Source organism: Pseudomonas sp. FP2335 (assembly GCF_030687535.1).
Lineage (GTDB): Bacteria > Pseudomonadota > Gammaproteobacteria > Pseudomonadales > Pseudomonadaceae > Aquipseudomonas.
The window spans coordinates 4,826,448-4,882,877 of the sequence record NZ_CP117437.1 but is presented as its reverse complement, the minus strand read 5'-3'; the positions used below and the strand labels follow the sequence as shown (position 1 = coordinate 4,882,877).

Sequence of the window (56,430 nt, the reverse complement as noted above, 5' to 3'; positions counted from 1 at the left end):
CACCCCCCACACGCTGGAAACTGACGGACGTTTCCCCGAGGCTGCGGTGCTGGTGCCGATTACCCGTAGTGACGAACCTGAGCTGATCCTGACCCTGCGCGCCAGCGGCCTGTCGACCCACGGTGGCGAAGTGGCCTTCCCCGGCGGGCGCCGTGACCCCGAAGACCCGGACCTGATCTTTACCGCCTTGCGCGAGGCCGAAGAAGAAATCGGCCTGCCGCCCGGCCTGGTGGAGGTGATCGGCCCGTTGAGCCCGTTGATTTCCCTGCATGGCATTCGGGTCACGCCTTATGTCGGCGTTATCCCCGATTACGTCGAATACCTGGCCAACGATGCCGAGATTGCCGCCGTTTTCAGCGTGCCTTTGGAGTTCTTCCGACAGGACCCGCGTGAACATACCCACAGGATCGATTACCAGGGCCGCAGTTGGTACGTGCCCAGTTATCGGTTTGGCGAATACAAGATCTGGGGCCTGACGGCGATCATGATCGTCGAGCTGATCAACCTGCTCTATGACGACGCCAAGATCAGCCTGCATCAGCCCCCCAAGAGCTTCATCAATAGCTAAAAGCCATCGTTTGAATGGCATGCCGTGAGGACACACCATGAAATACCGCCTGGGCGACGCCCGCGTCGAGACGCATCCCCACAGCTGGGTGGCCCCCAATGCCACGCTGGTGGGCAAGGTCAAGCTGGAGGAGGGCGCCAACGTCTGGTTCAACGCGGTGTTGCGTGGCGACAACGAGCTGATCCTGATTGGCAAGAACAGCAATGTGCAAGACGGCAGCGTGATGCACACCGACATGGGCTACCCGCTGACCCTGGGCACCGGCGTGACCATCGGCCACAACGCCATGTTGCACGGCTGTACCGTCGACGACTACAGCCTGATTGGCATCAACGCGGTGATCCTCAATGGCGCCAGGATTGGCAAGCATTGCATCATCGGCGCCAATTCGCTGATCGGCGAAGGCAAGGAAATTCCTGACGGCTCGCTGGTGATGGGTTCGCCGGGCAAGGTGGTGCGTGAGTTGACCGAGGCGCAGAAGAAGATGCTGGAAGCCAGCGCCGCACACTATGTGCACAACTCGCAGCGTTATGCGCGTGACTTGGCTGAGCAGGAAGAATGAACCCGATTGAACGCCCCGTTGCCTCGCCGTGCGTGAGTATTTGTGCGCTGGATGACGACGATATTTGCACCGGCTGCCAGCGCACCGTGGATGAGATCACGCGCTGGGGGCGCATGGACAATGCCGAGCGCCGTGTGGTGTTGGGGTTGTGCCATGAGCGTGCGGTGGCGGCGGGGATGGTGTTTATGGTTTCGGGGAAACCAGGCGCCTGATAGATCGCTTTCGCGAGCAAGCCCGCTCCCACAGTTGAACGCATTCCTACAGAATAAACGCGGTCCAAATGTGGGAGCGGGCTTGCTCGCGAAGGGGCCCGCCCCGACGACATATTTCCAATTGTGAAGTACCCTGTGCGGCATAACCCACAGGTCCACTTTCCCATGCTCTTCCTGATCGCCTACATCAGCAGCGTCGTGCTGATCAACTTCGCCTTCTCCACCGCCCCGCACCTGGATGTCATCTGGTCCGCCTGGGGTGGCCTGGTCTTTATCCTGCGCGACATGGTGCAAACCCGCTTCGGCCACGGTGCAATCGTCGCCATGCTGGCGGCGCTGGTGCTGTCCTATGTCACGTCCGATCCGGCGATCGCGCTGGCCAGCGCCACGGCGTTTGCGGTGTCCGAGTGCATCGACTGGCTGGTGTTCAGCATCACCAAGCGTGCGCTTCACGACCGCCTGTGGATAAGCTCGGCGCTGAGCATTCCCCTCGATACCTTTATCTTTTTCGGCTTGATCGGTGCGCTTACCCCGGCCGTGGCGGGCACGGCGCTGGTGTCGAAATTCGCCGGGGTCACGGTGGTGTGGCTGATCATGGCCTGGCGCGTGCACAAGCGAGCTGTCGCCAACTGAGGCCAATTCTTGCAGTTCATGTAAAATGCCGGCCTTTCTCCCCATGATCCGCTCCCCTGAGGACCTGAGATGACCCGAATCGGAACTCCATTGTCGCCAACCGCGACCCGCGTTTTGCTGTGTGGCTGCGGTGAGCTGGGCAAGGAAGTGGTAATCGAACTGCAACGCCTGGGCGTTGAAGTGATTGCCGTGGATCGCTACGCCAATGCGCCGGCCATGCAGGTCGCGCACCGCAGCCACGTGATCAACATGCTCGACGGCGCTGCGTTGCGTGCGGTGATCGAGGCCGAGAAGCCGCACTTCATCGTGCCGGAAATCGAAGCCATCGCCACCGCCACCCTGGTAGAGCTGGAAGCCGAAGGCTTCACCGTGATCCCGACTGCGCGCGCGACCTCGCTGACCATGAACCGCGAAGGCATCCGTCGCCTGGCCGCCGAAGAGCTGGACCTGCCGACCTCGCCGTATCACTTCGCCGATACCTTCGAAGACTACAGCAAGGCCGTCCAGGACCTGGGCTTCCCGTGCGTGGTCAAGCCGGTGATGAGTTCGTCGGGCAAGGGCCAGAGCCTGCTGCGCAGCACCGACGACGTGCAGAAAGCCTGGGAGTACGCCCAGGAAGGCGGGCGCGCCGGCAAGGGGCGGGTGATCATCGAAGGCTTTATCGACTTCGACTACGAAATCACCTTGCTGACCGTGCGCCACATTGGCGGCACTACCTTCTGTGCGCCGGTTGGTCATCGTCAGGAGAAGGGCGATTACCAGGAGTCCTGGCAGCCGCAGGCCATGAGCCCGATTGCCCTGGCCGAATCCGAGCGCGTTGCCAAGGCGGTCACCGAAGCATTGGGTGGCCGTGGTCTGTTTGGCGTGGAGTTGTTCATCAAGGGCGATCAGGTGTGGTTCAGCGAAGTTTCGCCGCGCCCGCATGACACCGGCCTGGTGACGCTGATTTCCCAGGATCTGTCGCAGTTTGCCCTGCACGCGCGGGCGATTCTGGGCTTGCCGATCCCCTTGATCCGTCAGTTCGGGCCTTCGGCGTCGGCGGTGATTCTGGTGGAAGGGCAGTCGACCCAGACGGCATTCGCCAACCTCGGTGCGGCCTTGAGCGAGCCGGATACGGCGTTGCGCCTGTTTGGCAAGCCGCAAGTGAATGGTCAGCGCCGCATGGGCGTGGCGTTGGCGCGGGATGAGTCGATTGAAGCGGCTCGGGCTAAAGCGACCCGTGCTTCGAAGGCTGTTGTGGTAGAGCTGTAACCGCGTCGCGCCCTTCGCGAGCAAGCCCGCTCCCACACTCGACCGCATTTACCTGTAGGAATGCGATTGAATGTGGGAGCGGGCTTGCTCGCGAAAGCGATCTATCAGGCAACGAGATTCAAATCATTATCCCGCGTCTCTTTCAGGCACAGCACCGCAATCAAGCTAAGCAACGCTGCCGCCGACACATACCCACCGACATAACTCAACCCGCCCATCGCCACCAGCTTGGTCGCGAAGAACGGCGCCGCCGAGGCTCCCACAATCCCACCCAGGTTATAGGCCGCCGAAGCGCCGGTATAACGCACGCGGGTCGGGAACAGTTCCGGCAGCATCGCGCCCATCGGCGCAAAGGTCACGCCCATCAGGAACAGCTCCAGCGCCAGGAACAGCGCCACGGCCCAAGTCGAACCGTGGGTCAGCAGTGGTTCCATGGTGAAACCCGACAGGATCGCCAGGATTGCGCCGACGATCAGCACCGGCTTGCGCCCGTAGTGATCACTGGCCAAGGCCGCCAGTGGCGTCGCCAGCCCCATGAACAGCACCGCGAAGCACAGCAAGCCGAGGAACGTCTCGCGGCTGTAGCCTAGGGTGGACACGCCGTAGCTCAGGGAAAACGCCGTGGTGATGTAGAACAGCGCATAACACACCACCATCGATGCGGCGCCCAACAGTACTGGCAGCCAATGCTGGCTGAACAGCTCCACCAACGGCACTTTGACTGGCGCTTCTTTGGCCACGGCATTGGCGAACACCGGGGTCTCGTGCAGTTTGAGGCGCGCATACAGGCCAACCATCACCAGCGCAGCGCTGAGGATGAACGGGATACGCCAGCCCCAACTGCGGAACTGCTCGTCGCTCAGGCTCATGGCCAGGATCAGGAACAAGCCGTTGGCCGCCAGGAAGCCGATCGACGGGCCCAATTGCGGGAACATGCCGAACCAGGCACGTTTGCCTTTCGGTGCGTTCTCGGTCGCCAGCAAGGCTGCGCCGCCCCATTCCCCGCCCAGGCCAAGGCCCTGGCCGAAACGCAGCACGCACAGCAGGATGGGGGCCCAGGCGCCGATGCTGTCATACCCCGGCAGCAAGCCGATCAACGTGGTGCACACGCCCATCAGCAGCAGCGAGGCCACCAGTGTGGATTTGCGCCCGATACGGTCTCCGAAGTGGCCGAACAACGCCGAACCCAGCGGGCGGGCGATGAAGGCGATACCGAAGGTCAGGAACGACGCCAGCATCTGCGCGGTGCCGGAGGTCTGCGGGAAGAACACCGGGCCAATCACCAGTGCAGCGGCAGTGGCGTAGATATAGAAGTCGTAGAACTCGATGGCGGTGCCAACGATGCTCGCCGTGGCAACCCGCGCGGTCGAGTTGGTCGGTGCAGCGGTCGCCGCTTCGTTATAGGTGGTGCTCATGAAGGTATCCCTGGCAGTCAGTGCGCGTTTGGACGCGGATTATTATTGGTCGAACACCCATGGATCAGGGTTGTGTGCGGGGCCGCTCGGGATGGGGGCGGACACCGGTCAGACACGGTAATGCGGCGCCTGTCCGCTTGGAGTGCGGGTAGCACGCGGACGGGTGGGGCTCTGGTAGGCCGCAGGGATTATAGGAAGGGCTTTGGAGATACAACAAGAGGGACTGATGCACCACAAACCAAATGTGTCAGATAGTCAGGCGGCGACCGGCACGCGATTGGTGTGCCAGATCAGCACCTTGCTCACCCGGTTGTCCTCGGTCTCGAGGATCTCCAGGCGATAGCGGCCGATCTTCAGGCACACCGCGCAATCGGGGATGGTTTCCAGCGCTTCAGTGACCAAGCCATTGAGGGTTTTGGGCCCGTCGCTGGGCAGGTGCCAGTTCAGGCTCTTGTTCAGCTCGCGGATCGAGGCGGCGCCATCGATGATATAGCGACCGTCCGGTTGCGCCTCGATATGCGGGTTGTCCGCGCTCTGCTCGCTTTCGAATTCGCCGACGATCTCTTCGAGGATGTCTTCCAGGGTCACGATGCCCAGCACTTCGCCGTATTCGTCCACCACCATGCCCAGGCGCCGTTGCTGCTTGTGGAAATTCAGCAGTTGCAGTTGCAGCGGTGTGCTCTCCGGGACGAAGTAGGGCTCGTGGCAGGCGGCGAGCAACGCTTCTTTGGTCAGGCTGGCGTCGGGCAGCAGGTGCTGGATCTGGCGGGTGTTGAGCACCGCTTCCACTTGGTTGATGTCGCTGTGGAATACCGGCAGGCGTGTGTGTTGGGAGCTGCGCAGTTGCTCGATGATCGCTTCGATCGGGTCATCGAGGTTGATGCCGTCCACTTCGCTGCGCGGTACCAGGATGTCATTGACCGTGATGTTGTCGAGGGCGTGGATGCCGGGCATGCCAGGGGGACGGTCTGTGTCGGCCTGGGGCTCGGGTTCGTCGTCGTGATCAGGCAGTGGCTCGTCGCTCTTTTTCACCACGCCGGTCTTGCGGGCGAACGGGCGCAGCAACAAGAGGCTGATGCCGTTGAGCAGCCAGGCCAGGGGATAGAGGATTTTCAGCGGTACGCCCAGCAGCGTGTTGCCAAAGCCGAGCACCGCCTGCGGGTAGCGGGTGGCGAGGGCGCGGGGTAGGTAGTCGGCGAGGACCAGCAGGAGTGCACAGGAGATCAGCCAGCCCAGCCATGGACCGTTCTGCGCCCAGGCATAGATCGCCAGCAGCGTGCAGAGGATCACCACTGCGGCACGACACAGGCTGTTGCACAGGATCAGGCTATTGCGCGGAAAGTTCAGGCGGGCGGCCGCCTTGTCGCCCTGGCGAGTGCCCGGGCGCAGTGCCAGCAGGTGCTGTTGCGCGGCCTCTATAGCGGTAAACAGTGCCGCCCATAACACCAGCAAGGCGACTACCGCGAGCATCGGCCCCAGGGGCAAGTTGTCCATGATCGCGGTCCGTCAGATATGCAGGATGTATTCACGAACCAGCTTGCTGCCGAAATAGGCCAGCATCAGCAGGCAGAAACCGGCCAGGGTCCAGCGGATCGCCTTGTGCCCACGCCAGCCGAGACGGTTGCGGCCCCACAGCAGCACGCTGAACACCACCCAGGCCAGGCACGCCAACAGGGTTTTGTGCACCAGGTGCTGGGCGAACAGGTTTTCGAAGAACAGCCAGCCAGAGATCAGCGACATCGACAGCAGCGTCCAGCCGGCCCACAGGAAACCGAACAGCAGGCTTTCCATGGTTTGCAGCGGCGGGAAGTTCTTGATCAGCCCGGACGGATGCTTGTGCTTGAGCTGGTGGTCCTGCAGCAGCAGGAGCAGGGCCTGGAACACCGCGATGGTGAACATGCCGTAGGCCAGGATCGACAGCAGGATATGCGCGAGGATGCCCGGCTCCTCATCGATCACCGGTACGGTGCCGGTCGGGGCGAATTGCGCCAGCAGCACCGTCAGCAAGCCGAGGGGGAATAGCAGGACCAGCAGGTTTTCCACCGGGATGCGCGAGCAGGCGATCAGCGTCAAGGCGATCACGGCGGCAGCGATCAGGCTGGCGGCACTGAAAAAATCCAGGCCCAGGCCGACTGGCGTCATCAGGTGGGTAAACAGGCTGGCAGCGTGAGCCAGCAGGGCAAGGACGCCAAGGCCGACCAGCAGGCGTTTGTCCGCCTTGGTGCCTTGGGCCAGACGAGTGCCCTGATAGAGAGTCGCAGCGGCATACAACACGGCGGCGGCGAGGCTGGATAGCAAACTGGGTGACAAAGGGAGCATAAATCCTGTTAGGCAAGCCCGAAAGCCGCTGAGTTTGGCATACCCCCGCGTAACACGAAAGACTCTCAGGCCAGACAGCGGGTGTGCACGGCGACAGTCTTCGCTATAATCCGCGACCTGCCCACGCCGCAGGCTCGCCAAGCGCTGTTTTTAATAGCGATTTATCACAGCCTGGGCCGCCATGACCTCGGTCTACCAATGCACTTCGCTGAATAGGGCCTGAAAGGATCGCGCATGTTTGAAAACTTGACTGACCGTCTCTCGCAGACGCTGCGCCACGTAACCGGCAAGGCCAAGCTGACCGAGGACAATATTAAAGACACCCTGCGCGAAGTGCGCATGGCGTTGCTGGAAGCCGACGTGGCGTTGCCTGTGGTCAAGGACTTCGTCAACTCGGTCAAGGAGCGCGCGGTCGGCACTGAAGTGTCCCGCAGCCTGACTCCGGGCCAGGCGTTTGTAAAAATCGTCCAGGCTGAACTCGAAAGCCTGATGGGCGCGGCCAACGAAGACCTGAACCTCAGCGCCGTGCCACCGGCTGTCGTGCTGATGGCGGGCCTGCAAGGTGCGGGTAAGACCACCACTGCCGGCAAGCTGGCGCGTTTCCTTAAAGAGCGCAAGAAGAAGTCCGTGATGGTCGTGTCGGCCGACGTATACCGTCCGGCGGCGATCAAGCAGCTGGAAATGCTTGCGGGCGAAGTGGGCGTGACCTTCTTCCCGTCCGACCTGAGCCAGAAGCCGGTCGACATCGCCAACGCGGCCATTAAAGAAGCCAGGCTGAAATTCATCGACGTGGTCATCGTCGATACCGCCGGTCGCTTGCACATCGACGAAGAGATGATGGGCGAGATCAAGGCGTTGCACGCTGCGATCAACCCGGTCGAGACGCTGTTCGTGGTCGACGCCATGACCGGCCAGGATGCGGCCAACACCGCCAAGGCCTTCGGTGACGCACTGCCGCTGACCGGCGTGATCCTGACCAAGGTCGACGGCGACGCCCGTGGCGGTGCCGCGCTGTCGGTGCGTGCCATTACTGGCAAGCCGATCAAGTTTATCGGTATGGGCGAGAAGAGCGAGGCGCTCGAACCGTTCCATCCGGAGCGTATCGCTTCGCGTATCCTCGGCATGGGCGACGTGCTCAGCCTGATCGAACAGGCCGAGGCCACGCTCGACAAGGACAAGGCCGACAAACTGGCCAAGAAGCTGAAGAAGGGCAAGGGCTTCGACCTCGAAGACTTCCGCGACCAGCTGCAACAAATGAAGAACATGGGCGGCCTCGGCGGCCTGATGGACAAGCTGCCAAACATCGGCGGTGTGAACCTGGCGCAAATGGGTAATGCCCAGGGCGCGGCAGAGAAGCAGTTCAAGCAGATGGAAGCCATCATCAACTCCATGACCCCGGCCGAGCGCCGCGACCCTGAGCTGATCAGCGGTTCGCGCAAGCGTCGGATCGCCATGGGTTCCGGCACCCAGGTGCAGGACATCGGTCGCTTGATCAAGCAGCACAAGCAGATGCAGAAGATGATGAAGAAATTCTCCGCCAAGGGCGGTATGGCCAAGATGATGCGCGGCATGGGCGGTATGTTGCCCGGTGGCGGCATGCCGAAAATGTAAAGAATTCGAGCGGGAGCCTGGCTCCTGCTCCGACCCACAGGGATGTGGGATCTCCAGCAAACCCGCCGTTGGCGGGGGCTGACTCGCCGTTTTAATCGACGGCTCTATAGCAGATCTGAATGGCACGCCTATAGGCGCCAGAAAAAGACATTTGCAAAAGTCCGGATATTCCTTAGAATATGCGGCCTTTCGGGCACCTATGCCCGCTGTGCATTTAGATTTGCAGCACCGACTACAGGAACGATGTTCACATGCTAACAATCCGTCTTGCCCTTGGCGGCTCCAAAAAGCGCCCGTTTTACCACTTGACCGTAACTGACAGCCGCAACCCACGTGACGGCTCTCACAAGGAACAAGTTGGCTTCTTCAACCCGGTTGCTCGTGGTCAAGAAGTCCGTCTGTCCGTGAACCAAGAGCGCGTAGCCTACTGGCTGAGCGTTGGTGCACAACCATCTGAGCGTGTTGCTCAGCTGCTGAAGGACTCGGCTAAGGCCGCAGCCTGAGCAATATGAACGCGACGCCAGCTGTTGCTGATGATTTGATCGTTATCGGCAAGATTTACTCTGTTCATGGCGTTCGCGGCGAAGTGAAGGTGTATTCCTTTACTGATCCGACTGAAAACCTGTTGCAGTACAAAACCTGGACGCTCAAGCGCGAAGGTAGTGTGAAACAGGTCGAGCTGGTCAGTGGACGCGGGAGCGACAAGTTCCTGGTCGCAAAGCTCAAGGGTCTTGATGATCGTGAAGAAGCTCGTCTTCTGGCCGGTTATGAGATCTGCGTGCCGCGTAACCTGTTCCCTGAATTGACCGACGGCGAGTACTACTGGTACCAGCTGGAAGGTCTGAAGGTTGTTGATCAACTCGGGCAATTGCTCGGGAAAATCGATCATCTTCTGGAAACCGGCGCCAATGATGTAATGGTGGTCAAGCCTTGCGCTGGCAGCCTGGATGATCGCGAACGCCTGTTGCCGTATACCGAGCAATGCGTGCTGGCCGTCGACCTGGCAGCGGGCGAGATGAAGGTGGAATGGGATGCGGACTTCTAAGCGTGGCTAATCTGCGCATTGAAGTGATCAGTTTGTTTCCCGAGATGTTTTCCGCCATCAGCGAGTACGGCATCACCAGTCGGGCGGTGAAACAGGGGCTGTTGCAGCTCACCTGTTGGAACCCGCGAGACTACACGACGGATCGACATCACACTGTGGACGATCGCCCATTTGGCGGTGGCCCGGGCATGGTGATGAAGATCAAGCCCCTGGAAGACGCATTGGCCCAGGCCAAGGCTGCAGCGGGGGAGAAGGCGAAGGTGATTTACCTGTCCCCTCAAGGCCGTCAGCTGAAACAGGCTGCGGTACGCGACATGGCGAATGAGGAAGCACTGATCCTGATTGCCGGTCGCTATGAAGGCATTGACGAGCGCTTTATAGAGGCTCATGTCGATGAAGAGTGGTCGATTGGGGACTATGTCCTGTCTGGCGGCGAGCTGCCGGCGATGGTCCTGATAGATGCGGTTACACGACTGCTGCCTGGAGCTTTAGGGCATGCGGACTCCGCGGAGGAAGATTCCTTCACGGATGGTTTGCTGGATTGCCCGCACTACACCCGACCGGAGGTGTATGCGGATCAGCGTGTTCCCGACGTATTGCTAAGTGGCAATCACGCACACATCCGGCGTTGGCGTTTACAGCAGTCCCTTGGTCGGACCTATGAACGACGCGCCGATCTTCTGGAAAGCCGCTCGCTTTCTGGAGAAGAGAAGAAGCTGCTCGAGGAATACATCCTCGCGCGGGACGATAGTTAACAACGTATCGATGGTAGGTCCATTGACTTACCTTAGGAGCACAGCATGACTAACAAAATCATCCTTGCACTCGAAGCAGAGCAGATGACCAAAGAGATCCCTACCTTTGCCCCGGGCGACACCATTGTCGTTCAGGTGAAAGTGAAGGAAGGCGACCGTTCGCGTCTGCAAGCGTTCGAAGGCGTGGTAATCGCCAAGCGTAACCGTGGTGTGAACAGTGCTTTCACTGTTCGTAAAATCTCCAACGGTGTTGGCGTAGAGCGTACTTTCCAGACCTACAGCCCGCAAATCGACAGCATGGCCGTCAAGCGTCGCGGTGACGTACGTAAAGCCAAGCTGTACTACCTGCGTGACCTGTCCGGTAAAGCAGCTCGCATCAAGGAAAAACTGGCTTAAGTCCAGCTTCCCGATGCAGAAAAAAGCAGCCTACGGGCTGCTTTTTTGTGCCTGAAATTTGTCTATTTGCCGGTATTTGTCCATGACCTCCCGCCTTGAAGAAATCCAGCGCCGCACCGACCTGTCCGTCACCCATGTGACCAAGGCCGTGTTCCCGCCGACCACCAATCACCACAATACGTTGTTCGGTGGCACCGCCTTGGCGTGGATGGATGAAGTGTCGTTCATCACGGCCACCCGTTTCTGCCGTCTCCCACTGGTCACGGTCTCCACCGACCGTATCGACTTCAACCACGCGATCCCGGCGGGTTCCATCGTTGAGTTGATCGGTCGCGTGATCAAAGTCGGTAACACCAGCCTCAAGGTCGAGGTGGAAGTGTTCGTCGAGAGCATGAGTGCTGATGGTCGCGAAAAGGCGATCCAGGGTGTGTTCAGTTTTGTGGCCATTGATGCCGATAAGCGACCAGTGCCAGTGCTGCCTGGGTTTGTAGACTGATCTGGAACCGCGTCGCGGCCTGCGCAGGCAAGCCTGCTCCCACATTTGATCGGTGTTGGATGCAAATCAGTGGCCCAACACAAAACCCTGTGGGAGCTGGCTTGCCTGCGATAGGATCTGACAGACACTCCAGTAATCCACCTGAGCCCCCATGCCCGCCATTGACCACCCCTTGATCGACCGCTTCCTCGATGCCCTTTGGTTGGAAAAAGGCCTGTCGGACAACACCCGCCAGGCTTACCGCAGCGACCTGGCCCTGTTCAATGGCTGGCTACAGGAAAAAAATCTCGAACTGCTCAACGCCGGCCGCGAGCTGATCCTCGACCACCTGGCCTGGCGCCTGGAACAGAACTACAAGCCACGTTCCACTGCGCGATTCCTCTCTGGTGTGCGTGGTTTTTATCGCTATCTGCTGCGGGAAAAGCTGATCGCCCTCGACCCCACCCTGCAAGTCGATATGCCCCAACTTGGCAGGCCATTGCCCAAATCCCTGTCGGAAGCTGACGTGGAGGCCTTGCTCGCCGCCCCGGACCTGAGTGAAGCCATCGGCCAGCGCGACCGCGCCATGCTCGAAGTGCTGTACGCCTGCGGCCTGCGGGTGACTGAGCTGATCAGCCTGACCCTGGAGCAAGTGAACCTGCGCCAGGGCGTGTTGCGGGTGATGGGCAAGGGCAGCAAGGAGCGGCTGGTGCCGATGGGCGAGGAGGCGATTGTGTGGGTCGAGCGCTATATGCGCGATGCCCGCGGCGAGCTGCTCGGCGGGCGCCCCAGCGATGTGCTGTTCCCCAGCCTGCGTGGCGAGCAGATGACCCGCCAGACCTTCTGGCACCGCATCAAGCACCAGGCCAGGGTTGCCGGGATCGGCAAGACGCTGTCGCCCCACACGTTGCGCCATGCATTCGCCACGCATTTGCTCAACCACGGGGCGGATTTGCGTGTGGTCCAGATGCTGCTCGGCCACAGCGACTTATCCACCACCCAGATCTACACCCATGTGGCACGCGCACGTTTGCAGGATATGCACGCCAAGCACCACCCGCGAGGCTGAAAACGTCCAATTTATCCGGCCACGGGCTGCCCTGCGGCCCAACTGTGGTAGGCTTTGCCGGTTAGCAAAGGGGACGACCCAGACCTGTGTTGCCAAGCAGTGTTACTTCCCGTCCCTGCATCTGCCTTCAGGAGTTCCCATGCGCTTGACCCAGATTATTGCCGCCGCAGCCATTGCGTTGGTTTCCACCTTTGCCTTCGCCGATGACGCTGCCGAGCAGACCATCCGCAAGAGCCTGGCCAACCTGCAGCTCGATACCCCGATCGAAAGCATCAGCGCCAGCCCGATGGCCGGCCTGTATGAAGTCAAGCTCAAGGGCAGCCGCGTGCTGTACGCCAGCGCCGACGGCCAGTACATCGTCCAGGGCTACCTGTTCCAGTTGAAGGATGGCAAGCCGGTCAACCTGACTGAAAAAGCCGAACGCCTGGGTGTTTCCAAGCTGATCAATGGCATTCCGGTGGCCGAGACTGTGGTGTACCCGGCTATCGGCGAGACCAAGACCCATATCACCGTGTTCACCGACACTACCTGCCCGTATTGCCACAAGCTGCACGCCGAACTGCCTGCGCTGAACAAGCTCGGCGTGGAAGTACGCTACGTAGCGTTCCCGCGCCAGGGCCTGGGTTCGCCGGGTGACGAGCAGTTGCAAGCGGTGTGGTGCTCGGCCGACAAGAAAGCGGCCATGGACAAGATGGTCGACGGCAAGGAAATCAAGGCGGCCAAATGCGCCAATCCGGTTTCCAAGCAATTCGCCTTGGGCCAGTCCATCGGTGTGAACGGTACGCCGGCCATCGTTTTGGCCGACGGCCAAGTGATTCCGGGCTACCAGCCAGCACCACAAGTTGCCAAACTGGCGCTCGGTGCCAAATAAATCAGTATCGTCGAAACGTCGACGATCAAGGCGCGCTGACACGTCGGCGAGTCGTTAATTGCAAGCCGCAGTCGTGCGGCTGTTTTCCACGGCCGACCTAGCGTCGGCCGTTTCATGGGGAGTTCTTCAGTGAAACCGGTCAAAGTAGGCATCTGTGGGTTAGGGACCGTCGGTGGCGGCACCTTCAACGTACTTCAGCGTAATGCTGAAGAAATTTCCCGCCGTGCAGGTCGCGGGATTGAAGTGGCGCAAATTGCCACGCGTTCGCCAAAGCCTCAGTTCGAAACGACCGGTATTGCGATTACCAACGATGTCTTCGCCGTTGCCACCAACCCTGAGATCGATATCGTCATTGAGCTGGTCGGCGGCTACACCGTGGCCCGCGAGCTGGTGCTCAAGGCCATCGAGAACGGCAAGCACGTGGTCACCGCCAACAAGGCGCTGATCGCCGTGCACGGCAACGAGATCTTCGCCAAGGCGCGCGAGAAGGGCGTGATCGTGGCGTTCGAAGCCGCGGTGGCCGGTGGTATCCCGGTGATCAAGGCGATCCGGGAAGGCCTGTCCGCCAACCGTATCAACTGGGTGGCCGGCATCATCAACGGCACCGGTAACTTCATCCTCACCGAAATGCGCGAGAAGGGCCGCACCTTCGAAGACGTGCTGGCCGAAGCCCAGGCCCTGGGTTACGCCGAAGCCGACCCGACCTTCGACGTGGAAGGCATCGACGCCGCGCACAAGCTGACCATCCTGGCGTCCATCGCCTTTGGTATCCCGCTGCAGTTCGACAAGGCCTACACCGAAGGCATCACCAAACTGACCACCGCGGATGTGAACTACGCCGAAGCCCTGGGCTACCGCATCAAGCACCTGGGCGTTGCGCGCAGCACCCCGGCCGGTATCGAGCTGCGTGTGCACCCGACGCTGATCCCGGCGGACCGCCTGATCGCCAACGTCAATGGCGTGATGAACGCCGTGATGGTCAACGGTGACGCCGCCGGCTCCACGCTGTTCTACGGCGCCGGTGCCGGTATGGAGCCAACCGCTTCGTCGGTGATCGCCGACCTGGTGGACGTGGTGCGTGCCATGACCAGCGACCCGGAAAACCGCGTACCGCACCTGGCCTTCCAGCCGGATTCGCTGTCGGCTCACCCGATCCTGCCGATCGAAGCCTGCGAAAGCGCCTACTACCTGCGTATCCAGGCCCAGGATCACCCGGGCGTACTGGCTCAGGTCGCGAGCATCCTGTCGGAGCGCGGTATCAATATAGAGTCGATCATGCAGAAGGAAGTCGAGGAGCAAAACGGCCAGGTGCCGATGATCCTGCTGACCCACCGCGTGCTCGAGCAGCACATCAACGATGCCATCACCGCCCTGGAAGCCCTGCAAGGCGTGGTCGGCCCGGTGGTGCGCATCCGCGTCGAACACTTGAACTAACCGATTTGTTCCAGGGGCCCCGTACGTGCGGCGGCCTCTGTTCGAGAATGTTTTAGAGGAGCCAGTCATGCGTTACATCAGCACCCGCGGCCAGGCACCGGCCCTGAATTTCGAAGATGTCCTGCTGGCAGGCCTTGCCACCGACGGCGGCCTGTACGTGCCGGAAAACCTGCCACGCTTCACCCAGGAAGAAATCGCCTCGTGGGCCGGCCTGCCGTACCACGAGCTGGCGTTCCGGGTGATGCGCCCGTTCGTCACCGGCAGCATTCCGGACGCGGATTTCAAGAAGATTCTGGAAGAGACGTACGGCGTGTTTTCCCACAACGCTATCGCCCCTCTGCGTCAACTGAACGGCAACGAATGGGTCCTGGAGCTGTTCCACGGCCCCACCCTGGCGTTCAAGGACTTCGCACTGCAACTGCTGGGTCGCCTGCTGGACTACGTGCTGCAAAAGCGCGGCGAGCGTGTGGTGATCATCGGCGCCACCTCCGGTGATACCGGTTCGGCGGCCATCGAAGGCTGCAAGCACTGCGAAAACGTCGACATCTTTATCCTGCACCCGCACAAGCGTGTGTCGGAAGTGCAGCGTCGGCAGATGACCACCATCTTCGGCGAGAACATCCATAACATCGCCATCGAAGGCAACTTCGATGACTGCCAGGAAATGGTCAAGAACAGCTTCGCCGACCAGAGCTTCCTGAAGGGCACACGCCTGGTGGCGGTGAACTCGATCAACTGGGCGCGGATCATGGCCCAGATCGTCTATTACTTCCACGCCTCGCTACAGCTGGGTGGCCCGGCCCGCTCCGTGTCGTTCTCGGTGCCGACCGGCAACTTCGGCGACATCTTCGCCGGCTACCTGGCGCGCAACATGGGCCTGCCGATCAACCAGTTGATCGTCGCCACCAACCGAAACGACATCCTGCATCGCTTCATGAGCGGCAATCAGTACGTCAAGGAAACCCTGCACGCCACGCTGTCGCCGTCCATGGACATCATGGTCTCGTCGAACTTCGAACGCCTGCTGTTCGACATGCACGGTCGCAACGGTGCGGCCATTGCCGGCTTGATGGACACCTTCAAGCGCGGCGGCGGTTTCAGTGTGGATGAAGAGCGCTGGACCGAAACCCGCAAGCTGTTCGACTCCCTGGCCGTGGACGACGCGCAGACCTGCGAAACCATCGCAGAAGTCTATGCCCAGACCGGCGAGCTGCTGGACCCGCACACCGCCATTGGTGTGAAGGCCGCCCGCGAATGCCGTCGCAGCCTGGACATCCCGATGGTGATCCTGGGCACCGCGCATCCGGTCAAATTCCCGGAAGCGGTGGAGAAGGCCGGTGTCGGCAAGGCCCTGGAATTGCCGGTGCACTTGGCTGACCTGTTCGAACGTGAAGAGCGTTGCACAGTCTTGGCCAATGACCTGAAGGCTGTGCAGACGTTTGTGAGCCAGCACGGAAATCGTGGCAAGCCGCTCTGATTCAATGGCTTTGCGAGGTTGCTCAAGCCCGTCTTCGTGACGGGCTTTTTTATTGGGGCAAGCCATACCCATGGGTTAGCGACGTTTTTTGTTTTTGGCAGGCCCGGCCGAGCGCTATGAGAATAGCTTCTGCGCGACCACTTTTACGGTGCCGACAGCGGCATAAAAGCCTGTTGCGTAAGCATTTATGTGCGCCGTTTTTTGCCTGTCATGTTTCAAGCGCATGCTGGAATCCGTCACCCCTGACGCCCCCATAAAGACGATAAAGCGAACTTTCCTACGTCACAAACAGTCACTTAGGATAGATGCAGCTCCCGTTGAAACGATTGTTCCCGAACTATTGAGTGGTGATCGAGATGGAAAGTATCAGCCTATTGCTCGAAGAAGCACTGAGCCCTTATCAGGTTACGCTGACCACCTCTGGTGTGCAGGCCGAGTGCCTGGTAACCGTGAAGAACCCTGCTGGCGCCATCGTGGTCGAGCGTGAAGTCGACCGCGCCCAATTGATGGACAAGCGTGTGCTGGTGGATGTGGTGGATTGCCTGCTGCGCGACATCAAGATTGCCGAAGGGCGCCTGGAGCCCTCGGTCATTGCAGCCTTGCGCAACGCAGCCCAGACCCGCAGCGCCGCCGTTGCATGAAGAATTGTTTAATCATGGAAACTTCCTACGGCATGGCCGGTCAGATTTCGTAACAGCAAGAGCAAACATTGTGCTCCGGTGTTTGTGCCTTGCTGTACTGGTCTTTGTAGGCCACGTTTAACCCCGAAGTGTCTCCCCACTCTTCGGGGTTTCTTTTTGCCCGGGATTTGTCACTGCTCCGGGAAGTCCTGGAAAAAGCTCGGGTTGTCACGCAGGTAACGTTCGCGCAAGACCGGGTCCAGCCACGACGCATACGATTGCTGCACCTGCTCCAATGGAATCTCACGCAGCACTTGATTGATTCGCGCTATGGCCTGGCGACCCAGGGGTGTATCCGAGCAAGCAATGTGCGTGTGTTGGTAAGGTGCCGTGCCCTTGATGGGATAGAAGCTCAGGTCGTTGGTGGCAATGCCCTGTTGCTGGGCGTGGTAGCGGATCTCCGGCCAGTAACCCAGTACCGCCTCCAGGCGTCCCAGGCGCTGCATTTGCAACAGGCTGCCCAAGGCATCGTTGCCGTAGTGAAGGGCGAGCGTGTGGGGATCGGCGTGCTTGAGCTGCTCATCGATGACCGGCCCGTAGCTGCGCTCCGCGATCGCGCCCACCCGTGTCTTGTGGGCATCGAGGAAGGCCTGCAGGTCAAACTGGCCCTCGATGATGTAGGGTTTCATCGCGTCCAACTGGCTGTGCCGGATCGCGATGCCATTGCTGGCAACCACAAATGCCTGGCTGGAAAACACGATGTACTTGGCGCGTTCTGGCGTCCACAGCAATGACGGGTCGCAGGTGAACGTAGGTTCGCGCAGCATCTGCATGCCACGCGCGCGATTGACGTGCTGCACCTGATGCCGGTACTCCGGCAAGTGTTCGATGAGTATCGGCAACAATTGGTCCAGCGCGCCCTGGCCTTTGCCCGGCCCCTCGAAAATGGTCAGTGGCGGCAAGTCGCGCAGCAGCCAGATCAAGGTGTCTTCGGCATGCGCCGTTGCAGGCAGCCCACCCAGTATTGCGCAAGCGAGGCACCACTGGATGAACCAGCATCTGCACCGGTGAGCCATCAGATCGCGCCTTCCTCACGCAAACGCACAATGGCGGCAGCGTCGTAGCCCAGTTCAGCGAGTACCACGCTGTTGTGTTCACCCAGTTGCGGCCCGACCCATTCGCAACTGCCTGGGGTGTCCGACAGTTTTGGCACGATGCCTGGCATCTTGAAGTCCTTGCCGCCGGGCAGTTTGGCCTGGAGGAACATTTCCCTGGCGAGATATTGCGGGTCGCCCAGCATGTCTTCGGCGCTGTAGATGCGGCTGGCGGGCACCTCGGCGTTGTTCAATGCTTCGACCACCTGATCCAGCGCAAGCGAATTGACCCAGCGATCAATCACGCCATACAGCTCGTCTCGGCGGCTGTCGCGCCCGTCATTGCTGGCCAGTTGCGGATCATTGGCCAGGTCTTCGCGACCAATGGCCAGCATGAACCGCTTGAAGATCGCATCACCGTTGGCGCCGATCTGTACGTGCTTGCCATCGGCGCTGGTATGGATCGACGACGGTGTAATGCCCGGCATGATGTTGCCGGTGCGCTCGCGGATAAATCCGAAGACATCGAACTCGGGGATCATGCTTTCCATCATGGCGAAGATGGCCTCATACAGCGCCACGTCTACCACCTGGCCCAGCCCGCCATTCACCTCGCGATGACGCAGCGCCATCAACGCGCCGATCACCGCCCACAGCGCGGCAATCGAGTCGCCGATGGAAATCCCCGTACGCACCGGCGGGCGGTCCTCGAAGCCGGTGATGTAGCGCAGGCCGCCCATGGATTCGCCCACCGCGCCAAAACCCGGCTGGTCTTTCATGGGGCCGGTCTGGCCAAACCCCGACAGGCGCACCATCACCAGCTTGGGGTTCAGTGCATGCAAGGTTTCCCAGCTCAGGCCGAGCTTCTCCAGCACGCCGGGGCGGAAGTTTTCGATAAGGATGTCGGCGTCGGCCAGCAACTGTTTAAGGATCGCCAAACCCTGTGGGTGCTTGAGGTTCAGCGTCAACGACTGCTTGTTGCGCGCCTGCACGAACCACCACAGCGAAGTGCCTTCATACAACTTGCGCCATTTGCGCAACGGGTCGCCGCCGTCCGGGGATTCGACCTTGATCACCTCGGCACCGAACTCGGCACAGATCCGTGACGCAAACGGGCCAGCGATCAGGGTGCCCAGTTCGATGACTTTCAGCCCGGCAAGTGGTTTGGCGGTAAACGACATGAGGATCCTTGCAAACATGAGACGGTGGTGTGATGCCTTTTAACATAGGCGAGCGGCCCAGGGATAAGGATGATGCAGCGCAGTATTCGTTGAATGGCCTCGCCATCGGTTAGACTGGCCGCCTTTCCCTGTCTCTAGAAGTCCGTTCATGGCCCAGCCGTCCACGACCTACAAATTCGAACTCAATCTCACCGACCTCGATCGTTCGGTGTACGAGAGCGTCAAACAGACCATCGCCCGGCATCCTTCGGAAACCGAAGAGCGCATGACCGTGCGCCTGCTGGCCTACGCCCTCTGGTACAACGAACAGTTGTCGTTCGGTCGTGGTCTGTCAGATGTAGACGAACCAGCCCTGTGGGAAAAAAGCCTGGATGACCGGGTTTTGCATTGGATCGAAGTTGGCCAGCCCGATGCCGACCGCCTGACCTGGTGCTCGCGCCGCACCGAGCGCACCAGCCTGCTGGCCTATGGCAGCCTGCGTGTGTGGGAAGGCAAGGTGGTGCCGGTGGCGAACAACCTGAAGAACGTGCACATCGCAGCTGTGCCGCAGGACGTCCTGGAGATCCTGGCCAAGGACATGCCGCGCGTTATCAAGTGGGACGTGATGATCAGCGAAGGCACCATGTTCGTGACTGACGACCGTGGCCAGCACGAAGTGCAGCTGCAATGGCTGGTCGGCGAACGCGGCTGAACCTGCAGCAGCAGGCAGCTCCCACAAAGGGCCTGTGCCGTTTTCACTATTCCTGTTTAACCGTTGTATCGAAGAGAAGCCTTCCTCACCCCATGCGTATCGATCCCCGCCCGTTTCCCGCCGTCCTGCCGTTTCTCGGTGATCTGCCACCGCTGTTGACCCGCCTCTACGCCGCACGCGGGGTACAGTCCGAAGCCGAGCTGGATAAAAGCCTGGCGCGGTTGATTCCCTATCAGCAGCTCAAGGGCATCGACGCGGCGGTGGATTTGCTGGTGACGGCCCTGGAACAGCGCCAGCGCATCCTGATCGTCGGCGACTTCGACGCCGATGGCGCCACTGCCAGCACCGTGGGCACCCTAGGCCTGCGTTTGCTGGGTGCGGCCCATGTCGATTACCTGGTGCCCAACCGCTTCGAATACGGCTACGGCCTGACCCCGGAAATCGTCGCCGTGGCCTTGCAGCGCGAGCCGCAGTTGCTGATCACTGTGGACAACGGCATTTCCAGTGTCGAAGGCGTGGCGGCGGCGAAAGCGGCGGGGCTGCAAGTGTTGGTCACCGACCACCACTTGCCGGGCGATGAGCTGCCGGCGGCGGATGCCATCGTCAACCCGAACCAGCCAGGTTGCGAGTTCCCCAGCAAGGCCCTGGCCGGCGTGGGGGTGATCTTTTACGTGCTGATGGCCCTGCGTGCGCGTTTGCGCAGCCTGGGCTGGTACGAGAACAAACCCCAACCGAACATCGGCGAGTTGCTCGACCTGGTGGCCCTGGGCAGCGTGGCCGACGTGGTGCCGTTGGACGCCAACAACCGTATCCTGGTGCACCAGGGCCTGGAGCGTATCCGCGCCGGGCGTGCGCGGCCAGGGATCAAGGCGATCCTCGAAGTGGCCAAGCGCGACGCGGCGCGCATCACCTCCACCGACCTGGGCTTTATCCTCGGGCCACGCCTCAACGCAGCCGGACGCCTGGATGACATGAGCCTGGGCATCGAGTGCCTGCTTACCACCGACTTCGCCGCCGCGCGGGAAATGGCGGCGCAACTGGATGGCATGAACCAGGACCGCAAATCCATCGAACAAGGCATGCAGCGCGAGGCCCTGGCCCAGCTCAAGGACTTGCCGGTGGAGTCGATGCCGTACGGTTTGTGCCTGTTCGACCCGGAATGGCACCAGGGCGTGATTGGCATCCTGGCGTCGCGCATGAAGGAGCGCTACTTCCGCCCGACCATCGCCTTCGCCGATGCCGGTGATGGCTTGCTCAAGGGCTCAGGGCGCTCTGTACCAGGCTTTCACATCCGCGACGCGCTGGCGGTGGTCGCGAGCCAGCATCCCAACCTGATCGCTAAATACGGCGGCCACGCCATGGCGGCGGGGCTGACATTGCCCGAAGAAAATTTCCCACTGTTTGCCGAAGCCTTTGATGCTGAAGTGCGTCGGCAACTGCGCGAAGAAGACCTCACCGGGCGCCTGCTGTCCGATGGCACCCTGGCGGTCGAAGAGTTTCACCTGGAACTGGCCCGCGCCTTGCGCCACGCCGGCCCGTGGGGGCAGCACTTTCCCGAGCCGTTGTTTCACGGGGTGTTTCAGTTGGTGGAACAGCGCGTGGTAGGGGAGCGGCACCTGAAGGTGGTGCTCAAGAGCGAATGCGGGTCGGTGAAGCTCGATGGCATTGCGTTTGGGGTGGACCGTGAGGTGTGGCCGAACCCGACGGTGAAGTGGGTGGAGCTGGCCTACAAGCTGGATGTGAATGAGTTTCGGGGCAATGAAACGGTGCAACTGATGATTGCGCACATCGAGCCACGCTAGACCTTAATCACACCACGAAACAAATGTGGGAGCGGGCTTGCTCGCGAATACGGAGTGTCAGTCAAAGTTGCTGTGACTGATCTACCGCTTTCGCGAGCAAGCCCGCTCCCACATTGGGTTTTGCGTATGGCGCAGGATTACTCGGCCTTGGCCTGGTGCTTGACGATGATGTCCACCAAGCGCTTGGCCAGCGCCGGGTAGTTCTCATCAAAGTGATGCCCACCGGGTAGCTTCAAGGCTTCGCCTACAGCGGTTTTGTCGGTGCAGCCACTCTCGTCGACTTCTTCCGCACCGTAGATGCACACCACCTTCTCTGGCGGCAGCTTGGCCATTTCCGGGCCGGTCGCGGCTTCCTTGCCGGCGTTGCCCAGCCAGCCTTCCACTTCGATTTCAAAGCTGCCGGTACGGGCGAATGCCAGCAGGATGATCGCATCTACCCGTTGCTGTTCGTTTTCCGGCATGCGGTTGTAGATCGCTGGCAGCACGTCGGCACCGAACGAGTAACCGGTCAGCACGAAGCGCTTGGTGCCCCATTTCTGCCGGTAGTGCTGCATCAGCTCGGTGAGGTCCTTGGCGCTTTGTTCCGGAGTCTTGTGCTGCCAGTAGTAGCGCAGCGTGTCGATGCCGACCACCGGGTAGCCGATCTTGGCCATTTCACCGGCCACGTCACGGTCCAGGTCACGCCAGCCGCCGTCACCGGAGAGGAACAGGGTCACGGTGTCCTTGGCCTGGCCAGCGGGCACTTCGACCACCGGGATCGCCAGGCCGCCGTTGTCCGAGCCCACCAGTTGCTTACGCAGCTCGTTGTTCAGCACTTGCGGGTAATGAATGTCGTAGTCGCTGATGCTGGTGGTGGCGCGCGGTGTGTCGCGTACGAAACTGGCGCTTTCATCGTCAGGGTTATCGTTCCAGGCCACCAGCCAGTTGCCGTGGGCCGAGGTTTTCGGCAGTGGGTCCTTGCAGCCTTCCTGCACCAGGGCGAAACCGACGGAGATGGCATTGGCCTTGTCGTCGTTCTGTGTCGCCAGCCAGCGCCAGGCGAGGGCTGCGCCAGGGCCGATGCCGCTGACCAGGGTGGCCGGGCCTTTGAGCTGGGCCAGAGCGCCTTGCAGCGCTTGTTCCTGCAACTTGCAGTCATCCTTTGGCAGGATCACTTGGACGATTTGTGCTTTACCACCCTGGCTCAGGGCAATCAGTTGGCTGTCGGTCAGGGTTTCTTCGGCCATCACGGCCACCGCTACGCGAGCTTTTGGCGTGCCGTTCGGGGTTACGCGGGTGATCACCGAACCGTCGGCCTGGGGCAATTGCTCCAGGGTCGGCTGCGGGGCAGGGCGGCTCCAGTACCAAAAGCCAGCGCCCGCGACCAGGGCGAGCAGCACTACCAGGGCCAATACATACCGCCAGGAACGTCGAATCATCAGCGTTTCACCAATCCAGTCAAGCCGCCCGCGATCAGGGCGGCGGTATCGGCCAGTGCCACCAACGGATCAAGTCCTGCGGGCACGGCCATGTAACGGGGTTCCCAGTCGGGCTGGAACTTGTCTTTGAAGCGGCGCAAACCTTGGAAGTTATACAGTTGCTCGCCACGGCGGAACACCATCGAACCCAGGCGCTGGGTCAGCGGTGCGCCGCGACGTGGCTGCAGGCCCGACAACGGCACCATGCCGAGGCTGAAGCGGGCGTAGCCATGACTCTTATAGTGTTGAATCAGGCCGACCATCATGAACTCCATGGTCAGCTTGGGTGCGTCCGGGTGGGCGCGCATCAGGTCGAGGCTGGCCAGGTCATGGTTGTACGTCTCGAGCAGGTTGGCGAAGGCCACCGGGCGCCCTTCGAAGCGAATGATCGCAATGCGAAAGTGCTTGAGGTAGTCGTCGCTGAAACGGCCCAGGGAAAAACCCTTTTCGCGCACGTTCTTGCCGGTCAGCCAGGCGTCGGAAATGACTTTGAGCTCATCCATCGGCGCGGTGCCCGGTTCATGGATCTCCAGGGACAGGCCGTCCCGGGTACCACGGTTCCAGGTGTAGCGCAGGTCCTTCATCTCTTTGCCCTTGGCTTCCAGGTCAAAGCGTTTCAGGTCGACGCGGGCTTCTTCGCCCAGTTTGATCGCGGTCAGGCCGATGTCCATGTAGTACGGCAGGTTTTCCGCACGCACCTGATAGAACACCGGGCGGGCGTGGTGGATGTCGCATAGGTCACGGAATTGCCAGATCATTTCGGCGCGAGGTTGGGTCGGGCCGATCGGATCGTACAAGGCTACCAGGCTGCGGCCACGACGGGCGTACATGAGGAAAGCTTCATCATTGGGATGAAACAGCAGCGCCTTGTCGCCGGTCAGCGCCAGGCCGCCGTCGGGCTGGGACGAGGCCATCAGGATCTTGCTGGCGCGCTCCAGTTCGTCAGGTGTCGGCAGGTGGATCACCGGGCGCGCAGTACGCAGCAGCCAGGTCAGGGACACGATCACCAGCAACACGGCGGCGCCCAGCAGCGAGCGCAGGCCGCGGGGGGCGTTGGCGTCCAGGGTGAACTGCCACCACAGCTGATGGCTGTACGGTACGTCCTGGTAAGCGAACAGCAGCAGCCAGATCGACGCCCCGAGCACACAGACGCTGGCCACCAGGTACAGCGGCGAGAACGGCAGTTCGGTGAGGCGGCTGGCGCGATAGAACGAGCGTCGGAAGATCGCCAGCAGGATCGCGGTCATGGTCATCAAGCTGGCTTCTTCCCAATCGAAGCCTTTGAGCAGCGAGAGCAGGGCGCCCGCCAGCAACAGCACCATGGTCAGCATCCAGGCGGCCGACAGGCGTCGACGCAGGCCCTGGGCCAACAGCAGGCATAACACGCCGATCAGGCTGGCGCCAAAGTGCGAGGCGTCAATCAGGCGGTGGGGAATCAGGAAACCGATGTTTTCCAGGCGTGAGTCGATTTCTGGCGTGGCGCCGGAAAACAGCAGGACCACGCCGGACAAAAAAACCAGCACGGCCAACACCGGTGCCGCGAGGCCTGAGGCAACCCGCAGGCTTTGCTGGGTCTGGAACAGGCGCTGGGCTTCGTTGACCAGTAGGAATACGCAGGCGATCAGCAGCGGCAGCACCACGTAGATCATGCGGTAAAGCAGCAGAGCGGCGGCCAGCGGCGCGGCGCCGAGCTTATCGGCAAAGGCCGCGAGCAGGATGGCTTCGAAAACCCCGACACCCCCCGGCACATGGCTGAGCACACCGGCGGCGAGGGCCAGCAGGTACACCAGCAGGAACGGACCAAACGGTGGCGCTTCCGGCAGCAGCATATAAAGGACGGTGGCGGCAGCGGCGACGTCGAGTGCGGTGATGACCAGTTGCAGGAAGGTCAGACGCGCGCCGGGCAGGCGCAGGGTGCGGCGGCCGATCTTGACCAGCAGGTTGTCGGCAAACGGTTGCTCCGGCAGGCGGCGGCGATAGAGGCCGACGCACAGTGCGATCGACAGCAACAGCACCGCACCGGCGACGCCGCCGAGCAAACCTTGCGACAAATTCAGTGCCGTGGCCGCGGCGGGCAGGTTGCTCAAGGTGGCCAGGGCGGCGAGAGGGGGCAGGGCACAACCGAGCGCCAGGCTGGCGAACACGGTCATGCGGGCGACTTCCGAAGCGCCAATACCGTGGCGAGCATACAGGCGGTAACGCACCGAGCCGCCGGAGAGCATCGACAGGCCAATCGCGTTGCCAATGGCAAAGGCGGTGAAACCGCCATGGGCCAGGGTCTTGGCCGGTAACTTCACCCCGGCATAGCGTGCGCCGGAGAATTCGTAGCCCAGCAGAATGACGAACCCGGCCACCGCTGCGGCAAACGCACCCAGCAGGGCAGGCTTGGGCACTTCCAGGATCGAGTCGTGGAGAGCGTAGAGATCCAGTTCCAGCAGCAAGTGTCGGCAAGCGATCAGGGCGATAGCAAACAGCAACAGGGTGACGGCCAATCCGATGGGCTGGCGGTATTTGCTCAACAGATCCAGCCAGCGCAAACGGGTGGGAGTGATCGGTTGTTCTGCTGTGACGGTGTCTTGTGGTTCAGACGAGTTGGCGCGCATCAATCACCTCGTGGATTGTGCGCGACAGGATGGAGGTATCCAGCCAAGTTACCAATCCCTATGGACAAAATAATTACAAATATTAACGCGTATCGCCGGGGGCGGCGACTGCGGCCATTGGTCGTAGAGGATTAAGCATAGCGTGCGATGAAATGGACTCTACAAACCGTGTACGGTTTCATGAAAGATGCCATGTCATTGTTTCAGAAGAACTTTTTCACCGGATACAAAAAAGGCCACTCTTTCGAGTAGCCTTTTTTGATGTTTGGTTGCGGGAGCCGGATTTGAACCGACGACCTTCGGGTTATGAGCCCGACGAGCTACCAGACTGCTCCATCCCGCGTCTGTGGGCGGCATTCTACAGCCAAGCGGCGGGGTGTCAACCGTTAATCAACTAATGGGTCAAATAAGTGTGAATTGACTGTCATCGGTTGGCCGTGCGCGGTAAGTGCGCGATGGGGAAAGACTTTTTTGTCTTACAATTTTCATACATCCCCAAAACAGGCGCGCACAAAAAAGGCCACTCTTTCGAGTAGCCTTTTTTGATGTTTGGTTGCGGGAGCCGGATTTGAACCGACGACCTTCGGGTTATGAGCCCGACGAGCTACCAGACTGCTCCATCCCGCGTCTGTGTGTCGGCATTCTACAGAGGATCGCTGGGGTGTCAACCGCTGAGTTGAAGAAAAGCGCTTGTGGTTCAATCGCTTAGCTCTCCACGAAGGTCTCTGGAAGCGCTCCAGGCCAGTGTGGCCGAGGGTTTCAGCTCTATTGGGATGCCGAATTCGATTGAGAAAATAAATTCATCTGGGATATTTCCTACCGCTTAAGCGGAAGATTCAAACTACTGGTGCTATATACAGGGGTGAGTGCGATACTGGCGATCCGTTGAATCAACCCTCTGTTTATATGACGCAACGCAAAATCATCCACGTCGACTGTGATTGCTTCTACGCCGCCATCGAGATGCGCGATGACCCGAGCCTGGCGCAGAAGCCGCTGGCGGTCGGTGGCTCGGCAGACAGGCGAGGGGTGATCGCCACCTGCAACTACGAAGCCCGGGCCTATGGCGTGCGTTCGGCCATGTCTTCACGCCACGCCCTGAAGCTCTGCCCGGACCTGACCATCGTCAAGCCGCGCATGGACGCCTATAAGGAAGCGTCGAAGGAAATCCAGACGATCTTTCGCGACTACACCGACCTGATCGAACCGCTGTCGCTGGATGAGGCCTACCTGGATGTCTCTGATAGCCCACACTTTGGCGGCAGTGCCACGCGTATCGCCCAGGACATTCGCCGCCGGGTTTCCAACCAGCTGCACATCACCGTATCCGCAGGCGTAGCGCCGAACAAATTCCTGGCCAAGATCGCCAGTGACTGGAAGAAGCCCAACGGCCTGTTTGTGATTACCCCCGACCAGGTCGAAGACTTTGTCTCGCAGCTACGGGTGAGCAAGTTGCACGGCGTGGGCAAGGTCACCGCCGACAAGCTGGCGCGCCTGGGTATCGAGGATTGTCTGCAACTGCGGGAATGGAACAAGCTGGCACTGGTGCGCGAATTCGGCAGTTTTGGCGAGCGGCTCTGGAGCCTGGCCCGTGGGATTGATGACCGGGCAGTGCAGAACGACAGTCGCCGGCAATCGATCAGTGTGGAAAACACCTACGATGTGGACCTGCCGGATCTCTCAAGCTGCCTGGCAAAACTGCCTGAACTGATGGAAACCCTGGCTGGGCGCATGGCGCGTATCGACAGCAGTTATCGTGCGGGCAAGCCGTTCGTCAAGGTGAAGTTTCATGACTTTACCCAGACCACTTTGGAGCAGGCGGGGGCAGGGCGGGATCTGGAGAGTTATCAACAGCTGCTGATGCAGGCGTTTAATCGGGGTGGGAAGCCGGTGCGGTTGCTGGGGATTGGGGTGCGCTTGCTGGATCTGAGCAGCGGCAATGAACAACTCGAATTTTCCTGGTAAAAACCGGATAGAACGGTGGGAGCTGGCTTGCCTGCGATAGCGGTGGGTCAGCCAGTTATATGCAAGCTGGCTCACCGCAATCGCGGGCAAGCCCGCTCCCACATTTTGGATATTTAACTGTCTTAACGTTTTAGCGAGCCCCAGGGTCCGCCACCAACCGCCCCGCATCCTTGGTCAACGCCTGCAAAAACTCCTGCTGCAACTCGGGGTCATTGCGGGTCAGTTCGATCAGGCTTTGTTCCAGCTCGCTGGCTTCTTCCTCCAGGCCCAACTCCGACAGGCGTTTGACTCGGTGCACCCACTGGTTCACCTCGTCATCTTCCAGGTCGTCATAGATCAGGCCGTGGGCTTCGAGCAACTTGCCGCGCAGGTTGCTGCTGATCGCCAGGGTCGAGTCCGAATGCACGTCGTCCTGGCCATCTTCCACGCTGATTTTCAGGGTGGTGACGCGGTTCAGGTCTTGCTCGGCAAATGGGCTGTCCAGCAGGTTCAGGCGCAGGACGCCGTTACGGTCGGTGGTCAACTCATGGGTTTGCTTGCCGGCGGTAACCTGTACCGGACGTTCGCTCCAGGGCAGGCTCGAATACTCCACGCGCTTGTCGCGCTGGACTTCATCGATACCCGCCAGGTTCTGTTGCGCACGGCCGTGGGATTGCACGTTCATGAACGGGTTGAGGCCGTCCACGCCGTAGGTAAGCCAGTCGCGGGTCACGCTGGCCGGCAGGTTGCCAAGGGCGAAGATATTCACCACGTTGGCGCCCGCGCCGGCCACCAGGGCGACGGCACCCAAAGGCATCTCATAGAGTTTGCGCCAGGGCTGGTAGGGGGTGTAGCGGTCATAACGACGGGTGACTTCGAACTCGGTGACCTCAAAGGTCTTCTGCTCGTGAATCCGGACCCGGCGTTGCGGCAGCTCCAGCACTTTGGGTTCGCCTACATCAATCTGCAGGCTGTGGTCGAGCAACTTACGCTCGACCCGCTCCTCGTGCTCACTGCGTTGCGACATCTGGTTGGCGCAGCCGCTGACCAGCAGGGCGCCGCACAAGGCGGCGCCCCCCAGGGCTCTGGTGTTTCGCTTGAACATGACTTCTCTTGATCTGGTTTTCAGCGACGAATACGCGCCTGAAGGAAAGACAGCACGTCAGCCACCGGCAACGGTTGGGCTTCGGCTTCGGTCCGGCTCTTGTATTCCAGATTGCCATCGGCCAGGCCACGGTCACTGACCACGATCCGGTGCGGGATGCCAATCAGTTCCATGTCGGCGAACTTGATGCCCGGGCTGGTTTTCTTGTCCCGGTCATCCAGCAATACTTCAAAACCGGCGGCCGTCAGTTCGGCATACAGTTTGTCGGTGGCTTCACGTACCAGCTCGGTCTCATAACGCAGGGGGACCAGGGCGATCTGGAACGGCGCCAGGGTGTCGCTCCAGATGATGCCGTTTTCGTCGTGGTTCTGCTCGATGGCAGCGGCAACCACACGGGAAACGCCGATGCCATAGCAGCCCATTTCCAGGATCACCGGCTTGCCGTTCTCGCCCAGCACTTTGCAGTTCATCGCCTGGCTGTATTTGTTGCCCAGCTGGAAGATGTGCCCGACTTCGATGCCGCGCTTGATTTCCAGGGTGCCCTTGCCATCCGGGCTCGGGTCGCCGGCGACGACATTACGCAGGTCGGCCACGGTCGGAACCGGCAGGTCACGTTCCCAGTTCACGCCGAAGTAGTGCTTGTCGTCGATGTTCGCGCCGATACCGAAGTCGCTCATCAGCTCGACCGAACGGTCGATGATGATCGGCAGCGGCAGGTTCAGCGGGCCCAGGGAGCCGGCACCGGCGCCGATGGCGTCGCGCAGTTCGGCATCGGTGGCCATGACCAGCGGGCTGGCCACGCCAGGTTGCTGGGCAGCCTTGATTTCGTTGAGTTCGTGGTCGCCACGGATCACCAGGGCGATCAGCTTGCCTTCTTCTTCGGCGCGCACGATCAGGGTCTTGATGGTCTTTTCAATCGGCAGATTGAATTTCTCCACCAGGGCCGCGATGGTCTTGGTATCCGGGGTGTCCACCAGGCGCAGTTCTTCGGCCGGTGCCGGGCGGGACGTTTCCCGTGGCACGGCTTCGGCTTTCTCGATGTTCGCCGCGTAGTCGGAACCGTTGCTGAACACGATGTCGTCTTCGCCGGATTCGGCCAGCACGTGGAACTCGTGGGAACCAGCGCCGCCGATGGAACCGTTGTCCGCTTCAACCGGGCGGAATTTCAGGCCCAGGCGCGTGAACACGTTGCAGTAGGCCTGGTGCATGCGGTCGTAGGTGACCTGCAAGGACGCCTGGTCAGCGTGGAACGAATAGGCGTCCTTCATGATGAATTCGCGGCCGCGCATCAAACCGAAGCGTGGGCGGATCTCATCACGGAACTTGGTCTGGATCTGATACAGGTTCAGCGGCAGCTGCTTGTAGCTGCTCAGCTCATTGCGCATCAGGTCGGTGATCACTTCTTCGTGGGTCGGGCCGGCGCAGAAATCGCGGCCGTGACGATCCTTGAAGCGCAGCAACTCAGGGCCGTACTCTTCCCAGCGCCCGGATTCCTGCCACAACTCAGCCGGTTGGGTGCTCGGCATCAACACTTCCAGAGAGCCGGCGGCGTTCATTTCTTCGCGAACGATGGCTTCGACCTTGCGCATCACCTTCAAGCCCATGGGCAGCCAGGTGTACAGGCCGGAGGCCAGTTTGCGGATCATACCGGCACGCAGCATCAGTTGATGGCTGATCACGACCGCGTCGGAAGGCGTTTCTTTCTGTGTGGCGAGCAAATATTGACTGGTACGCATGGTAGGCCGTTGTCGGTTGCTTGGACTTGAAATGACTTGGGATTGTACGGGCGCAAGCTGTCGGAGTACAGGCATCCGAACGCAGAGGGGGATGTGGGGCTTGTGTGGGAGCGGGCTTGCCCGCGAATGCGCAGTGTCAGGCGCTAAATCCGTTACTGACCCACCACATTCGCGAGCAAGCCCGCTCCCACAGGCTCAGTCTTCTACCGGTGGGTTCAACCGAATCCGTCGACTCTCCTGGAACCAGTGCAACGCGATCAGAAACAGCGTTGGCACGCCCAGCATGCAGGTAATCAGGAAGAAGTTGTGATAGCCGAACTTCTCCACCATCACCCCCGAGTACCCGCCGATCAGGCGTGGCAGCAGCAGCATGATCGAGCTGAGCAGCGCATATTGTGTGGCGGAGAACTTGAGGTTGGTCAGGCTCGACAGATAGGCCACGAACGCCGAAGTGGCGAGGCCGGAACTGAAGTTATCCAGGGAGATGGTGAAGATCAGCATCTGCAGGTCCGGGCCCATGTCGGCAAGCATCACGAACAGCAGGTTGGTGCCAGCCGAGGCGATCCCGCCGATGAACAGGATCGGCAGGATACCGAACCGCACAATCAGCAAGCCGCCCATACCGGCGCCGAGCAGGGTCATGATCAGGCCGAAGATCTTGCTGACTCCGGCGATCTGGTCCTTGGTGAAGCCCTGGTCGATGTAGAACACGTTGGCCATCACGCCCATCACCGTGTCGGACATGCGATAGGTGGCAATCAGCCCGAGCAGCAGCAGCGCCTGCCAGCGGTAACGCAGGATAAAGTCGTTGACCGGCGTCAGCACCGGCGCCAGGCCGCGACGGCCCATGGCTGACAGGCACAAGGCGGTGAGAGTGATATAGAGGATGGCGCGCAGGAACGCGCGGTCGTCCATCAGCAGGTCCCACACGCTCATGCCGTGGAACAGCACGCTGTCGAAATCGGTGTTGTACAGCTGGGTGAACATTGCCGGCACCGACACCAACAGCACGATCAGTACGAATACCGAGACCAGCTGGTGCACAAAACTGTAGCGTCCGGCTTGCAACTGGGTGCGCAGTGGCACGTTCGGTTCACGCATGAACAGGGTGGTCAGCAGCGCAGGCACCATCAGCACGCCAAACAGCACATAGGTGCCGAGCCACGCCGAGTGTTGATAGTTGAACCCGGTAGAGCCGAAACCTTCGGCAAAGAACAGTGCGCCGGCCGTGGCCAGCAGGGCGGCGATGCGGTAGCCGGACATGTAGCTGGCGGCCAGGGCGGCCTGGCGGGTGTCGTCGGCGATTTCCAGGCGGTAGGCGTCGACGGCAATGTCTTGGGTGGCGGACGCGAAGGCCACCACGACCGCGATGGCGATCAGCCAGGACAAGTGTTTCTGCGGGTCGCAGAAACCCATGCCGATCAATCCGAGGATCACCAGCGACTGGGCCAACACCAGCCAGGAACGACGACGTCCGAGTTTGCCCAACAGCGGCAGGCGCCATTGGTCGAGCAGCGGCGACCAGACCCATTTAAAGGCGTAGGCCAAACCGATCAGGCTCGCATAGCCGATGGTTTCGCGAGCCACTCCGGCCTCACGCAACCACACAGAAAGCGTCGAGAACACCAACATGTAAGGCAGGCCGGCGGCAAAGCCGAGCAACAACAGGACCAACGTCGAGGGGCTGGCATAGGCAGCGAGCGCGGCGCGCCAGGTTTTACGGGGCATGGGCTGGAGTCTGCCTCAGGTTTGCGGAAACAAAGCGCGCACTCTAACCGCTGTGCTCTACCGGGCGCCAGCCATGACGCTGAATATCCACGCGATTGTTCAGGATACTGACACCTTCGCTGCGTAAACGCGCACGTTGTTCGTCGCCCGAGGCGCTGCCCACCGGCAGACTTATCCGACCGCCGGCACCCAACACCCGATGCCAGGGCAGGCGCGTGTCTTCGGGCAACTGGCTGAGGGTGCGTCCGACCCAGCGTGCAGCGCGGCCCAAACCCGCCAGATGGGCCAACTCACCGTAGCTCACCACGCAACCTTCAGGCACTTGGGCCAGCGTCAGGTACAGCGCGGTACGGCGCATTTCGGCAGGGCTTTGCGGCGTATCGGCGGGTTGATTCACTGTGCGCATCCGTTGAAAACATCGGTCTTATTGTAAGAAACGTCTGTAAACGTGCCGATGAGAATTGAACTCAATATAAATCCTTGAGTCAGTCCTAGCTATCTAACACGATAACGCGCCCTTTTCGCCAATCCTGAGCTCCGAATCCGCTTATGTTGTCCAGAACCCTGCTGTGCCTTGCTGTTTTCAGTGCTTCCACGCCCTTGCTGGCTGACACCGTCTGGTTGAAGAACGGTGACCGCCTAAGCGGCAAGATCAAAGTCTTCGACGGTGGCAAGCTGCTGATTCAGACCGACTACGCAGGCGCCATCCCGGTGGACTGGAAGCAGGTGAAGACCCTGGAGAGCGACCAGGAGTTGCTGGTCAAGCAGGATGCCTACACGGGCGAGAAGGCCAAGTCCCTGAGGGCGGCAGAGGACGGCAAGGTGGTGCTGGCCAACGGCGAGGCGCCGAAGACGGTCGATTTGGCCAGCATCCAGCAGATCATCAAGCCCAAGCCGGTCATCGAAGACCTGGTGTGGAAGGGCAATGTCGACCTGGCGCTGGACTACAAGCGCGCCGAGAAAGACACCAATGACTACGACATCGACTTCAAGACCAGCGCGCGGCATGGCCAATGGCGCCACACCGGGCAGGGCGAGTACAACCGCGAGTTCCAGGACGACGTGACCACCACCGACAACTGGGCGCTGGAATATGACCTGGACCGCTTCCTCACCGAACACTGGTTCTGGCAGGGTCGTTTAACCTACAAGCGCGACAAGGTTGAAGACCTGTCCCGCCAGCGTACCGTCGGTACAGGCCCGGGCTACCAGTTCTGGGATGATGAACTGGGCGCGTTCTCCCTCGGCTCGCTGATCAACCGCACCGATTATGAATATGCCGAGGGCGGCAAGGACCATTTCTACTCGGCAGCGATGAAGTGGAACTACAACCGCTACCTGGTGGGCAAGACCGTCGAGTTCTTCACCATGGGCGAATTGGGCAAGCCGATCGACGGGCCGATCGATTATTCCCTGGATGCGGAAATGGGCCTGCGCTACAAAGTCACCGAATGGGCGTCCCTCAACCTCAAGGCCGAGCGCGACATCATCAGCGGCGACTCCGACAGCAGCCTGAGCAAGACCCGCTATACCGCCGGCTTCGGCGTGGCCTGGTAATAAGGCTGCACAAAACCCGCTTGGCAACCTTCGCCGATATTGATTACCTTGTGTTGAGATCCATTCCCATATGCCATGGGCGGCTGAATACCCGAGGAGTCATACGTTGAGCGCACAGGTTGCCAAGAACGCCCGAGAGCTGTTGCTCAAGGAATACCGTGGGGCTCTCGCCACACAATCGAAGGCCATGCCCGGTTTTCCCTTCGGCTCCGTGGTGCCGTACTGCCTGGACGAACAGGGCCGCCCGCTGATCCTGATCAGCCGCATTGCCCAGCACACTCATAACCTGCAAAAAGACCCCAAGTGCTCGCTGCTGGTTGGCGAGCGCGAGGCGGACGACGTGCAAGCAGTGGGGCGCCTGACCTACCTGGCCGAGGCCGAAAAGATCGACGACCCGGCGGCGATCGAAGCGGCGGCAGAGCGTTATTACCGTTACTTTCCCGACTCGGCCAACTACCATAAGGCTCACGACTTCGACTTCTGGGTGCTCAAGCCCGTGCGTCATCGCTACATCGGCGGATTTGGCGCGATTCATTGGGTTGATCAACTCACCCTGGCCAACCCGTTCGCCGGCAAGGCCGAGCGCAGCATGATCGAGCACATGAACAGCGACCACACCAAGGCCATCGCCCACTACGTCGCCTTGGCCGGCTTGCCTACCTCCGAACCTGCGCAACTGGCTGGCATCGACAGCGAAGGCATGCACCTGCGTATCGGCCAGTCGTTGCATTGGCTGCCCTTCGCGGAGTCTTGCAATACGCCGACACAAGTGCGCGAAGCCTTGGTTTCATTGGCTCACGCCGAGGTCTGGCCGAAAAAAACAGTGGCCAGCGCTTGAATTCACGAAACGGCGACGTCATCTAAGGTGGACTAGCAAGGCATTCTTGCGTTGAGGAACCATTTGATGCGCCCTTTTTTATTGCTCTTTCTGCTATTTCCAGTGTTGGAGCTGTTCGTCTTCGTTCAGGTCAGCGGAGCCATCGGGTTTTTCCCGGCGCTGCTGCTGATCATTCTCGGCTCGATGCTTGGCGTGCTGGTGCTGCGCGTCGCCGGCCTGGCCACTGCGCTGCGTGCCCGTGAGAGCTTGAACCGTGGCGAGCTGCCAGCCCAGACCATGCTTGAAGGCCTGATGATGGCCCTGGCCGGCGGCTTGTTGATCCTGCCGGGTTTCATCAGCGACGTCGTTGGCCTGGTGTTGCTGTTGCCGTTCTCGCGCAAGTTGCTTGCCGGCAAGATGCGCCAGCGCGCCGAAGAGGCAGCGCTGCGCCAGCGGGCTTTCGCCGACGACCTGCAACCCCGTGGCGGCCCGGCCCCGCGCCAACCGCTGGGGCGTGAAGGGGATGTGATCGAAGGCGAGTTCGAACATCGCGACAGCAAATAACCGCTTCTTTGGCACGGCACCTTCGGGTGCCGTGTTGCTTTCAGCCGTCGGCACACGTAAAAAATTTCCGCCGAGGCCCCTTGTAATCGGCTTATGCGCCCTTATGTAACGGTCACCGCAAGGTTTCTGGTGGCAACACCAGACAGACTTCCGCGTCTTGCTTGGCGAGACGCGACCGGCACCGCCGGAATACAACCCGCCGGTACTGATACCGGCCGATGAAAAACACAATTAGGAGAGATCGACAATGAGCAAGCTTCGTCCTCTGCACGACCGCGTCGTTATCAAGCGCAGCGAAGAAGAAAAGAAAACCGCCGGCGGTATCGTTCTGCCAGGTTCGGCTGCTGAAAAAGCCAACCACGGTGTGATCGTCGCTGCAGGCCCAGGCAAGACTCTGGAAAACGGTGATGTTCGTGCGCTGGCCGTTAAAGTCGGTGACAAGGTTGTATTCGGTCCTTACTCCGGCAGCAACACTGTGAAAGTCGACGGCGAAGACCTGCTGGTTATGGCTGAGAACGAGATTCTCGCCGTTCTGGAAGACTGATTTCCCCGCTCATTTTCCCGTTACTACAAAGTATTTAAGGAATATCGATCATGGCTGCTAAAGAAGTTAAATTCGGCGACTCCGCCCGTAAGAAAATGCTCACCGGTGTCAACATCCTGGCTGACGCAGTAAAAGCGACCCTGGGCCCTAAAGGCCGTAACGTGATCATCGAGAAGAGCTTCGGCGCTCCGACCATCACCAAGGACGGCGTTTCCGTCGCCAAAGAAATCGAACTGGAAGACCGTTTCGAAAACATGGGCGCGCAGCTGGTCAAAGACGTTGCCTCCCGTGCCAACGATGACGCAGGCGACGGCACCACCACCGCCACCGTACTGGCTCAGGCTATCGTCAACGAAGGCTACAAAGCCGTCGCTGCCGGCATGAACCCGATGGACCTCAAGCGCGGCATCGACAAGGCGACCATCGCCATCGTTGCCGAGCTGAAAAACCTGTCCAAGCCTTGCGCTGACACCAAGGCTATTGCTCAGGTAGGCACCATCTCCGCCAACTCCGACAGCTCCATCGGCGACATCATTGCCGAAGCCATGGAAAAAGTCGGTAAAGAAGGCGTGATCACCGTTGAAGAAGGCACTGGCCTGGAAAACGAACTGTCGGTTGTAGAAGGCATGCAGTTCGACCGTGGCTACCTGTCCCCGTACTTCGTCAACAAGCCAGACACCATGGTTGCCGAGCTGGAAAGCCCGCTGATCCTGCTGGTCGACAAAAAGATCTCGAACATCCGCGAAATGCTGCCAGTGCTGGAAGCCGTTGCCAAAGCCGGCCGCCCACTGCTGATCGTTTCCGAAGACGTTGAAGGCGAAGCCCTGGCGACTCTGGTTGTGAACAACATGCGTGGCATCGTCAAGGTTGCAGCCGTCAAGGCTCCAGGCTTCGGCGACCGTCGCAAGGCCATGCTGCAGGACATCGCCGTTCTGACCGGCGGTACCGTTATCTCCGAAGAGATCGGCCTGAGCCTGGAAAGCGCCACCCTGGAAAACCTGGGCAGCGCCAAGCGCGTGACCATCTCCAAGGAAGCCACCATCATCGTTGACGGTGCTGGCGTTGACGCTGACATCCAGTCGCGCATCACCCAGATCCGCGCCCAGGTTGCCGAGACTTCGTCCGACTACGACCGTGAAAAACTGCAAGAACGTCTGGCCAAGCTGTCCGGCGGCGTTGCAGTGATCAAGGTTGGCGCTGGTTCCGAAGTTGAAATGAAAGAGAAGAAAGCCCGCGTTGAAGACGCCCTGCACGCTACCCGTGCAGCCGTTGAAGAAGGCGTGGTACCTGGCGGTGGCGTTGCGCTGATCCGTGCTCTGGAAGCGATCAGTGGCCTGAAAGGCGACAACGCTGACCAGGACGTAGGTATCGCTGTACTGCGTCGTGCTGTCGAAGCACCGCTGCGTCAGATCTCCGCTAACAGCGGCGACGAGCCAAGCGTTGTGGTCAACGCAGTCAAGAGCGGCAAAGGTAACTTCGGTTACAACGCTGCAACTGGCGAATACGGCGACATGATCGAAATGGGCATCCTGGACCCTACCAAGGTGACTCGTTCGGCGCTGCAAGCTGCTTCCTCCATCGGCGGTCTGATCCTGACCACTGAAGCGGCAGTCGCTGATGCACCGACCAAATCCGCTCCAGCTGGCGGCGGTATGCCAGACATGGGCGGCATGGGTGGCATGGGCGGCATGATGTAAGCCAGCCTTACCCCCGCACTGAAAAAGCCCCGCCTGCAGCGATGCAGGCGGGGCTTTTTTATCGGCATTTATTAACAGGCGCCTTTGTAGTGAGCGGGCTTGCCCCGCGCCGGGGGGGCGAAGCTGCCCCAAATCCAGGCGCCTCGGTCTCTCTGAAACACCGCGGCGTACCGTTTGGGGCGGCTTCGCCACCCAGCGCGGGCAAGCCCGCTCACTACAATCAACGTTCGGTCAGTTGCGGGCTCGCATCCTTGGGGCCCTTCCAGCTCAACAACTGCTGCTTGAACCCATAACTGGCTGCCTGGTAGTAGGTGATCGCTCGCTGGATCAACGGATCATCGCTGCCCACCCGCGACTCCTGGCTCTCACCCAGGGCCTGGTCGTGGCGGCGCAAGCCCTGGCGTGGGCTGAGGATCGCCAGGTCCTTGCCGTCAAACAAGCCCAGGTGCTGATAGTTGCCGACCACCACGCGCGGTGGCAGTGGGTTGTCCTGCAACAGGTTGCGGCCAAAGAAGGTCGATTCGTAGCTCAGGTTGATCAGCCCCAACAACGTCGGCGCAAGGTCGATCTGGCTGGCCAGTTGCGCGGACTCCCGAGGGTCGATCAGCTTGGGTGCATAGACGAACAGCGGAATCTGGTAGTTGGTGATGGGCAGGTCTTCCTTGCCCGCGCTGCCGGCGGTGTGGTCGGCGACGAACACGAAGATCGTGTTATCGAACCAGGGTTTCTGGCGCGCCGCCTGCAGGAATTCGCCGATGGCGTGGTCGGTGTATTTCACCGCGCCGTCACGACCGTTGCCGGACTTGATGTCGATGCGCCCGTCCGGGTAGGTGTAGGGGCGGTGGTTGGAGGTGGTCATCAGTTGCAGCAAGAACGGTTGCTGCTTGGCGTAGTCGGCATCGGCCAGTTTCAGGGTTTGTTTGTAGAGATCTTCGTCGGCCATGCCCCAGGCGTTTTTAAACGAGATTTCCGCTTCCGGCACGCTGCTCTGGTCCACCACCCGATAACCGTTGCCGCTGAAAAACGCGTTCATGTTGTCGAAGTAACCGCGCCCGCCATAGACGAACACGCTGTCGTAGCCAATGGCACTGAGTTGCTGGCCGAGGCTGGCGAAACCGCTTTCGCGGCCAATGCGCTTGACGATCGAGCGGCCGGGCGTCGGAGGGATCGCCAGGGTGATCGCTTCCAGGCCGCGGTCGGTGCGAGTGCCAGTGGCGTAGAAGTTGTTGAAGTACAGGCTTTGCTTGCGCAGGGCGTCGAGGTTGGGCGTCAGGTTGCGTTCATCGCCGTTGCTGCCCATGTACTTGGCGCTGAAGCTTTCGATGGTCACCAGCACGATGTTGGGTTTGCGCAGCGTGCCGGGGTTGTCGATGGCGCGGCGAATATCCAGCGGGTCTTTGCCGATGAAGCGTGCATTGGGCTCGCTGAGTTCGGCCCGCAATTGCTGGGCGACTACATCTGCCGGCAGTGTTTTGTAGAACTGCGGGTAGTCCAGCTCATTGTTGCGGAAGGCGGCGAAAAACTGATACGGGCCGTTGCTGGCCAGTTCGTTGTTGTAAGCATTGCCGCCTTGGGTGCGCGGGCTGTCCTGGCTGATCAGTTGCAGGCTCAGGCCCGTGATGACCAGCAGGCTCAACGCAGTCACCAGGCGCCCACGCAGTGGCGGCAGCGGCGCGTTCATCGCCGCGTTGAACGGCTTGCGCAGGACCAGGCTCAACACAATCGCGAGCATCGCCAGCAGGCTGAGCAGTTTGCCGATCGGGTAGGACTCCAGCAGGTTGTTCAAGACCTCGTCGGAATACACCAGGTAATCGACGGCAATAAAGTTGAAGCGCACGCCGAATTCATCCCAGAACAGCCACTCGGCCACCGAGGTAAACAGCATCGCGAACAGGCTGACGCTGAGCACCGCTTGCAGGAACCAGCGATGGCCACGGCGGCGCCACAGCGCAGGCGGGCAGAGCAGCAGATACAGGCCCAGCGGCAGGGCGGCGTAGGCGAGGAAACCCAGGTCGTACAGCAGGCCCACACCAAACACTGGCAGCAGGTTGCCACTGACTTCATCGAGGTGAGTGATGAGCAACACGCCACGCGTGAGCAGGAAAACCAGGAGCCAGGCCCCGGTTACAAGCAGCAAATAGCGCATAGGCGCGGTTTTGAGAAACCCCATGTCCAAATTCCTTATATCGATGGGCGGCGATTTTCGTGCTGACACTGTAGTCAGTTTGTGAAGCTATAGTGAAAAACTCGTTGTAAGGCTAAATCGGTTGAAATCCTTTATCGACCGGCCCTTCAGGTCTATCCCTGAACCACACTTGGCCTTAAGCTGCGCGAGCCAACACGGCCGTTACCGCGTACGGAGACACTGCCCATGCGAATTCTATTGGTTGAAGACAACCGCGATATTCTGGCCAACCTGGCCGATTACCTGGGGCTCAAAGGCTATACCGTGGACTGTGCGCAGGACGGTTTGTCGGGCCTGCACCTGGCCGCCACCGAGCATTACGACCTGATCGTGCTCGACATCATGCTGCCCGGTATCGATGGCTACACCCTGTGCAAACGCCTGCGCGAAGACGCCCGTCGCGACACGCCAGTGATCATGCTCACCGCGCGCGACCAACTGGATGACCGGCTGCAGGGCTTCAAGTCCGGCGCCGATGACTACTTGCTCAAACCCTTTGCCCTGTCGGAGTTGGCCGCGCGCATCGAAGCCGTGCTGCGCCGCGCCCAGGGTGGCGGGCGGCGTGCCCTGCAAGTGGCCGACCTGCATTACGATCTCGACACCCTGGAAGTCACCCGCGAAGGGCGCCTGCTCAAGCTCAACCCGGTCGGCCTGAAGCTGCTGGCGGTGCTGATGCAAAAAAGCCCGCATGTACTTCGCCGCGAAATCCTTGAAGAAGCCCTGTGGGGTGATGACTGCCCTGATAGCGACAGCCTGCGTAGCCACGTCCACCAATTGCGCCAAGTAATCGATAAACCGTTCGCCAAGCCATTGCTGCAAACGGTGCACGGTGTCGGTTATCGCCTGGCCGAGGGGCGTGATGGAGTTTAAGCAAAGCCTTGCCCAACGGATCATCATCGCCTTTGCCTTGATGAGCGCGTTGGTCGCGGGGGCCTTCGCCATGGGCATCGTTGCGACCGTGCACCTGGTGGAAGAGAAATTGATCTCGGCGGGCCTCGGCGGTGACTTGCAACGTCTGCTGCTGATGGACAGCGTCGAGGACTGGAACCACCGCCCCGAGCCGGACCAGCTGTTTTATTTCAGCGGCGGCCCCGGTGATTTCGACCTGCCCAAGGATCTGCGTCACCTTGAGCCCGGCTTCCATGAAGTGTTCCGCGAGTCGCTGTCGTACCACGCCATGGTCGAAGTGGTGGACGGTCGGCGCTACGTATTGCTGCAGGATCAAAGCGATTTCGAAGAGCGTGAGCGCGTACTGTTTGCCGTCGTGTTGGTGGGCTTTGTGCTCAGCCTGGCCCTGGCGGTATTCCTCGGCTGGGTGCTGGCGCGCAAAGTGATGGCGCCGGTGGTGCGTCTGGCCCGCCAGGTGCGTCATCGCGACCAGTTGCTGGGCCTTGCACCGCCCCTGGCGCCGGACTACGCGGCCGATGAAGTGGGCGAACTGGCCGTGGCGTTCGATGCCACGCTGGGGCGTTTGCGGCAGGCGTTGTCTCGCGAGCAGTTGTTTACCAGCGATGTCAGTCACGAATTGCGCACGCCGCTGATGGTGCTGGCCAGCTCCTGTGAATTGTTGCTGGAAAACCCTGCCATCGACCAGCGTGGGCGCAACCAGGTGGAGCGGATCGCTCGCGCCTGCGCGGAAATGCGCGAACTGGTGCAGACCTTCCTAATGCTGGCCCGTGCCCAGCATGACGATGGCAGCATGTCGCCTCGGGTGACCCTCAAGCAGGTGGCCGACGACTTGCTCGGCCTCTGGCGCGAACCTATCGAGTGCAAGGGCCTGGAGTTGATCTACCAGCCGGGCAACCCGCTGGATACCCGCTACAACGCGACCTTCCTGCACGCGGTGATGGGCAACCTGCTGCGCAATGCCTTGCACTACACCGAGCACGGCTTTATCCGCCTGACGCTGGAGCCCGAAGGCTTCGTGGTGGAAGACTCGGGCGTCGGCATCCCGGAAGACAAACGCGAAGCCATGTTCGAGCCCTTCGTGCGTGGCAGCGAGAAGCGCGGCGAAGGCCTCGGCCTGGGCTTGTCGCTGGTGCAACGGATCTGTGAGAACCAGGGCTGGAGCGTCAGCTTGAGCACCATGGAACCCAACGGCTGCCGCTTTCATGTTGAGCTGAGCCAGGTCAAGTCCTGAGGGCCAGGCTTGCCGTTATGCTGCGGCAAGCCTGCGTCGAATTTCGGCGAACATGGCGCAATGATACTGAATGTGTCTGTAAAGTCTTGAAATGTATGGGATTCGACAGGACAACTTTTTCACAAACAGTTGACCTGATGATCACAGTAGGGTGCTTAAGGTTGTAGGCATCAGCTACTGGAGATCCGTTGATGTCTTCCCCGATCAAGCTCGAATTTTCCGATAAGTACGACGATCAGCACGCCCAAGAATATTTGCTCAAGCATAAGGACAATCTGGCTCGCCGGTTGTCCCACAAACGCGACGAGCAATTGGCCCGTGGTGCGTTGGCCATGGCCGGTGAGCCTGGCCTGGTGCTGGACCTGCCTTGTGGCGCCGGGCGTTTCTGGCCGCTGTTGGCCGAAAAACCCAACCGCGTGATCATTGGTGCGGACAATTCCGAATCGATGTTGAAGGTCGCAATGGCCGCCCAACCCGCCGATGTGGTGAAACGGGTACGACCCTTGCAGACATCTGCCTTTGATATCGATTTGCCGGATAACTCGGTCGACAGCATTTTCTGTATGCGTCTGCTACACCATATTGGTGATCCGGCGCATCGGGTCGCGATACTGCGCGAGTTTCAGCGGGTTACACGCGACAGCGTGATCCTTTCATTGTGGGTCGATGGCAATTTCAAGGCCTGGAAGCGTAAGCGTCTCGAAGAAAAACGGCGTGGCGAAGGTGAGCAAGAAGGTTACCAAAACCGTTTTGTGTTACCAGCTGCTACTGTTGAAGACGAATTCGAACAGGCCGGTTTCCGCGTTCAGGAATCTCTGGACTTCATGCCGCTCTACGCCATGTGGCGAGTGTATGTACTGAGAAAGAGGTAACAGGATGGCAGTTGAGTGCGTAGCGGGCAGTCACGTAGCTCCGGAGGAGAGATTTGATTTTTTCTGGCGCCAGCAGGGCGAATGGGTCGAGGAACCCAATCGTCGGCGCGGCGGTGAAAGTGGCGTGCAACGGGTGACCGGTCCTAACGGCCACTTGCTCTACAGCAAGCGCCAGACCGGCCACATCTACCGCAGTTGGCTGCATCCCTTCGGACGGCCCACCGTGCTGCGTGAGCGCGACGCGCTCAAGGGCCTGCGCTCCCTCGATGTGCGCGTGCCGGACCTGGTGTTTTGCGGGGCGCGTCGCGACCCCGAGCACCAGTGGAAAGCACTGTTGGTGACGGCCGCCCTGGATGGCTTCGATGAAATCGAAAACTGGTATGCCGCCGGTGGCCGCGAACAGTACGGCGAATTGGTTCACGAACGTGTTCTCAAGGAGTTGGCCGGCACGCTGGTGCGTATGCACAAGGGGCGCTGGCAGCATGGCTGCCTGTACATCAAGCACATCTTTATCCGTGTCACCGGCGAAGGCGACTCGGCCAATGTGGAGATTGCCTTGCTGGACTTCGAAAAATGCCGGCAGCGGCTGACCGCTTATCGCGCGGCTTCTCACGACATGCAGCAGTTGCGGCGCCATTCGTCGTGGAGCAGCGCTGACTGGAACAAACTCAGCTACTTTTACGAGACGGCGTTTGGCAGCGCTATCAAGGGTTTAACCAGATGAAGCTAGAAATAGCACGAGGTCTGTTCCTGGTTGGGGCGCTGGGCGTTGCGGCGCTCGCCCTGGCGGCGTGGGAACAACCTCGCACACAAGTGCTCAGTGCCACGCAGGGTGGCGCGCAATGCCTGTTGCCGCGCGTTGCCAAGGCGAGCACGGCGGTCAAGCCTGATCATGAATTGTTGCTGTTCATGTTTGGGATGTCTCAAGGCATGAGGCCGCAAAGTTGAAACGATTCAACCCCCCTGAATAAGGCCTCGCACAGCGAGGCCTTTTTTTTGCCTGTAGTGAGCGGGCTTGCCCGCGCCGGGTGGCGAAGCCGCCCCAAATCCCGGCACCTCGGTCTTTCTGATGCACCGCGGCGTACCGTTTAGGGCGGCTTCGCCCCCCAGCGCGGGCAAGCCCGCTCACTACAAGGTTCGGGTCAGGGGGATTGGCCCGCAGGACAAGGTTCGGTTTAGCAGCATTGGCCCGCAGGACAAGGTTCAGGGTTTATCGGGTCTGGCCAGCAGGGTGTAGACGCACGGCAGCACAAACAGCGTAAACAACGTGCCAATCGACATCCCCGTCGCAATCACCATGCCGATGTCAAACCGGCTCACTGCCCCCGCGCCAGTGGCGAGGATCAGCGGCACCATGCCGAACACCATGGCGGCGGTGGTCATCAGCACTGGGCGCAAGCGAATCGCCGCGGCTTCTTCCACGGCCTGGCGAGGTGTCAGGCCCTTGTCCTTGCGCAGTTGGTTGGCAAACTCGACGATCAGAATCCCGTGCTTGCTGATCAGCCCGATCAAGGTGACCAACCCCACCTGGGTATAGATGTTCATGCTCGACCAGCCGAGGAACAGGGGAATCAACGCCCCGCAGATCGACAACGGCACCGTTACCAGGATCACCAGCGGGTCGCGAAAGCTCTCGAACTGCGCCGCCAGCACCAGGAAGATAATCGCCAAGGCCAGGCCAAAGGTCACCCACAGCGCCGTGCCTTCCTGGATAAATTGCCGGGATGCGCCGCTGTAGTCGAACGCGTAGCCGGGCGGTGTTTCTTCGATGGCAATCTGGCGCACCGTGTCAATCGCTTCACCCATGCTGACAATCGGGAAACCCGAGATCAGCGCCGAGTTGAGCTGCTGGAACTGGTTCAACTGCCGAGGTCGGGCGCGGTCGGAGAGTGTAATCAGCGTCGACAATGGCAGCAGCTCACCCTTGTTGTTTTTCACGTAGTAATTGTTCAACCAATCGGGGTTGTCACGGTAGGCGCGTTCGACCTGGGCGATCACCTTGTAACTGCGCCCGTCCAGGGTGAACCGGTTGATCTCCGCCTCCGCCAGCAACGTCGCCAGGGTGCCGCCAAGGTCCTGCATCGACACGCCCATCTGCGCCGCCTTGGCGCGGTCGATGTCGACCACGATTTCAGGTTTGTCGAACGCCAGGTCGATGTCGACAAACGCGAACTTGCCCGACTCCATCGCGCGCTTTTTCACCCGGTTGGCCACTTCCAGCAACGACTCGTAATCGTTGGCGGTGTTGATCACAAAGCCGAACGGCAAGCCTTCGCCCGTGCCCGGCAGGGACGGCAGGTTGAAGCCGAACACTTGCAGGCCGGGAATCTGCTCCAGGCGGTGCTGCACCTCGGGGAGGATTTGCATCTGGGTGCGGCTGCGCTCGTTCCACGGCTTGAGCAGAAAACCGCCGATGCCCGATTGCACGCCGTTGAAGCCGTTGATCTGGAATGACGAGTAGTACTCCGGGAACTCCTTGAAGATTTTTACGAACTCGTCGGTGTAGGTGTTGAGGTAGTCCAGGTTGGCCGGTTGCGGCGCGCTGGCCATCATGAAAATGATGCCCTGGTCTTCATCCGGGGCCAGTTGCGACTGGGTGAACTTGAGGAACACCGGGATCAGGGCCAGCACGATCAGCGCAAACACGATCACCACCGGGCGCGTGTTCAGGGTGCCGTGCAGCAGGCTTTGGTAGCGACGCTTGAGGCCGTCGAAAATGCGGTCGAGGCGGTGGGCGAGGCCGGACGGGTTTTCGTCATGGCGCAACAGCAGCGCGCACATCATCGGCGACAAGGTCAGGGCAATGATGCCGGAGATGATCACCGCGCCGGCCAATGTCAGCGCGAACTCCTTGAACAGCGCCCCGGTGAGCCCTTCAAGAAAACCGATGGGCGCATACACCGCCGCCAGGGTGATGGTCATCGACACCACCGGCAGGGCGATTTCCCGCGCACCTTCGAGCGCCGCATCCAGGGGCGTCTTGCCTTCCTCGATATGCCGGTGGATGTTTTCCACCACCACGATCGCATCGTCCACCACCAGGCCGATGGCCAAGACCATCGCCAGCAGCGTCAGCAGGTTGATCGAGTAGCCCATCAATTGCATGAAAAACAGCACGCCGATCATCGACAACGGGATGGTGATTACCGGAATCACCACCGAGCGCAGGGCGCCGAGGAACAGGAACACCACCACGATCACGATCAGCACCGCTTCGAACAGGGTCTTGACCACCTCGTTGATGGACGCCTGGATAAACAGCGTGGCGTCGTAGGCAATTTCTGCCTTGAGGTTGGGCGGCAGCTGGGATTCCAACTGCGGCATGATCTTGCGCACTTCCTTGATCACCTCCAGCGGGTTGGCGCTGGGTGTGGCCTTGATGCCGATGTACACCGACGGCGTGCCGCCGAACGAGCTGATGGCGTTGTAGTTTTCCGCGCCCATTTCCACCCGTGCCACATCCCGCAGCAGTACGCGGCTGTCGCCGTCGGCCTTGACGGTAATGGCGCCAAACGCTTCGGCGGACTTGAGGTCGGTGTTGGCGTTGATGCTGGTGACCACGAACTCGCCCTTTACCTCGCCGGCGGCGGAGAGAAAGTTGTAGTGGCGCACCGCGTCGGTGATGTCGCTGGCGCTGAGGCCGAAACCGGCGAGTTTCACCGGGTCGAGCCAGATGCGCATGGCGAACACCTGGTTGCCGAGGATCTCCGCTTCGGCCATGCCCGGCAGGGTCGCGAGCTTGGGCTGGATCACCCGCGACAGGTAGTCGGTGATCTGCGGGTTGCTCAATTGCCCGCTGGAGAAACTGATGTACATCAGCGCCGAGGCGTCAGCGGCCTCTTTGCTCAGCACCGGGTCTTCGGCGTCCTGGGGCAGCTTGTTCTTTACCTCGTTGGCCTTGGCCAGCAGCTCGGTGAACAAGCGGTCGCTGTTGGAGCCGATGCGCGCGTAGATCGAGATCACCGAGAAATTCTGCCGACTGACCGAGGTCATGTAGTCGATGCCCTCGGCGCTCGCCAGGCTTTGCTGCAACGGTTGGGTGATGTAGCCCTGGATCGTTTCGGCGTTGGCACCGGGGTAGGCGGTGGTCACGGTGATCAGGGCGTTTTCCATGCTCGGGTATTGGCGCAGCGGCAACTTGCTGTAGGCCTGCATGCCCAGTAACACGATCAGCAGGCTGACCACCATGGCCAGCACCGGACGGCGGATAAAGGCGTCTGTGAACTTCATGGCTCAGTGCCCTGCCGGCAGGTTTTTGTCCGGGCTGATGGCGATGGGCGTGCCATTGTCCAGCTTGAGCTGGCCGGCGCTGACCACCTGCTCACCGGCTTTGAGGCCCTTGCTCACCAACACCAGGCCAGCGCGGCGCTCACCGGTCTCGACAAAGCGCCGCTCGGCGATCAGCACGGGCTGGCCGTTGGCGTCTTTTTCCGGCGTGCCGTCTTCGGCCTTTTTCTCGGCCACGGCATACACCGAATTGCCGTAGAGGGTGTAGGTGATCGCGCCTTCCGGCACCACGACTTGCGCGGTCGGATCTGGCAGCAACACGTCCAGGCTGGTGAACATACCGGGCAGCAACTTGCCGTCCGGGTTGGCCAGGGTGGCGCGCACCAGCACGTTGCGCGTGGTGTTTTCCACCTTGGGGTTGATCGCGCTGATATTGCCGGGGAACTGCTGGCCTGGCCAGGCCGAGACTTGCACCTGCACGGCCTGGCCGAGGGCGATTTTGGGCACCGATTGTTCGGGGACGTAGAAGTCGACGTAGAGGCTGCTGAGGTCCTGCAAGGTGGCGATCACCGTGCCGCTGGCCAGGTAGTCGCCGACGTCCACCTGGCGAATGCCGATGGTGCCGCTGAACGGCGCGACGATGTGTTTCTTCGCCAGTGACGCCTTGAGCTGATTGACCGTGGCCTTGTTCTTTTGCAGTTGTGCAGAGAGGCGATCGAACTCGCCCTTGGAGATTGCCTGGCTGCCCACCAGTTGGCTGCCGCGTCCGTAATCGAGCTGTGCCAGGCCCAGGTCGGCCTGGGCGGTTTCCAGCAGCGCGCTTTCCACCGCGCTGTCGAGTTGCACCAGGGGCTGCCCGGCCTTGACCTTCTGCCCGGATTCGAACTGCACGTCCTTGACCGTACCGGCCACCTCCAGGCTGAGGTTGACCCCTTGCAAGGCCTTGAGCGTACCCACCGACGGCAGGCGTTGCTGCCATGGCTGCTCGGTCGCGGTGGCAACGGCCACGCTTACGGGGGGCTTGGGTTTGGCAAAGACCTGGATCTGCTGGTAGATGGAAAAGGCTTTATAGCCCCCCAGCAGCAGGACAATGAACAGCACGACAGCAAACATGATCAGCATGCGACGGCGCAGCATATTCCGATTCCTTGGAAAAACTGGGACAGACGAAGACAGACAAGTCCGGAACATTACTCCAGGTATTGAGGGGTTTCCAGCCGGTAAACCTGACAGGTAATGGGGCCAGTGCTGGCCCCCTCCAGGCTGCGCGGGTCAGACCAGATGCAGATGGTTATCCCAGAGCCCTGCCGGCAATTCCAAGGGTTTTGCGACCAATTGCGTCTGGCGGCAATCGTAGAAGCGGCAACGTCCCTGGCCGGAGGTGACGACAAAGCCGTCGGCCACCGCACCCACGCCGGCACAGTCCGGCAACGGCCCGTCCAGGCGCAGTGCACCGCTGTCCATGTCCCAGATAAAGAAGCGATTGCCACGCGGTGCGGTCAACGCCACCAGGCGCAATTCACTGTGCACGGCAACGCTGGCGGTGTAGTGCCCCATGGCCTGCAACTGCTCGTCGGCCACCGGGAACGCCACGAACGGCTGCCCTGGCCGCTTGATCGCGAGCAGCTCGGAACGCTCCTGGGATGGCCCCATGAACTGCTGGCCGGTGAGGATGGTGCCGTCGCTGGCGATCCCCATGTGGCGCACGCTGTTCATTTGCTGGCCGAGGGTTTCCTTGCTGATCAGCGTGCCGTCGCGCTGCATCAGCACCAGGCTGGGCTCCATGGCGTTGAGGTTCATTTCCACACGGCTTTCGGCTTCGGTGCGGATGCCACCGTTGGCCACCACCAGGGTCTCACCGTCGGGCATCCATGACACCTGGTGCGGGCCGATGCCGTGGGTGGATATCTCGCCGCAGTGCACCAGGCGTTCGCCTTCGAATTTGTACACTCCGAGCAAGCCACGGCCGGGGTCGGACGTGTCGTTCTCGGTGGCATACAGCCAGTCGCCGCTCTTGTGGATCACCGCGTGGCCATAGAAGTGACGTTTGGCATGGGAGGTGATGGTCTGCAGCAGCGTGCCATCGCGCAAATCGATCAGGTAACTCTCGGTGCCCGGGCGACGGGCGACGAACAGTGCAATCGGCAGTGTCGGGTGGTTGATGATGTCGTGGCAGCGCTGGCCGACCTGGGTGGCAAACACCTGCTTGCCGTCCAGGCGAAATCCTACGGCGTAGTGCTTGCCGTCGCCATCATCCCGCGCTGACAAGAGCAGCGGGCCCTTGTCCTTGCTTTTGAACAGCGTCCAGCCCCCTAGCGTGAGAGCACTGAGCAGCACGCTGCCAACGGCCAAAGCCTGTCGCCTGAGCATCATCAGTCACCGTCGTTGGCGTTGAAGCCCAGTTGGATACCCAGCGCCTTGGCCAGGTCCCCCTCGTGCAGGCGGTGCACCACGTTGAGGCTGTCATAGAGGTCGTTGAGCTGCTGGCGCCCGGCGTCATCGCCCAACAGCTCGTTGAGGCTGCGCTGGTTGCTGGCGAACAGTTTCAGGGACGCGGCGTAGGCGGCGTCGATCTTGTCGGCCAATGGCTTCTGGTCGGACGGCAGCAGGCCACGCAGGCCTTTGTTGTCGACCCCGACCCAGACGGTCTGGGCCGCCGCGAGGCTGGCTTCGAGGCTTTGCAGGGACGACTGGCTGCGCCACGCATCGGCCTGGAACGGCTGCGGGATGCCCTTGGTCTGGCGGCCCATCGGCGTGCCGAGTTTCTTCTTCAGGGTGTCGAGTGCGGTCACTTGGACGCGCAGCAGATCGGCGATGGCTTCGTGGGAATCAGCGTAACGCTGGTTCGGAAACTTGCTCATCTGCGCGAGCATGCCGTCGGTGCTGTTCCAGCTCGCCAGGATCTCCTCGGCGAGGGCTTTCTGGCGCTCGCCGATGGCCACCAGCAGCGGGCAGTAACGGGCTTTTTGCGCTTCGTCGGCGAGGTCGGTCTTGGCGTCATAGAGGATGTATTCGTAGGCCGACAGGCCTTGCACCACCACGCTGGACTTGGCCAGGGCGGCGCCGTCGATCTGCGGCTGGGCGGTCACGAGTTGTTCAACCTGACGGCCGACCAGGTTCTTTTTGTCTGGCCAGAACTGCACCTGCCACGAACGGTTGCCCTCGGCCAGCGGGCCGATCAGCAGCGGTTGCAACTCGGCCCAGGCTTTTTGCGCGTGGAGGAAATCGGCGCGGGCGGTGTCCAGGCTCTGTTTGCCCTGGCAGTAGGCGAGGGCGCTGACGGCCAACTGGCGGTCGGCTTCGACCCAACGGCTGTAGGTCGGCAGGATCACTTGCTTGGCGATGGCCGCCGAGGTCACGGCTTGCGGGTCTTGCGGCGAGCAGGCGCCCAGGGCGAGGGCGGCCAGGCTGGTGAACAACAACTTGGGACGGAACATGTCGAGCTCCCTTCTGTAATTGGGGCGAAGCTTATAAAGAATTCAGGAACGCCAGCAACGCAGCGCGCTGCTCGGCATTAAAGGACAACACATGCTGCTGCGCCGCTTGTGCTTCACCGCCGTGCCACAGCACGGCTTCCAGCAGGTTGCGGGCGCGGCCGTCATGCAAGAACTGGGTGTGGCCACTCACGGTCTGCGTGAGGCCGATGCCCCACAACGGCGCGGTGCGCCAGTCGCGGCCACCGGCTTTGAATTCGCTGCGGTTGTCGGCAAGGCCTTCGCCCATGTCGTGCAGTAGCAGGTCGCTGTAGGGGCGGATCACCTGGTTGGCCAGTTCAGGTTCGGCGGCATTGGCGGCCGTGGTGAACGCGGGTTTGTGGCAACCCTGGCAACCGGCGCTGTAGAACAGGTTCTTGCCGGCGAGTACCTGCGGCGTGTCGACGTCGCGACGCACTGGCACGGCGAGGTTGCGGGTGTAGAACAGCACCAGGCGCAGGATATTGTCGCTGACTTCCGGTTCGCCATCCGGGCCATCGCCGTTGGGCGCCTGTTTGCAGGCCACTTGGGCATCGGTGCAGTCATCAAAGGGTCTCAGGGACGTGGTGAGGCCCATATCACCAGAAAACGCGTGAACATTTTGTTGATTGAGGTTCGGTTGCCCGGCTTTCCAGCCAAAACGCCCGAGCACGGTTTTTTGTTGCGCGTCATCCCAGACCTGATTGGCACGGCCGACGATGGCGTCTGCGTCAGCGGTGTCCGCGCTGGTGTTGCGCAGGATGTCGGCGTCGCTGATGGCTTCGAGCAGGCCCAGGCCGATCATCGGCGGGGCGATACGCGCGGAAAAACGTGTGTCCGGGTGCATCGGGCCGTAGCCGAGCTGGGTGATCTGCAGGTTTGGCTTGCGCAACTCGACCACCGTGCCGTCGTTGAACGTCACGTTGACCGGCGTGTAGTCGACCCGCACCTTGCCTTCCGGCACTACGCCGGGCACTGCCATGTCCTGCAATTGGCCGCCGTAGACGGGCTCGGGCACCACGCCGGCTTGCTCGATCAGCTTGGCGTAGGCTGGCGCATCGGGGATCGACAGGCGCACCAGCATCGACACCGCGTTGGCCGCGTCGGGCAACGGCGGATGGCCGCGACCGTCCTTGATATGGCAGTTCTGGCAGGCATTGGTGTTGAACAGCGGGCCCAGGCCATCACGCGCGGTGGTGGTGGACGGCGCGATTACCCAGGGGCTGCGAAAGAAGCTGTTGCCGACGCTGAAATCCAGGCGACGTGTAGGCGACAGGTTGGCCGAGGGTAGGGAAAACGCGTTCTGGTCGCGCTTGTTCACGGTCGCAGCGCCGCCCGCCCGTGATTCACCCGGCTCGGCCTTGGTAAACCTGGGCGCGTCGTCGCAGGCGGTCAGGCTCAAGGCCAACCAAGCAGCGGACACGGGAAAAAGCCAACGGGACATCGAATTTCCTGAACGGCGGGCAAAAATAAGGTCGCAAAGTCTAACAGGGCAGGGCCGAATGAATAAGAGCAATTATCGTTTGGTGGGTGGTGCCGCATTCCCGCTAGAATGACCGCACATTTTTTTCTGGAGGTGGCCAATGCAGGCTCTCGACGCTTTGCTCAACCGTGTTTCCGTGCCGCGATTGTTGGAACCTGCGCCGACCCAGGAGCAGCGCGACGTGTTGTTCGCCGCCGCCATGCGCGCGCCGGACCACGGCCAGTTGCGCCCTTGGCGGTTCCTCACCGTCGAAGGCGCCGCTCGCGAGCAGATGGGCACGTTGCTGGCCGAAGCGGCACGCCTGCAAGACGCCGATGCCCCGCAAGCGCTGATCGACAAGGCCCAGAACGGCCCGCTGCGTGCGCCGTTGGTGGTGGTGGTGATTGCGCGTTTGCAGGAACACTTCAAGGTGCCCAAGTCCGAACAATTGCTGGCGGCGGCCTGCGCGGCCCATGGCATTTTGCTGGCGGCGTACGCCCAGGGGATTGGCGCGGTGTGGCGCACCGGCGAATTGTCCTACTCGGCGCATTTGGCCAAAGGCTTGGGGCTGACGGCGGATGAGCAAGTGATTGGCTTCCTCTACCTGGGTACGCCGCAGAACCCGCCGCGTACGGCGGCGAAGGAAGATGTGGCGGCGTTTGTCCAAGCCTGGCCGGGTCATTAAGACCAACGTGATCTAAATGTGGGAGCGGGCTTGTGTGGGAGCGGGCTTGCTCGCGAAGGCGGTGGATCAGTCAGAGATGAATTGACTGACACGCCGCCTTCGCGAGCAAGCCCGCTCCCACAAAAGCCCCGCACCCACAGGGGGGGCCATTGTTCTTGGGGTTGGGGACTAAACCCTGAACTGATCCATTAATTTCATCTGCTGGCTGGCCAATGCATTCAGTTGGCTGCTGATCGCCGCCGACTCGGTGGCCTGGCCGGTGAGTGTCTCGGTCACCGTACGGATCGCCGAGACGTTGCGGTTGACCTCTTCGGCCACCGCGCTCTGTTGCTCGGCGGCGCTGGCGATTTGCAGGTTCATGTCGCTGATCACCGTCACCGCATCGCTGATCTTGCCCAGCGCCTGCACCGCCTGATGGATCTGCCCGGCATTGCTCTGGGCCTGGCTCTGGCTCGAGTGCATGGTTGCCACCACGCCCCGTGTGCCGCTCTGGATACGTTCGATCACCACGCGGATTTCCTCCACCGAGTCCTGGGTGCGCTTGGCCAGGTTGCGCACTTCGTCGGCCACTACCGCGAACCCCCGGCCGCTTTCGCCGGCGCGTGCCGCCTCGATGGCGGCGTTGAGTGCCAACAGGTTGGTCTGCTCGGCAATGCTGCGGATCACTTCCAGCACGGAGCCAATCTGCTCGCTGTTGACCGCCAGGGCTTCAACTTCACCCACGGCCTTGCTGACTTCTTCGGCCAGGGTGGTGATGTCGCGGGTGCTCTGCTCGATGATCGACAGGCCTTCCCGCGCCGACTGGTCAGCACCGCGTGCCGCGCTGGCGGCATTGGAGGCGCTGTTGGCGACGTCATGGGCGGTGGCGCTCATTTCATTCGAGGCGGTGGCTACCTGGTCGATTTCGCGGAACTGCACCTGCATGCCTTCGCTGGTCTGGCGCGCGATGGCCGAGGATTGGTCGGCCGTACCGCGTGCCTCGGTGATGCTTTGCTTGATCTGCGCGATGGTCGGTTGCAGCTTGTCGAGGAAGCGGTTGAACCAGTTCGCCAACTCGCCCAATTCGTCTTTTTTGCTATAGGTCAGGCGTTGGGTGAGGTCGCCGTCGCCGCTGGCGATGTCCTTGAGCATGGCGGCCACGCTGTTGATCGGGCGGGTCACGCCGGTGGCGGTCAGCCAGATCAGCAGCAAGCCCAGCAGGCCAGCGGCGGCGGCCACCAGCAGGGCCTTGAGCGTACCGGCTGCCTGGGCGTTGTCGAGTACCCCCTGCAACTTGACGCTATCGGCGAGCATCACCGCTTTTGGCAGCTTGATCACCACGCCCCAGGCTTTGGCGTCGGCAATCGGCTTGACCGGGTACACGGCGCGGATGGTGTCAGCCTGTTCACGGATCATGGGTTTATCACTGGCCAGCAACTGCACGATTTCCTTGCCCTCGGCGCCGAGGGTGTCGACCAGGTTCTTGCCGACCTTGGCCGGCTCGCCGCTGTAGGCGGCAATCAGGCCGGTGCTGGAGAGAATCTCCAGGTGCGCTGCGCCGTTGAACAGGTCCTTCTGCGCAGCGTCGGCGGTTGCTTGCAGGGCTGTGAGGGCGATGTCGACACCGATGACGCCGATGAGTTTGCCCTCCACGATCAGCGGCGAGGCGATGGTGGTCATGAGTACCTTTTTGCCGGCCACCGTATCCTCATACGGGTCCAGCAAGCAGGTATTGCGGGTGTCCCGTGGGCAGGTGTACCAGATGTTGTAGGGCGTACCGTTGAGGGTGAGGGTGGTCTTGTTCAGGTCTTCTTCGACCATGATGGTGTTCAAGCCTTCACCGCCGGCACGGCTCCAATAGCTGGAGAAGCGCCCTTTTTCGTTGGAGACGCGCGCCTTGTCATCGACGAATTCGCTGTCTTTGCCGTCGAGGCCGTTGGGCTCGAATGACAGCCAGAAACCCAGCACTTTGCTGTTGCGATCGAAGGTGGTTTTCAGGCTCTGGTTGATTTCTTCGCGCAGTGCGCCGGCTTCCAGGCCACGCTTGCTGGCCATGATGCGCAAGTCCTTGATTTGGTCGGCCAGCGCGGTCAGCGCCATCAGGCTGTCGCCGAAGGTTTTTTGCAACTGCACCGCTTGCTCGGCGGCCCTGGCTTGCAGCAGTTGTTCCACGCTGGCGGTGAGCATGCGCGAGCTTGAATCGCTGACCAACAGATCATTCTGGTTGGTGTTGTAGATATTGATGCTGACGACCAGGGCTATCACCCCCAACAGGCAAAGGCCGGACAGCAGCACGATTTTCAGGCGGATGGAGAGGGTGTTGAACATAGGCTCACTCGCGAATGGAGTTGTTGGAAGGCACGCAGTGCAGGCCAAGTCCCTTCAGCGCTATGTCTGAAACATCGGCGTAACAAATTTATTCATGAGCAGCAGGCGATGAGCGGTAGGAAAACACCTATAGCCTGCGTTACACGGGCTGTGCGAGTCGTTCGGGGCGAGACCATATCCACAGATTGCCCAGGCTCATTCCGGCAATCGCCAGGTAGATCGGCCAGCCGTGATCGAGCATCACCAGCATCAGGCCGGCGCAGAGCAGCATGCTCACGGTGGCGCTGACCTTGGCGCGCCGGGCGATGATCTTGCCGTTGCGCCAATTGAACAGGATCGGCCCGAACAGGCGGTGGTTCTCCAGCCAGGCGCTGAGGCGTGGCGAGCTTTTGGTGGCGGCCCAGGCGGCCAGCAGGATGAATTCAGTGGTGGGCAAACCCGGCACGACAATCGCGATCAACCCAATGCCCAGGCTGACGTAGGCCAGCAGGCCGAAGAGGAGCCGGGCGATTTTCGAGGTGGATTGGGTTTTGCCGGTCATGGGGGTATCGCAGGGATTCAATATGAAATGAGACCAGAATGTGGGGGCGGGCTTGTGTGGGAGCGGGCTTGCTCGCGAAGGCGGTGTGCCAGTCGACATCTTTATCGACTGACAGACTGTATTCGCGAGCAAGCCCGCTCTCACATTTTTGATTGCATCCCAACCAAGGGTCAGGCCAGTTCAGGGGCGCTAGCGTACGCCTGTTCCAGCAATACGGTGAAGCGTACAAACGCATCCACAGCACCTTTTTCCACCGCGGCTTCTTCTTCAGCACTGAACTGCAGCGCGTCGAGGGTGCGAGTGAAGCGCTTCCAGCCTTCGGCGCGACCACCGGCGGGCTCGCCCAGGTGACGGGCACCGAAGGTTTCGCTCAGGCCCAGGCCTACCGCGCGCTTGATCAGGAACGCGGCGCCCAGCTTGGAGCCTTCGGACACGAACAGCCAGCCCAGGGCTTCGGCCTTGCTCGGGTTGCTCACCGCACCGGCCACGGGTGCGGGCACTTCGGTGTCGAGGTCGGCCAGGTCCAGCTTGGCGGCGTCGGCACGGCAGCGCTCGGCCAGGTCCGGGATGAGCTTGATCAGTTCGGCATCGGTGTACAGGGCCACCAGTTCCGACTGGAACAGGTACTGCGCGACCACGAAACGGGCGAAGTTGGCCTGGGTTTCGAACGGAGCGTGGGCTTTGACGAGGGCATCAAGCTGGGCGTGTGGCGCGTGGGTGATCTGGTTCAGGCGCTGGGAGCGCAGGTGTGGGCGTTCTGCGGTAGCTGTAGCGGTCATGGAAAAGTCCTTGAGAAGGGGAGCGCCTTGTTGCTCTTAAAGAGAGCCGTTATCAAATAGACGAACAGGAAGACGCGGCACAGTAAAAAAACCTCACCCCGTCGATGAAATTTCGACGAGGTGAGGCGGGTGCTATCAGATGTCCCAGATCAGGTTGATCGCAAAGTTGCGGCCAGGCTGGGTCAGGCGGTCGATGTTGGCGGGCGCGGTCACGCCGGCTTCGCCGATGCTGTCGAAGCTGCGCACGTCATCCCAGTTCCAGTATTTCTTGTCGGTCACGTTGTACAGGCCACCATTGATGGTCACGTCGTTTGTGACTTTGTAGAAACCGGTCAGGTCGACGATGCCAAAGCCTGGGGTCTTGAACGGGGCCTTGGTGGTGTCGCCATCGGGTGAGAAGAAGGTCGCGCTGTCGACACGGTTCTGTTTCTTGACCAGGGTCCAGCTGACCAGCGCACCGTAGTTCTGCTGCTCGTAGCCCAGGCCGAACACGCCCTTGAGCGGGTTGACGCTATTGATCGGCTCGCCGGTGTCCTCGTTGCGGCCG

At 61.0% G+C, this 56,430-nt stretch carries 51 protein-coding genes, 2 tRNA genes and 1 pseudogene (2 of these 54 running past the window's edge); 30 read left to right on the top strand and 24 right to left on the bottom strand.

The genetic code is table 11. From position 1 onward, the window contains the following. The 5 genes from PSH81_RS21960 to purT form a co-directional block, all read left to right on the top strand. Positions 1-568 carry the 3' portion of a CoA pyrophosphatase gene (locus PSH81_RS21960; RefSeq protein ID WP_192299531.1) on the top strand. The gene continues 35 nt to the left of window position 1, outside the view, so 568 of the gene's 603 nt are visible here — the last part of the coding sequence; the start codon falls outside the window, past its left edge; its stop codon occupies positions 566-568. Positions 569-605: 37 nt separating this feature from the next. Continuing rightward, complete coding sequence (locus PSH81_RS21955; protein WP_192299530.1) at positions 606-1,130, top strand: gamma carbonic anhydrase family protein; 525 nt, start codon at positions 606-608, stop codon at positions 1,128-1,130. Beyond that, positions 1,127-1,342 carry a DUF1289 domain-containing protein gene (locus tag PSH81_RS21950; RefSeq protein WP_226456299.1) on the top strand — a complete coding sequence of 72 codons (216 nt, stop codon included), beginning with the start codon at positions 1,127-1,129 and terminating at the stop codon, positions 1,340-1,342. The genes PSH81_RS21955 and PSH81_RS21950 overlap by 4 nt, the downstream gene beginning before the upstream one ends. A 165-nt stretch (positions 1,343-1,507) precedes the next feature. Then, the gene (locus PSH81_RS21945; RefSeq protein WP_192299528.1) at positions 1,508-1,975 is read left to right on the top strand and encodes a VUT family protein; all 468 of its coding nucleotides are present in this window, start codon (positions 1,508-1,510) and stop codon (positions 1,973-1,975) included. A gap of 69 nt (positions 1,976-2,044) precedes the next feature. After that, positions 2,045-3,226 carry a formate-dependent phosphoribosylglycinamide formyltransferase gene (purT, locus tag PSH81_RS21940; protein ID WP_152746777.1) on the top strand — a complete coding sequence of 394 codons (1,182 nt, stop codon included), beginning with the start codon at positions 2,045-2,047 and terminating at the stop codon, positions 3,224-3,226. 104 nt (positions 3,227-3,330) lie between these two features. On the opposite strand, the gene PSH81_RS21935 is transcribed toward purT, so the two are convergent. The 3 genes from PSH81_RS21935 to PSH81_RS21925 all read right to left on the bottom strand — a co-directional run bounded on the left by PSH81_RS21935 (position 3,331) and on the right by PSH81_RS21925 (position 6,960). After that, on the bottom strand, positions 3,331-4,641 hold the full coding sequence (locus tag PSH81_RS21935; RefSeq protein WP_305391472.1) for an MFS transporter: 1,311 nt from the start codon (positions 4,639-4,641) through the stop codon (positions 3,331-3,333). Positions 4,642-4,896: 255 nt separating this feature from the next. Continuing rightward, entirely contained in the window at positions 4,897-6,135 is a 1,239-nt protein-coding gene (locus PSH81_RS21930; RefSeq protein WP_226456297.1) for a transporter associated domain-containing protein, read from the bottom strand. Positions 6,136-6,147: 12 nt separating this feature from the next. Beyond that, entirely contained in the window at positions 6,148-6,960 is an 813-nt protein-coding gene (locus tag PSH81_RS21925; protein WP_192299524.1) for an inner membrane protein YpjD, read from the bottom strand. 234 nt (positions 6,961-7,194) lie between these two features. On the opposite strand from PSH81_RS21925, the gene ffh reads away from it, so the two are divergent. The 11 genes from ffh (at position 7,195) to PSH81_RS21870 (ending at position 16,734) form a co-directional block, all read left to right on the top strand. Beyond that, positions 7,195-8,571 (top strand): signal recognition particle protein, encoded by a 1,377-nt coding sequence (ffh, locus tag PSH81_RS21920; protein WP_003175900.1) that lies wholly within the window; start codon positions 7,195-7,197, stop codon positions 8,569-8,571. Positions 8,572-8,822: 251 nt separating this feature from the next. Continuing rightward, positions 8,823-9,074 (top strand): 30S ribosomal protein S16, encoded by a 252-nt coding sequence (gene rpsP, locus PSH81_RS21915; RefSeq protein ID WP_045059142.1) that lies wholly within the window; start codon positions 8,823-8,825, stop codon positions 9,072-9,074. 5 nt (positions 9,075-9,079) lie between these two features. Continuing rightward, a complete protein-coding gene (gene rimM, locus PSH81_RS21910) occupies positions 9,080-9,616 on the top strand; it encodes a ribosome maturation factor RimM (protein ID WP_017736776.1) in 537 nt (178 codons plus the stop codon). Continuing rightward, entirely contained in the window at positions 9,598-10,371 is a 774-nt protein-coding gene (gene trmD, locus PSH81_RS21905; protein WP_192299523.1) for a tRNA (guanosine(37)-N1)-methyltransferase TrmD, read from the top strand. Before rimM ends, trmD begins: the two co-directional genes overlap by 19 nt. Before the next feature lie 45 nt (positions 10,372-10,416). Next, complete coding sequence (gene rplS / locus PSH81_RS21900; RefSeq protein ID WP_003175895.1) at positions 10,417-10,767, top strand: 50S ribosomal protein L19; 351 nt, start codon at positions 10,417-10,419, stop codon at positions 10,765-10,767. 82 nt (positions 10,768-10,849) lie between these two features. Then, on the top strand, positions 10,850-11,263 hold the full coding sequence (locus PSH81_RS21895) for an acyl-CoA thioesterase (protein WP_192299522.1): 414 nt from the start codon (positions 10,850-10,852) through the stop codon (positions 11,261-11,263). Between the two features lie 151 nt (positions 11,264-11,414). Continuing rightward, the gene (gene xerD, locus PSH81_RS21890; RefSeq protein WP_192299521.1) at positions 11,415-12,311 is read left to right on the top strand and encodes a site-specific tyrosine recombinase XerD; all 897 of its coding nucleotides are present in this window, start codon (positions 11,415-11,417) and stop codon (positions 12,309-12,311) included. A 139-nt stretch (positions 12,312-12,450) separates the two neighbouring features. Next, entirely contained in the window at positions 12,451-13,182 is a 732-nt protein-coding gene (locus tag PSH81_RS21885; protein WP_305391471.1) for a thioredoxin fold domain-containing protein, read from the top strand. 129 nt (positions 13,183-13,311) lie between these two features. Next, a complete protein-coding gene (locus PSH81_RS21880) occupies positions 13,312-14,616 on the top strand; it encodes a homoserine dehydrogenase (protein ID WP_192299520.1) in 1,305 nt (434 codons plus the stop codon). Between the two features lie 67 nt (positions 14,617-14,683). Then, complete coding sequence (thrC, locus tag PSH81_RS21875) at positions 14,684-16,093, top strand: threonine synthase (protein WP_192299519.1); 1,410 nt, start codon at positions 14,684-14,686, stop codon at positions 16,091-16,093. A gap of 356 nt (positions 16,094-16,449) precedes the next feature. Further along, positions 16,450-16,734, top strand: a complete 285-nt coding sequence (locus PSH81_RS21870; RefSeq protein WP_192299518.1) for a DUF3509 domain-containing protein — start codon at positions 16,450-16,452, stop codon at positions 16,732-16,734. A 170-nt stretch (positions 16,735-16,904) separates the two neighbouring features. Here PSH81_RS21870 and PSH81_RS21865 read toward each other — a convergent pair whose 3' ends face one another. Both PSH81_RS21865 and PSH81_RS21860 read right to left on the bottom strand, forming a co-directional pair. Then, a complete protein-coding gene (locus tag PSH81_RS21865; RefSeq protein WP_305391470.1) occupies positions 16,905-17,789 on the bottom strand; it encodes a TIGR02285 family protein in 885 nt (294 codons plus the stop codon). Then, entirely contained in the window at positions 17,789-18,988 is a 1,200-nt protein-coding gene (locus PSH81_RS21860; RefSeq protein ID WP_226456295.1) for a CaiB/BaiF CoA-transferase family protein, read from the bottom strand. Before PSH81_RS21860 ends, PSH81_RS21865 begins: the two co-directional genes overlap by 1 nt. A 148-nt stretch (positions 18,989-19,136) precedes the next feature. Here PSH81_RS21860 and PSH81_RS21855 point away from each other — a divergent pair, with 148 nt between their 5' ends. After that, positions 19,137-19,679: a YaeQ family protein gene (locus PSH81_RS21855; RefSeq protein WP_192299515.1), complete on the top strand. Its 543-nt coding sequence runs from the start codon at positions 19,137-19,139 to the stop codon at positions 19,677-19,679. Between the two features lie 92 nt (positions 19,680-19,771). Continuing rightward, positions 19,772-21,481, top strand: a complete 1,710-nt coding sequence (gene recJ / locus PSH81_RS21850; RefSeq protein WP_305391469.1) for a single-stranded-DNA-specific exonuclease RecJ — start codon at positions 19,772-19,774, stop codon at positions 21,479-21,481. Positions 21,482-21,618: 137 nt separating this feature from the next. Here recJ and PSH81_RS21845 read toward each other — a convergent pair whose 3' ends face one another. The 4 genes from PSH81_RS21845 to PSH81_RS21830 form a co-directional block, all read right to left on the bottom strand. After that, a complete protein-coding gene (locus PSH81_RS21845) occupies positions 21,619-22,899 on the bottom strand; it encodes a virulence factor family protein (protein ID WP_226456293.1) in 1,281 nt (426 codons plus the stop codon). Beyond that, on the bottom strand, positions 22,899-25,541 hold the full coding sequence (gene mprF / locus PSH81_RS21840; RefSeq protein WP_226456292.1) for a bifunctional lysylphosphatidylglycerol flippase/synthetase MprF: 2,643 nt from the start codon (positions 25,539-25,541) through the stop codon (positions 22,899-22,901). The genes PSH81_RS21845 and mprF overlap by 1 nt, the downstream gene beginning before the upstream one ends. 266 nt (positions 25,542-25,807) lie before the next feature. After that, positions 25,808-25,884, bottom strand: a tRNA-Met gene (locus PSH81_RS21835). 207 nt (positions 25,885-26,091) lie between these two features. Further along, a tRNA-Met gene (locus PSH81_RS21830) sits at positions 26,092-26,168 on the bottom strand. Between the two features lie 279 nt (positions 26,169-26,447). Here PSH81_RS21830 and dinB point away from each other — a divergent pair. Next, positions 26,448-27,506, top strand: coding sequence for a DNA polymerase IV (dinB, locus tag PSH81_RS21825; protein ID WP_305391468.1), 1,059 nt, complete (start codon positions 26,448-26,450; stop codon positions 27,504-27,506). 130 nt (positions 27,507-27,636) lie between these two features. Here dinB and PSH81_RS21820 read toward each other — a convergent pair whose 3' ends face one another. The 4 genes from PSH81_RS21820 to PSH81_RS21805 all read right to left on the bottom strand — a co-directional run bounded on the left by PSH81_RS21820 (position 27,637) and on the right by PSH81_RS21805 (position 32,460). Then, positions 27,637-28,590, bottom strand: coding sequence for a hypothetical protein (locus PSH81_RS21820; RefSeq protein WP_192299510.1), 954 nt, complete (start codon positions 28,588-28,590; stop codon positions 27,637-27,639). A gap of 20 nt (positions 28,591-28,610) precedes the next feature. After that, positions 28,611-30,326 (bottom strand): proline--tRNA ligase, encoded by a 1,716-nt coding sequence (locus tag PSH81_RS21815; RefSeq protein WP_305391467.1) that lies wholly within the window; start codon positions 30,324-30,326, stop codon positions 28,611-28,613. Between the two features lie 195 nt (positions 30,327-30,521). Continuing rightward, positions 30,522-32,054: an AmpG family muropeptide MFS transporter gene (locus tag PSH81_RS21810; protein WP_305391466.1), complete on the bottom strand. Its 1,533-nt coding sequence runs from the start codon at positions 32,052-32,054 to the stop codon at positions 30,522-30,524. Positions 32,055-32,097: 43 nt separating this feature from the next. Beyond that, the gene (locus tag PSH81_RS21805; protein WP_226456290.1) at positions 32,098-32,460 is read right to left on the bottom strand and encodes an MGMT family protein; all 363 of its coding nucleotides are present in this window, start codon (positions 32,458-32,460) and stop codon (positions 32,098-32,100) included. Positions 32,461-32,603: 143 nt separating this feature from the next. Here PSH81_RS21805 and PSH81_RS21800 point away from each other — a divergent pair, with 143 nt between their 5' ends. The 5 genes from PSH81_RS21800 to groL all read left to right on the top strand — a co-directional run bounded on the left by PSH81_RS21800 (position 32,604) and on the right by groL (position 37,233). Continuing rightward, the gene (locus PSH81_RS21800) at positions 32,604-33,611 is read left to right on the top strand and encodes a DUF481 domain-containing protein (protein ID WP_192299506.1); all 1,008 of its coding nucleotides are present in this window, start codon (positions 32,604-32,606) and stop codon (positions 33,609-33,611) included. 106 nt (positions 33,612-33,717) lie between these two features. Further along, positions 33,718-34,449 carry a HugZ family protein gene (locus tag PSH81_RS21795; RefSeq protein WP_226456289.1) on the top strand — a complete coding sequence of 244 codons (732 nt, stop codon included), beginning with the start codon at positions 33,718-33,720 and terminating at the stop codon, positions 34,447-34,449. A gap of 66 nt (positions 34,450-34,515) precedes the next feature. Next, positions 34,516-34,992 carry an FxsA family protein gene (locus PSH81_RS21790; protein ID WP_226456288.1) on the top strand — a complete coding sequence of 159 codons (477 nt, stop codon included), beginning with the start codon at positions 34,516-34,518 and terminating at the stop codon, positions 34,990-34,992. A 247-nt stretch (positions 34,993-35,239) separates the two neighbouring features. Then, entirely contained in the window at positions 35,240-35,536 is a 297-nt protein-coding gene (gene groES, locus PSH81_RS21785; RefSeq protein WP_124525003.1) for a co-chaperone GroES, read from the top strand. 50 nt (positions 35,537-35,586) lie between these two features. Then, the gene (gene groL / locus PSH81_RS21780; RefSeq protein WP_226456287.1) at positions 35,587-37,233 is read left to right on the top strand and encodes a chaperonin GroEL; all 1,647 of its coding nucleotides are present in this window, start codon (positions 35,587-35,589) and stop codon (positions 37,231-37,233) included. A gap of 220 nt (positions 37,234-37,453) precedes the next feature. Here groL and PSH81_RS21775 read toward each other — a convergent pair whose 3' ends face one another. After that, entirely contained in the window at positions 37,454-39,403 is a 1,950-nt protein-coding gene (locus tag PSH81_RS21775; RefSeq protein WP_305391465.1) for an LTA synthase family protein, read from the bottom strand. Positions 39,404-39,604: 201 nt separating this feature from the next. On the opposite strand from PSH81_RS21775, the gene colR reads away from it, so the two are divergent. From colR to PSH81_RS21750, 5 genes are all read left to right on the top strand, one after another. Continuing rightward, positions 39,605-40,288 (top strand): two-component system response regulator ColR, encoded by a 684-nt coding sequence (gene colR, locus PSH81_RS21770; protein ID WP_016975511.1) that lies wholly within the window; start codon positions 39,605-39,607, stop codon positions 40,286-40,288. Continuing rightward, positions 40,278-41,558, top strand: a complete 1,281-nt coding sequence (locus tag PSH81_RS21765; RefSeq protein WP_192299501.1) for a HAMP domain-containing sensor histidine kinase — start codon at positions 40,278-40,280, stop codon at positions 41,556-41,558. The genes colR and PSH81_RS21765 overlap by 11 nt, the downstream gene beginning before the upstream one ends. 191 nt (positions 41,559-41,749) lie before the next feature. Continuing rightward, positions 41,750-42,430, top strand: coding sequence for a class I SAM-dependent methyltransferase (locus PSH81_RS21760; protein WP_226456285.1), 681 nt, complete (start codon positions 41,750-41,752; stop codon positions 42,428-42,430). Positions 42,431-42,434: 4 nt separating this feature from the next. After that, positions 42,435-43,154 (top strand): lipopolysaccharide kinase InaA family protein, encoded by a 720-nt coding sequence (locus tag PSH81_RS21755; RefSeq protein WP_192299499.1) that lies wholly within the window; start codon positions 42,435-42,437, stop codon positions 43,152-43,154. Further along, positions 43,151-43,378, top strand: coding sequence for a hypothetical protein (locus PSH81_RS21750; protein ID WP_192299498.1), 228 nt, complete (start codon positions 43,151-43,153; stop codon positions 43,376-43,378). The genes PSH81_RS21755 and PSH81_RS21750 overlap by 4 nt, the downstream gene beginning before the upstream one ends. Before the next feature lie 255 nt (positions 43,379-43,633). Here PSH81_RS21750 and PSH81_RS21745 read toward each other — a convergent pair whose 3' ends face one another. The 5 genes from PSH81_RS21745 to PSH81_RS21725 all read right to left on the bottom strand — a co-directional run bounded on the left by PSH81_RS21745 (position 43,634) and on the right by PSH81_RS21725 (position 51,553). Continuing rightward, positions 43,634-46,660 (bottom strand): multidrug efflux RND transporter permease subunit, encoded by a 3,027-nt coding sequence (locus PSH81_RS21745; RefSeq protein WP_305391464.1) that lies wholly within the window; start codon positions 46,658-46,660, stop codon positions 43,634-43,636. A gap of 3 nt (positions 46,661-46,663) precedes the next feature. Then, positions 46,664-47,794, bottom strand: a complete 1,131-nt coding sequence (locus tag PSH81_RS21740; protein ID WP_305391463.1) for an efflux RND transporter periplasmic adaptor subunit — start codon at positions 47,792-47,794, stop codon at positions 46,664-46,666. A 135-nt stretch (positions 47,795-47,929) separates the two neighbouring features. Beyond that, a complete protein-coding gene (locus PSH81_RS21735) occupies positions 47,930-49,027 on the bottom strand; it encodes a DUF1513 domain-containing protein (RefSeq protein ID WP_305392800.1) in 1,098 nt (365 codons plus the stop codon). Between the two features lie 2 nt (positions 49,028-49,029). After that, positions 49,030-50,094: an imelysin family protein gene (locus tag PSH81_RS21730; protein ID WP_226456282.1), complete on the bottom strand. Its 1,065-nt coding sequence runs from the start codon at positions 50,092-50,094 to the stop codon at positions 49,030-49,032. 31 nt (positions 50,095-50,125) lie between these two features. Next, complete coding sequence (locus tag PSH81_RS21725; protein ID WP_226456281.1) at positions 50,126-51,553, bottom strand: di-heme oxidoredictase family protein; 1,428 nt, start codon at positions 51,551-51,553, stop codon at positions 50,126-50,128. Positions 51,554-51,692: 139 nt separating this feature from the next. Between PSH81_RS21725 and PSH81_RS21720 the strand changes: the two genes are divergently transcribed. Next, entirely contained in the window at positions 51,693-52,256 is a 564-nt protein-coding gene (locus tag PSH81_RS21720) for a nitroreductase family protein (protein ID WP_305391462.1), read from the top strand. A 168-nt stretch (positions 52,257-52,424) separates the two neighbouring features. On the opposite strand, the gene PSH81_RS27620 is transcribed toward PSH81_RS21720, so the two are convergent. From PSH81_RS27620 to PSH81_RS21700, 5 genes and pseudogenes are all read right to left on the bottom strand, one after another. Continuing rightward, the gene (locus PSH81_RS27620; RefSeq protein WP_370694925.1) at positions 52,425-53,129 is read right to left on the bottom strand and encodes a methyl-accepting chemotaxis protein; all 705 of its coding nucleotides are present in this window, start codon (positions 53,127-53,129) and stop codon (positions 52,425-52,427) included. A gap of 201 nt (positions 53,130-53,330) precedes the next feature. Continuing rightward, positions 53,331-53,387: pseudogene (locus PSH81_RS27615) on the bottom strand (hypothetical protein); the annotation flags it as partial. Positions 53,388-54,702: 1,315 nt separating this feature from the next. Then, entirely contained in the window at positions 54,703-55,104 is a 402-nt protein-coding gene (locus PSH81_RS21710; RefSeq protein ID WP_226456278.1) for a YbaN family protein, read from the bottom strand. Between the two features lie 170 nt (positions 55,105-55,274). Then, positions 55,275-55,883, bottom strand: a complete 609-nt coding sequence (locus PSH81_RS21705) for a biliverdin-producing heme oxygenase (RefSeq protein WP_192299490.1) — start codon at positions 55,881-55,883, stop codon at positions 55,275-55,277. A 135-nt stretch (positions 55,884-56,018) separates the two neighbouring features. Then, a protein-coding gene (locus tag PSH81_RS21700) for a TonB-dependent receptor (protein ID WP_305391460.1) crosses the window boundary here: on the bottom strand, positions 56,019-56,430 show its 3' portion. It continues 2,159 nt past the right edge of the window; 412 of the gene's 2,571 nt are visible here — the last part of the coding sequence; its start codon lies off the right edge, out of view — the gene reads right to left on this strand; its stop codon occupies positions 56,019-56,021.

Excerpts from the sequence above, each read along its gene's own strand:
- PSH81_RS21955 (WP_192299530.1), top strand. The coding sequence starts at position 606 with ATGAAATACCGCCTGGGCGACGCCCGCGTCGAGACGCATCCCCACAGC.
- PSH81_RS21950 (WP_226456299.1), top strand. The coding sequence starts at position 1,127 with ATGAACCCGATTGAACGCCCCGTTGCCTCGCCGTGCGTGAGTATTTGT.
- PSH81_RS21945 (WP_192299528.1), top strand. The coding sequence starts at position 1,508 with ATGCTCTTCCTGATCGCCTACATCAGCAGCGTCGTGCTGATCAACTTC.
- purT (WP_152746777.1), top strand. The coding sequence starts at position 2,045 with ATGACCCGAATCGGAACTCCATTGTCGCCAACCGCGACCCGCGTTTTG.
- PSH81_RS21935 (WP_305391472.1), bottom strand. The coding sequence starts at position 4,641 with ATGAGCACCACCTATAACGAAGCGGCGACCGCTGCACCGACCAACTCG.
- PSH81_RS21930 (WP_226456297.1), bottom strand. The coding sequence starts at position 6,135 with ATGGACAACTTGCCCCTGGGGCCGATGCTCGCGGTAGTCGCCTTGCTG.
- PSH81_RS21925 (WP_192299524.1), bottom strand. The coding sequence starts at position 6,960 with ATGCTCCCTTTGTCACCCAGTTTGCTATCCAGCCTCGCCGCCGCCGTG.
- ffh (WP_003175900.1), top strand. The coding sequence starts at position 7,195 with ATGTTTGAAAACTTGACTGACCGTCTCTCGCAGACGCTGCGCCACGTA.
- rpsP (WP_045059142.1), top strand. The coding sequence starts at position 8,823 with ATGCTAACAATCCGTCTTGCCCTTGGCGGCTCCAAAAAGCGCCCGTTT.
- rimM (WP_017736776.1), top strand. The coding sequence starts at position 9,080 with ATGAACGCGACGCCAGCTGTTGCTGATGATTTGATCGTTATCGGCAAG.
- trmD (WP_192299523.1), top strand. The coding sequence starts at position 9,598 with ATGGGATGCGGACTTCTAAGCGTGGCTAATCTGCGCATTGAAGTGATC.
- rplS (WP_003175895.1), top strand. The coding sequence starts at position 10,417 with ATGACTAACAAAATCATCCTTGCACTCGAAGCAGAGCAGATGACCAAA.
- PSH81_RS21895 (WP_192299522.1), top strand. The coding sequence starts at position 10,850 with ATGACCTCCCGCCTTGAAGAAATCCAGCGCCGCACCGACCTGTCCGTC.
- xerD (WP_192299521.1), top strand. The coding sequence starts at position 11,415 with ATGCCCGCCATTGACCACCCCTTGATCGACCGCTTCCTCGATGCCCTT.
- PSH81_RS21885 (WP_305391471.1), top strand. The coding sequence starts at position 12,451 with ATGCGCTTGACCCAGATTATTGCCGCCGCAGCCATTGCGTTGGTTTCC.
- thrC (WP_192299519.1), top strand. The coding sequence starts at position 14,684 with ATGCGTTACATCAGCACCCGCGGCCAGGCACCGGCCCTGAATTTCGAA.
- PSH81_RS21870 (WP_192299518.1), top strand. The coding sequence starts at position 16,450 with ATGGAAAGTATCAGCCTATTGCTCGAAGAAGCACTGAGCCCTTATCAG.
- PSH81_RS21865 (WP_305391470.1), bottom strand. The coding sequence starts at position 17,789 with ATGGCTCACCGGTGCAGATGCTGGTTCATCCAGTGGTGCCTCGCTTGC.
- PSH81_RS21860 (WP_226456295.1), bottom strand. The coding sequence starts at position 18,988 with ATGTCGTTTACCGCCAAACCACTTGCCGGGCTGAAAGTCATCGAACTG.
- PSH81_RS21855 (WP_192299515.1), top strand. The coding sequence starts at position 19,137 with ATGGCCCAGCCGTCCACGACCTACAAATTCGAACTCAATCTCACCGAC.
- recJ (WP_305391469.1), top strand. The coding sequence starts at position 19,772 with ATGCGTATCGATCCCCGCCCGTTTCCCGCCGTCCTGCCGTTTCTCGGT.
- PSH81_RS21845 (WP_226456293.1), bottom strand. The coding sequence starts at position 22,899 with ATGATTCGACGTTCCTGGCGGTATGTATTGGCCCTGGTAGTGCTGCTC.
- mprF (WP_226456292.1), bottom strand. The coding sequence starts at position 25,541 with ATGCGCGCCAACTCGTCTGAACCACAAGACACCGTCACAGCAGAACAA.
- dinB (WP_305391468.1), top strand. The coding sequence starts at position 26,448 with ATGACGCAACGCAAAATCATCCACGTCGACTGTGATTGCTTCTACGCC.
- PSH81_RS21820 (WP_192299510.1), bottom strand. The coding sequence starts at position 28,590 with ATGTTCAAGCGAAACACCAGAGCCCTGGGGGGCGCCGCCTTGTGCGGC.
- PSH81_RS21815 (WP_305391467.1), bottom strand. The coding sequence starts at position 30,326 with ATGCGTACCAGTCAATATTTGCTCGCCACACAGAAAGAAACGCCTTCC.
- PSH81_RS21810 (WP_305391466.1), bottom strand. The coding sequence starts at position 32,054 with ATGCCCCGTAAAACCTGGCGCGCCGCGCTCGCTGCCTATGCCAGCCCC.
- PSH81_RS21805 (WP_226456290.1), bottom strand. The coding sequence starts at position 32,460 with ATGCGCACAGTGAATCAACCCGCCGATACGCCGCAAAGCCCTGCCGAA.
- PSH81_RS21800 (WP_192299506.1), top strand. The coding sequence starts at position 32,604 with ATGTTGTCCAGAACCCTGCTGTGCCTTGCTGTTTTCAGTGCTTCCACG.
- PSH81_RS21790 (WP_226456288.1), top strand. The coding sequence starts at position 34,516 with ATGCGCCCTTTTTTATTGCTCTTTCTGCTATTTCCAGTGTTGGAGCTG.
- groES (WP_124525003.1), top strand. The coding sequence starts at position 35,240 with ATGAGCAAGCTTCGTCCTCTGCACGACCGCGTCGTTATCAAGCGCAGC.
- groL (WP_226456287.1), top strand. The coding sequence starts at position 35,587 with ATGGCTGCTAAAGAAGTTAAATTCGGCGACTCCGCCCGTAAGAAAATG.
- PSH81_RS21775 (WP_305391465.1), bottom strand. The coding sequence starts at position 39,403 with ATGGGGTTTCTCAAAACCGCGCCTATGCGCTATTTGCTGCTTGTAACC.
- colR (WP_016975511.1), top strand. The coding sequence starts at position 39,605 with ATGCGAATTCTATTGGTTGAAGACAACCGCGATATTCTGGCCAACCTG.
- PSH81_RS21765 (WP_192299501.1), top strand. The coding sequence starts at position 40,278 with ATGGAGTTTAAGCAAAGCCTTGCCCAACGGATCATCATCGCCTTTGCC.
- PSH81_RS21760 (WP_226456285.1), top strand. The coding sequence starts at position 41,750 with ATGTCTTCCCCGATCAAGCTCGAATTTTCCGATAAGTACGACGATCAG.
- PSH81_RS21755 (WP_192299499.1), top strand. The coding sequence starts at position 42,435 with ATGGCAGTTGAGTGCGTAGCGGGCAGTCACGTAGCTCCGGAGGAGAGA.
- PSH81_RS21750 (WP_192299498.1), top strand. The coding sequence starts at position 43,151 with ATGAAGCTAGAAATAGCACGAGGTCTGTTCCTGGTTGGGGCGCTGGGC.
- PSH81_RS21745 (WP_305391464.1), bottom strand. The coding sequence starts at position 46,660 with ATGAAGTTCACAGACGCCTTTATCCGCCGTCCGGTGCTGGCCATGGTG.
- PSH81_RS21740 (WP_305391463.1), bottom strand. The coding sequence starts at position 47,794 with ATGCTGCGCCGTCGCATGCTGATCATGTTTGCTGTCGTGCTGTTCATT.
- PSH81_RS21735 (WP_305392800.1), bottom strand. The coding sequence starts at position 49,027 with ATGCTCAGGCGACAGGCTTTGGCCGTTGGCAGCGTGCTGCTCAGTGCT.
- PSH81_RS21730 (WP_226456282.1), bottom strand. The coding sequence starts at position 50,094 with ATGTTCCGTCCCAAGTTGTTGTTCACCAGCCTGGCCGCCCTCGCCCTG.
- PSH81_RS21725 (WP_226456281.1), bottom strand. The coding sequence starts at position 51,553 with ATGTCCCGTTGGCTTTTTCCCGTGTCCGCTGCTTGGTTGGCCTTGAGC.
- PSH81_RS21720 (WP_305391462.1), top strand. The coding sequence starts at position 51,693 with ATGCAGGCTCTCGACGCTTTGCTCAACCGTGTTTCCGTGCCGCGATTG.
- PSH81_RS27620 (WP_370694925.1), bottom strand. The coding sequence starts at position 53,129 with ATGAGCGCCACCGCCCATGACGTCGCCAACAGCGCCTCCAATGCCGCC.
- PSH81_RS21710 (WP_226456278.1), bottom strand. The coding sequence starts at position 55,104 with ATGACCGGCAAAACCCAATCCACCTCGAAAATCGCCCGGCTCCTCTTC.
- PSH81_RS21705 (WP_192299490.1), bottom strand. The coding sequence starts at position 55,883 with ATGACCGCTACAGCTACCGCAGAACGCCCACACCTGCGCTCCCAGCGC.